We start from the raw sequence: 57,671 nt of genomic DNA on the forward strand, positions 1-57,671 counted from the left end.
ATTGTCACTAAAGTCACTTTATCAAAAGTAGGGATTATTTTCTCCTACGACGTGACTCGATTATCACGTAACTGTTCCGACTGGTACCCATTGCTGGACATATGTGGCTATAAACAGTGTTTGATAGCCGATAGAGATGGTATTTATGACCCTGGTACTATTAATGGTCGGCTGCTACTTGGTCTGAAAGGACAACTTGCTGAAATGGAGTTATCTACTATAAAAGCTAGACTAAATGCTGGACTGCTAAATAAAGCAACTAGAGGCGATTTAGCATTATCTCTTCCAGCTGGCCTTGTTCGTAATATTGATGGTTCTGTGAATAAGGATCCTAACCTTGAAGTTCAGTCTCGTATTAATCTTATTTTTGAAACTTTTTTGGAAAAACGAACAGCATCAAAGGTTTTAAGACATTTTAATGATCATCAACTTACCATTCCTAGATATGACAAATTTAAAGAACTGCAGTGGAAAAAGCCAACTGTGGCAGCAATTACTTCAATACTCAAAAACCCAGCTTATGCTGGAGCATTTGTTTATGGACGTTCCCGTACTACACGCCATGAGCCATCTTCTGTTGACAAAATAACAAAAAAATTACCAATGGAGGAATGGAAAGTTTTAATCAAAGATAAATATTCAGCTTATATAGATTGGGAAACTTTTATAAAGATTCAAATGATGCTAAAAGATAATCATGCAGAATATGATCGCAATAAAACACGTGGTATAGCTAGACCAGGTGCAGCATTATTGCATGGAATAATCTATTGTGGAGAATGTGGACACAAAATGTTGGTACAGTATAAAGAAGGAAACCGTTATTTATGCAACTATTTACGCCAGCAGTACCTTGTGCCTATATGTCAACTTTTACCAGCTGATATTATTGATAATGAAGTAGTTCCCAAATTTTTTGCAGCACTTGGTCAAATTGAGCTTGATGCTTATACTCAGGCGATTAACTCACAATTGCAATCTGAACAAGCAATTAATAAAGCACATTTACAACAACTAGAGCGTCTAAGGTATCAAGTTAGATTGGCAGAAAGACAATTTAATCAAGTAGACCCTGACAATCGTCTTGTAGCTGCAGAACTTGAAAGACGCTGGGAACAAGCATTGAAAGAACTCCAGCAAGCAGAAATTATGTTCGAACGTCAGCATCCACGTAAACCAACGCCTCAATTATCTGAGGAATTGAAAACAGTATTTTTAGATGTAGGCAAAAGATTACCTGAGATTTGGCATAAGCCAGTTCTGTCACGTCAACAACGAAAGTCCTTTCTCCGTTGCCTAATTGATAAAGTAGTAGCATACAGAATTAAACGCGACTGCTTACAAATACGCATTGTATGGCATGGTGGAGAAACTACTACTTCTAATGTGCCTATTCCAGTAAGATCTTTTCGTGAATTAACTGCAGCAACAGAAATGGAGCAATCTATAATAAAGCTCAGTAAAGAAGGCAAGACAGATATGGAAATTGCTAAATACTTAGAAGAACATGGGCATCGCTCTCCCATGAAAAATGTTGTATTAGAAAGCACAGTAAAAACAATTAGATTAAAGAATAACATCTTTCTGAAAAAGTGGCAATCACATCCAACTAAAGTGCCTGGTTACTTTACTGTTCCACAAATCGCAAAAATCCTTAAAGTTCCCGGCCACTGGCTTTACGATAGAATAAACAATGGTCAAATTAAAATACGGAAAGATGATAGTATTGGAAAGGGTAAATATCTATTTGAGGATAAACCAGAAACTGTTAAAATGTTTATGGACTTTAAAGATGGTAAGTTCAACAATCTAAATTTTTTATAGGAGTATCAATATGTATAATCAAACAAAAAGTTATTCATATGAAATAATGTTACCTGAAATTGATAATTTTCTATCACAAGCTAGGTGATTTTATCAATAATTTCATTGTGTACGTGATTATCATTTTTTGTTTCAATTCCAGTGATAACACTGCACCTAACGGGCTCTTTTATGGCTATTTCCTGAAATCCTTTTCTGACCTTATTGTAAAAATTAACATCCATTTCTTCATATTTATTCTTGTTTTTTGCTCTATTTAACCCAACTTTAACATCAATATCTAGAATGAATGTAATATCTGGATATTTAATTTCCACTAGCTTATGTAAGTCCCTTATTAGCCCTAAGTCAACTCCAAACCCATATCCTTGATATGCAATAGTTGAATCAATAAACCGATCACAAATCACTATTTTTCCTTCTGCAAGAGCTGGTAATATTAATTTTTTCATATGTTCGCGCCTCATCGAGATAAGTAGCAAGAGTTCAGAAATAGAATCAATATTATTCGTTAACAATACTCCTCTTACCTTCTCTGCAAAGTTAGTGCCACCTGGTTCTCGAGTCAATACCACATTATTTTCGCCGCGAATTTGCTTAAAATGATTTGCAAGTAGCTTAGATTGTGTTGTTTTACCAGAGCCGTCTATTCCTTCGAAAGTTATGAACATAAGTTTTATAATTATAATACTAAAAAAGAATATGCAAACAGTATACATAGAAACCGTTTGACATTTAAATAATAAGACCGTAAATTACATGTGGTATAATAATAGTCTATGGTTGCTCTGAATACTCCTAAAGTCGATTTTAGTTTTACTGCAAAAGATTTTAATCTTTTGGGAGTAGACAATAAATATTATGCATTAAGTGACTGTTGTGGAAAAAATGGTCTTATTATAATGTTTATATGCAATCACTGTCCTTACGTTCAGTCAATTATTAGCAATCTGGTAAGCGATGTTGATCAATTGAAAAAAGATTATCAGGTAAACACCATTGCAATAATGCCAAATGATGTAAATGAATATCCAGAAGATTCCTTTGAAAATATGATTAATTTTGCCAAGGAAAATAAGTTTATATTTCCATATTTAATTGATAGTACACAGAAAATAGCTAAAGAATACGGGGCTGTTTGCACTCCTGACTTTTTCGGCTTTAATTCCAATTTAAACCTTTGCTATCGTGGACGTTTTAACGACACAAAAAAAGAAAAGGTTCAAAGCTATGAAGTAGGAAGTAGTGACTTATTTCAAGCTATGAAATTTATTGCAGAAACTGGTAATTCTCCAATTGACCAAAAATCAAGTATTGGCTGCTCAATTAAATGGTCTAATTCTACAGGTTAAATATCATGCACAGTGGCTCTCAGCATTTGTTTGATATTATAATTTTGCTTTCTGCTGCTGTGTTTATAGTCATAGCATTTTGGAAAATGAATATTAGTCCAGTGCTTGGTTACTTCGTTGCAGGTGCAGTTATTGGTTCTCACGGATTTAATCTGATACACTCAGCTGAAGCAATGGATAATCTTGCAGAATTTGGTGTAGTTTTTCTATTATTCATTATAGGCCTTGAATTGACATTTGAACGCCTGATCGCTATGCGTATTCATGTATTTGGGTTCGGTTCTCTTCAAGTTATAGTTACCATGGTAGCAATATGGTGCATCGCTCTTGCTTTCGGAGTGAATACGAATATAGCAACAGTTATTGGTGGTGGGCTTGCGCTATCCTCAACAGCAATAGTGTTGCAGGTTCTGCAAGAAAAAGGTTCTCAAGCAAGTCAGGTTGGTAGATTGTCGATAGCAGTGCTATTAATGCAAGATTTTGCAGTGGTACCATTAATAGTATTGGTACCTTTACTTACTGGCAATTCTGAGCACAGCCTGATAAGCTCATTGGCAGGTTCATTGGTGCAAGCAACTATTGCATTAGTGCTGATATTTATAACTGGTAGATTATTGCTTAGACCTTTATTTTCGGTTATTGCTAAAATGGAAAGTAATGAGATCTTTATATCAACAACGCTTTTAATAGTATTAGGAGCAGCATTTATTACTGAGCAATTCCATTTATCGTTAGCATTAGGTGCATTTGTTGCTGGATTGTTAGTTGCAGAAACAGAATATAGACACTCAGTAGAACACGCAGTATTGCCATTTAAAGATTTGTTTCTTGGCTTATTTTTCATGACTGTTGGTATGTCCATCAATACCGAACTTTTACTCAATAAGTTACCACTAATTACTTTATTATCGATTATCCTTATCGTTTTAAAAACATCTATTATATATATATTGTGTAGATTTTTTGGGTTTAAGAGTGCACCTGCTATACAAGCTGGGTTACTGCTTTCACAAGGCGGTGAATTTGCGTTTATTTTGTTTCGCTTAGCAGATGAGCTAAATGTGCTACCAAGTGAAATCGCTCAAGTACTTATGATGGTAACTACAGTAACCATGGCTTTCACTCCTCTTTTATCGGGGCTTGGAGATTGGATAGCAAACTCATTTAGCACTGAGAAAACAATATTAGATGATGAAGCTGTTGAAACAGATACACAAGATCTTTATAACCATGTGATAGTTGCTGGATTTGGTAGAGTGGGATATATGGTAACAAAAATGCTTACGGCAGAGCATTTAAGTTACGTTGTTGTAGATATTCAATCGAAAATAGTCAAAGAAGGAAAAAGTGATAGTTTTCCTATATATCTTGGAGATGTTACAAGATGTGAAATTTTAAAATCGGTAGGAATAGAAAGAGCTCAAGCTCTCGTTATTTCAATAAAGAATGAAGTTACTATAAAAAAAGTTGTTTCTTTAGTTGCAGCAAATTTTCCGCATGTAAATATTGTAATACGCTTACCAGATCTGAGTAATGTGGAGGTTTATAGAGATCTAGGAGCTAGTAAAATTATTCCTGAAACATCTGAGATAGGATTGCAGCTAGGTGGAGCTGCACTGAGCCTTAGTGGTATTAGCGAAAGTGGAGTTACGTCTTTAAAAAGTAGATTCAGAAAAGGCAATTACAGTATGTTAAAAGACCTTGGTAGTGATAAAGATGAATAACTACTTCTCTAATTTTATGTACAGAAAGCTTCAAGCTTTATTGAGGTTTTGCCTATAGTAAATTACGCACATAATCAACCAAATTAAGGAAAGTGCAAACCAAGTGATTGCATATTCCAAATGCTTCATTGGCTGTATAGCTACTTTGCTGCCAAAATTGTTCGGCCACAATACACACTTCTCTAGCTTAATACCTAACTCATTGGAAATTTCTTCTGTACTCAGGGTAAACCATGTATTCGAAGTAGTATCGTTCTTGATAAACCAATTTTTGCTTTTACTGCTATTGCAATATAAAACTCCACCCGCAGCTACTTTTTCAATTTTTGCTCTTTCCTCTTTTTTTTCTTTAACTATTCCTTTGTTCACTAGCATATAATTCCCAGTAGTAAGTAGCATAGGAGATAACACATGATATCCATATTGCCCTGCAAAAACATATAGTTCTATGTCACTTAGAATCCCATCGATCTTGACATGCCTATAGTTAAATTTTTCAAGGTCGTTATTGGGCAATAGATGAACCACTGGAAGACTCATACTTTTAATAATATTATTCTTCCAGTTCAATCTGAATATTTGCCATAACCCTAATAAAAAAAGAAGTGAGCAAGGTATAATTAAAATAAATACTATCTTTTTTAACACTCTATATTTGTGTTCTTAAATAGTTTTCAACACCCATTAGTTCAATAAGGTCAATCTGTTTCTCAATCCAATGGAAGTGCTCTTCTTCATTTTTTAACATCTCTTCTAATAACATTACACTAACAAAATCTTTTTCTTTCTCAGCGATAGAAATCGTTTCTTTGATATCCTTAATACCTTTTCCCTCTAATTTCAAATTAGCTTCTAAGATTTTCCGTATTGTGTCTTTTGTAAACTTTCCATCATGCTTTGATATTTCGTTTGTATCCTGAAAATTTGGAACTCCTTTAAATAACAAAATTCTTTCTGCCAACTTGTTTGCATGTTCAAGTTCTTCGTTAAGCTCATTTTTTACCTTTTCTGCAAGTCTATTAATTCCATTATTTTTGAGAATCGCAAAATGCAAAAGATACTGGCGTACAGAAGTCAGCTCATTGGTCAATAATTTATTCAAATGTTTTACTATCTCTTCATTCATAATCTTCCCTTAGTTCAATTCATCAGCATAATTTATATGATAACGATAGTTATAGCAACTCATTTAATAGTTCCTTTGATAACAAACCGTATTAAATAGCATGTCGTGGTATGTCTGTTTCTTTTTAGAAAAACAAGCAACTAGATACCAGCAGAGAGTGAGTAGCACTATAATTACTTTCAATGCACTCAAGACATTCATTAATACTTCCTGATCTTGCAAAAATTCAGTAAGGATAACTGCTACACTGTTTAACAAAGGAAGAAAAAACTGGGAAGTGCTTCTGTCAAACGCTAAATTCAAGTCTATTTTAGAATTATCTAAATTGATAGTATATATATTCAGTAACTGTTGGCCGGGAGTTGCTTGGGCCTTTGAAGATATAAAATATGTGAAGTAACTACAATTTACACACATGTATGATAGATGTAAGATCAACGGAGAATCCTCTAATAGCAGTATAATTAATAAAGTTGGAATTAATAAAATTGCTACATCTATTAAATATGCGCAAAAGCGCCTTTGTATACTGGCAATCTCTGTAACAGCGGTCATTACCTATCTTTCAAATATTTTATTATGAAATCTGTAAGTTTATCAAAATGCTGAAAACATAACAAATCTTCGTATCCACTTATTGATTGGCCATATATAATAGGTAAACAATTGGCATTTTGTGCACACAAAATATCCGTGATGCTATCACCAACAAAAAACACATTTTCTCTATTTATAGGCAATGCACTCTCTTCTAGTGCAAATAGCAGTGGAGTTGCGGAGGGTTTATCTTCTGCAGTATCGCATGACCCAACCACTCTTTCAAAGTAGGAATCTAGTTTAAAATAGGCAACTTCTTTACGTAAATTAGTATTTTTCTTATTACTTACTATTGCTAGATAAATATTGTGGCTTTTCAGTGTCTGCAACATTTTCTCTACTCCTTGATTCAGAGCGATGTTTTGCAATAGCGCATCATCTAAATATTGTTGATATATCTGATTTGCTTTTTTCCACTGATCGCCAAACAAATTGACCATATAGCTCTTTCTCGATTCGTGGGAATTTCTATCAGCAGCTTTATTACTATACCCCATTGAGTTTATGGTATGCTTAATAGCATTAAAAATATTATCTTGAGTGTCAACTAAGGTATTATCCCAATCGAATACTACTGCTAATGAGCTATCTTTCATCTCTTATATAATTATACATTTTAACTTAATAAGTAAATAGCATTTTAATGAAAAAGATATAAATAGGACGCCCTTGATAAACACTCTTTACCACAAGTTATGTTAACTGTTTTTTATATAATTAGCTAATATACTGGTTATATGATATGTTTTAATAGGTAATAGGTATGGCCCAGACATCTCAAGAAAGTGTTGAAAAAAAGTTTAAAGACGTCTTTGAACGTTCTCCAGGTGCTTTTCCAGAAGGTACCTCATTAGAAGAGAAGGTTAATTATATCGCAAAAGGAACAGAGGCTCTAAAAGCTGTGAAAAGTAAGGAGCTTGAGAACAAAATGAAAAACGTTGCGGAATTGAATCAGAAACTTGAAAGTCAAGAAGGACGTGCAGATGAAAAAGCACGTCAAGATTTTGAAAGAATTGCTGAGCTTGACCAACAATATAAAGGGAAGGGCATCTTCACAAGTGAAAAAGTTGCAGAATTAAAAAATGACAAAAAATTTCAAGAAGCAGCTAACACTCTTAGAGAAACTACAACAGAAGGTAAAAGTGTTGAACAGAGTGGACAAAAAAAGACTTCTGAGGCTTCTGTACAAACAGATACACAGCCATCAAAGCACATCGTTAGTCCCTCAGTGAGCAAGAGTTCTGTAAAAGAGAAGCTCAACACTGAGCCGGACAAAAAAGATACCACGCCTCAACCACAAGAAAATCAAAAAGAAGAAGGGTTTTTGAGTCTTCTGAAGCGCTTTGTTAAGAAAATATTAGAAAAATTTTTAGGTGAAGGTGAAAAGGATGTAGAGAATGCTCGTGGCATGAAAGAAGATGCTCAAAGAGATACGTCAAATAACGAAGAGCAACAAAAGAGTAAGCAGCTTGATGAAATTTTAAAGGACAAAAGTGTAAGCGAGGGTTTGAAGCAGGCAACAAAGCTTGAGAACCCGGCAATAACGCCTGTTAATACTCCTAAAGTGAATGAAGTAAACACGGGTCGTGAAAGGTGATCCGCTTTCAAGCTTCATTATACCGCCACGAACCGTCATACCGCCGCGGTATCTCATCCGCTAACAAGTAGCGGGATGACGATTGTCAGGGTGTCATCCCAGTGTCCCTATGATGTCATCCCAGTGCCCTGACTACTTGGATCTAGCAAGCTTTGCTTGCAAATAAGTCTAATACGCGTCGCGTTTTATGCCAAAACACAATTGGAGTTACATGCAAAATAGATCCCAGTGTCAGCTACTCGGATGACAAAAAAAGGAGCACTGGGATGACACCATTTGTTGTATTTAACAAAGTTCGTACTTAGCTTCATGTTAGCTATAAACATTAAGAAATTTACCAAGCGAAAAAAAGGCAAAAGAAGCCCCAGCTAATATCTATTTTAGAACATTGGCGTTTTTTAAGTCTTAAACACTGCAATTTAGCTGCTTTTAAATGCAACTCACCTTAGTTTAAATGTTTAAGAAATTTACTAAGCAGAAAAAAAGGCAAAAGAAACCCCGTGTTAGCTAGTTGTCACTCCCTAATCCTGCAAATTGGCGTACTATACTGTCTTAAACGACTTATAAGCGCGTTTCAGCTTGTGTAGGTAAAAACCTAGAAATATTGTGAAGACATAAGGTACACATAGTGCAAAAAATTAAAAATAAGACGCCAACTACGTTGTTTTCTTGCTGTTTAATCTGCACAGATGAAGATAACTGAATACCTTCAGTTTCATGATAAGGGGGCTGGCGGAGTTTGTCAAGTAAGTTTTTTCGTTTCTAACGGTTGTTGCCAAAAACTATGCAAGAAGTCTATTGACAGGTGATTAAATTATAATGTAGCCTATCGCCGTATATCCGGGGGTGGGTTGTTGTGAGGCTTTTTCACTTTTTACTCTTGTTAATGTGTTTTTCTCTGTATTACTATGCGGGTTTTATATTTTCGCCCTGCCCAAAAGCTACGGTTTGCTTTTCACCTGGAGAAGATTGTGCTGTACCGATAATCAACGTAATAGATCAGTCTAAAAAATCTATCTTAGTTCAAGAATATACATTTACTCTTGGAACAGTTGCAAAATCTTTGATTAATGCTAAAGAACGCGGTGTTGATGTTAAAGTCATCTTAGATAAATCGCAACTCTACTCAAAATATAGTGTTATAAATGAATTATTTTCAGGTGGAGTACCAATTTGGATCGATGATAAGCCAAAGATTGCTCATAATAAGATAATGATTGCTGACAATCAAAAAGTCATCACAGGGTCATTTAACCTTAGTAAGACAGCTAAAAAAGGAAATGCTGAAAATTTATTAATTATTACAGATTATCCTGAATTGATTCAGCAGTATGTGAAAAACTGGGAGGCACGAATGTCACAATCTTACAAATACGCTCCCAACTAATCGAGAGCGCTTGCTCAAAATCAGTTTTAAAAACAGCAAGGGAGAGCTTTTTTGATTGATTGGCATAATGATTATGATATAATGAACTAAAAATTTAAGGAATAAAGTAATGGATTATATAAATGATGCTGCCGGTAGCTACACTGCTATTCATGATTTTTTTCAAAACAACGGTGTTGGAGATTACAAAGTTCAATGCAATTATGGTGGGGTGCCGTATGCTACTGATGAGTACGTGCATTCTGGCGATAAATTTTGGAGTAATAATTTCATAGACTCACATTTTGGCAGGGAAATAAAAATGTATCCTCAAAGTGAACTTTTAGCTAAAGAATATGCTGGAAATACGTTGCCAGTTTCAATATCACTAGATAAGGATTTAATAAAAATGAAGGAATGTCAGAAAAAAACGAAATTTGTGGAACTAGAAAGGGAGTCAGGTGATTTAGTGCATGATAAGCAAAAGTATGTAAAGTGTTACACAACAAAGCTATCATATGATGATGTACATATTTACAATAACGATAAAGTTTCAACATTTAGCATAAAATACGACGTGCCAAATGATCCGAAATACAGTTTAAATATAACATTTACAAAGGTTAATGATAATAAACCAGGATTTTGGCAGAAATTTAAAAATATGTTTTAACGTGACCATTCACTGGTTTTTACTCAATCAACCAACACCAGTTAATATCAAATTTTTATAATTAAAAAATATGCTATTTTTTAAAACTTTCATTCTCCTTGACTCTGTCAACTTCACAAAACAACTCTTGGACCAAATGTATCTGGCATAACACCTTTTGGTAACTTGCTACTTCTTTTTTTCCGCATCTCCGACAACAGCCATTGATATTCCACTACATAAGGCTTGATTTTTGGTAGATCAACTTTTTTATGAATAATACTATGCTTCTCCTTAAATTGACCATTTACCCTAAACGCTATTAGCTTCCTTAAAATTTACATTAATGCCTATTTTGCCTAAACTGAAGCGTCTTTTCCAATTTTTTCTAGCATCAACTCAGCAGCTTTTTGTTCAGCAATCTTTTTACTAGAAGCGCATGCAGAAACTTTACCATAATCTTCTATGCAAACTGATATAGTAAATTCAGGATTGTGCGCTGGTCCAGTTTGTTTTACAAGCTCATACTCTGGTAAAGGCAATTTGTTTTTCTGAGTCCACTCTTGCAGTGAGGTTTTAGGATCTTGAGGGGGGTCAAGCATGCCTTTAGCTAGCTTTTCCCAATATTGGATAATAAATTTTTCAACATTTTCAAGCCCGCCATCAATATAAATTGCACCTATTAGTGCTTCAAGCGAGTTTTCTAAATTTTTTAAGTTACATCTCCCTCCATTGCAGCGTTCACTATTATTCATGATGATAAAGCTGCCTAATTTTATTTCTTTAGCAACATTAGCAATGGTGTTGCCACAAACTAAATCCGTCTTTCTTTTTGCCAATGCTCCTTCTTTTTCTTCAGGAAATAGTTTAAACAGTGTGGCAGATACAACCATATTCAAAACACTATCGCCCAAAAACTCTAGTCTTTCGTAGCTTACAATCTGGTTTTTGCTATTCCTTTTATTTACGCTTGGGTGAGTTAGTGCCTCTTCTAATATTGCATAATTTGTAAATTTATAATCAATGATCTTAGATATTGCATCATTCAAACTCTTCATACCAATTATTTAAAAGAAAAGCACTTTCTACCACCTTTATACCAGAGAATTAGTTTTATTTTATTAAAATAATACCACCAACTTCCAAAATTAATGTATACAACCCACCACCTCACTAATGTTACTAAATCCATCTCTCCTTATTAGTTCTGCAAGTTCTAGATTAATTTTGTTTACAACTTGAGGTCCGTGGTATATGAGAGCAGTGTACAACTGCACCAAAGAAGCTCCTGCCTTTATTTTTTTATATGCATCAGCACCACTTGAGATTCCTCCGCACCCTATCAATAATATTTTGCCCTTAGTAAATTTGTACATATCGCCCAATAACTCGGTTGAAAGTTTAAACAGCGGTTTGCCACTCAACCCACCACTCTCATTATGGTGAGAATGCAGATTATCTCTACTTACCGTAGTGTTGCTTACTGTTAATCCGTCAATCTTATATTCCAACGCAAGCTCAGCGATATTTTCTTTCGTTTGCTGATCTACATCTGGTGAGATTTTTAATATTATTGGTATGGATTTAGAATTATCAATTGATTTTCGGGTTAGAGTTACGGATTTCAACAATTCCGATAATTCTTGCTTATTGTGCAGATTGCGTAAATTAGGCGTGTTTGGGGATGAGATGTTCAGCACTATATAATTGCTCTTTCCATATACTATCTTTATTAAGTCAACATAATCGCTGATTTGGTCCTTTGATGTACTGTTTTTTCCTATGTTGATGCCAAAAATGCAGTCATCAAGCTTGGTTTCACCTATTTGTTTAAGAAAATAGTCTATTCCTTTATTGTTAAATCCCAATCTGTTAATTACCCCTTGATCTTTAATTAACCGAAAAATTCTTGGCTTTTTGTTTCCATATTGTGGATTACGAGTTACAGTACCAGTTTCAATAAACCCAAAACCAAATGAGAGCATAGGCCTTATAACTTCTGCATTCTTGTCAAAACCTGCAGCCAGACCTATGGGGCTTCTGAGCTTATTACCAAAAAAATTCACACTCAAAGATTCTGGTAGCTCTATAGGATTCTTATAAGGCATTTTCTTTAATGCCATAATTGCCAAAGAGTGAGCAACTTCGGGCGGTAGTAAAAATAGTAAATTACGTTTGTAAAACACTTTGCTTATTTTTAGTTTATTTTTTACCATGAAACGCTATAAGAGTATAACCATAACTTGAAAAGAAATTGATTTCACTATGGACAAGCTTTCTCTATAGGTTACACACTTAAAGCTACTGTTAACTTTTACAAGATATAGAGAATGAAAGAGGCCGGGACCGGAATTGAACCGGTATAAAAGGATTTGCAGTCCTCCGCATAAGCCATTCTGCCACCCAGCCGTTTTTTATGTGTAGATATCCATTATATCTTTTAGCATAGATAAAGCCTCCTCCCTTTTGCGTTGAAAAGTGTTACGTCCAATGATTGAACCATTACCGCCACCCTGCTTAATTTCTTTCGCTTCATTGTATATGTTATCTACTTCCTTCGATTCACCACCAGAAAAAACTACTATTCTTTTCCCTGCAAAACAAGACCTTTTAACATATTCAATTCTTTTAGATAATGATTCAATATTTTCTGTTTCTATTTTCTCCCTTTCCAAATATTTAGTTGGAAGTTTTACTTTTATTATATTAGCGCCAAGCAAAGCTGCTATGTGTGCAGCATAGGCAATAACATCAACTGCTGTTTCACCTTCTTTGGAAATCCCTTCACCGCGTGGATAAGACCATAGCACTACTGCAAGCCCGTAAGATTTGGCTTCAGCTATGATTCCACGGGCTTCCTCCATCATATCGAAACACTTAGCAGAACCAGGATATATAGTAAATCCGACAGCTAAGCAGCCCAAACGCAGCGCATCTTTCACAGAAGAGGTTATTGCCTGATCAGAGGTTAGATCCTTTGAATGTAAAGAGTTGGAACTATTAAGTTTCAAAATAAGTGGGAGCATTCCAGCATAAGTTGCAGCACCAGCTTCAATCATACCAAGTGGAGCAGCATATGCACTTACTCCCGAATCAACCGCAAGCTGAAAATGATAATGTGGGTCATAAGCATCAGGGTTAACTTCAAAACTTTTAATTGGACCATGCTCAAATCCTTGATCTACTGGCAGAATCACTAACTTGCCAGTGCCGCCAAGCTTTCCATGCATGAGAATACGAGTAAGATTTGCTTTTACCCCAGGGTTTTCACTTTCGTAGTAGCTTAGGACTTGTTTTACTTTATCACTTATCACTATAATTCAAATTGAATTTAAGTTATAGATTGTAACAAAGATGAAGTTCAATACAAGGATTTTAAACTATATCAAAAGCAATTTTATTTTCTACTTTATTCATATAGATTCTTAATTTCTTTCCTTTTATTAATTTACGATTCAGTATTTCTTCCGCTAAGTAACTTTTTATCTCTTTTTCAATAAGTCTCTCTATCGGACGTGCTCCCATTTCCTTACTATAACCTGTTTGTGCAAGATAAGATTTCACTTCATCTTCTACCAAGCAGTTTATGCCTTTTTGCGTCAGCTGCTTTTTCAGTTCCTGAATAAATTTATCTACAATATGCAGAATTATATCCGCATTTAAGTCAGAAAAAGAAATAATCGCATCAAGACGATTACGAAATTCAGGGCTAAAAACCTGTTCTATCGCTTTTTCACTATCACCAGTGTTAAATTTTTTATGCCCAAAGCCAACAAAACTTTTGCTGCGTTCAGCTGCTCCTGCATTAGTTGTCATAATTAAGATTATATTGGAAAAGTTAACTTTACGTCCGTAAGTGTCTGTAACGCAACCATAATCCATAATTTGTAGCAATATATTATAGATATCGCTATGAGCCTTTTCAATTTCATCAAGCAGCACAACACTATATTGATTATTAGATACAGACTCTGTGAGTAATCCACCCTGATCATAACCTACATATCCAGGAGGAGAACCAATCATCCTTGATATCGTATGAGACTCAATATATTCGGACATATCAAAGCGTATAAGATTCATGCCCATGCTTTCTGCTAATTGTTTTGCTAGCTCGGTTTTACCAACACCGGTTGGCCCTGCAAAAAGATAATTTGCTAAAGGCTTATTGTAATTTCTCAACCCAGATTTAGCAATTTTAATAGAATTAACAAGAGATTCTATTGCCTGCTCTTGGCCAAAAATCACCTTCTCTAGATTAGCTTTTAAAGACTTTACTTTCTGCAAATCATCAGATTCAGATCCGCAAGGCACATTTGTAATTCTAGTAATGGTATTCTTAATATCTCTACTATTTACAATTTTACCCCTGTTTCTTAGCAATTTACAATATGCCCCTGCCTCATCAATAACATCAACCGCTTTATCAGGTAATATTCGCCTAGTAATATACTTATGCGAAAGTTCAGCCGCAGACCTAATGGCATTCTTTGTATAATATACTCCATGATACCCTTCATAGTAGTGCTTTATACCATCTAGTATCTTTATCGTTTCGTTAACAGAAGATTCCTTAACATTAATTTTTTGAAACCTCCTCGCTAATGCTTTATCTTTTTCAAAACTATTGCTGTATTCTCTATATGTAGTTGCACCTATACAACGCAGTGTACCTCTTGCAAGCGCAGGTTTGAGTAGGTTACCTGCATCAAGAAAGCTACCACTTGTAGAACCTGCTCCAATGATAGTGTGTATTTCGTCAATAAAAAGGATAGCACCTGGTTTTGCCTCAATCGCTTTTATTATAGATTTTATTCTCTCTTCAAAATCACCTCTATAGCGTGTCCCTGCAAGGAGTGACCCTAAATCCAAAGCATAAATTATACTGGACCTGAGCGCACTTGGAACACTGTTTTCAATGATTTTGAGTACCAAACCCTCAACTATTGTGGTTTTGCCAACACCTGGATCTCCAACATATAAAGGGTTGTTTTTTCTACGCCTCAATAATATTTCTATAGAGCGATTTAATTCATAATCACGACCAATAACATAATCTATTTTTTTGCTTCTTGCATAGTCATTTAAATTTTTACAATAACTTTGTAGAATTTCCTCATCTTTTAGTAGCTCACCTTTATTTACTGTAGTAGGAGCATCATTATTTTTATCAAGTTTTACTTTATGATTAGTGGTGTATTCATCTATATCGTTAGAGTATTTCATGTTAGATATGTGGTAAATCAAATTGGAATCTTTCGCACTTTGTTTCTGCAATAGATCTTCAACGTATAAATCTTGCCCAGACAAAATTTCTACTAGAACACTTGCTCCATTTATTTCTTTTTTCCCCAAGCTATGAGCCCGTATTATTGCTCTGTGTATTATGCATTGAAACATTGAGCTAGGTTTAACTCCACTGATAATCAATTCAGAACTGCTTTGTAAAAACCCTTTTATATTATTATTATAATCATTAGCCTTAATATTGCATCTTGATAGAATGTTATCCATACTGATGATTTCATCGGCTCTGATATTACATCTTGATAAAACGTAATTTACATCCACGTCTTTAGTTAACGCCAGCAATAAATGTTCTACTTTCGCATATTTAAGATTAAAATTAGAAGCAATGAATAGTGCTCTATTCAAACTTGCCTCTAAGTTTTTGGAAATCATCTCCTATTCTCTTTAAAAGTGGGAACTCATATATAATGAATAGCACACAATTATTAAAAAATTTGAAATCCAGCAGTTCGCTGTAGCCAATTTGAATCCCACTCTGGATCTACGTCATAGCACCGCAATATCTCAGCATAGATTCCGCTAATGAGTAGCGGAATGACGAGTTTTACGCTTATCAAATTGTAGGTAAATCCTATTTAATACGCTTTTTCTAGTACTCTGCTTTTCTTCTTAAATGCATTGATCTTTTTTCTACCGTATTTAGTCTTTAACGTACTTGGCCTTTTAAAGACCTTTTTGCTGTTACGTTTTTTAAATTGCACACTACAATCAAAATTTAGCTCTCCTTCTTTGTCTGCCAGTGCAGGCAGTCTTCTCTTATCTTGAGGTGTAACAAAAGATAGCGCATACCCTTCAGCTCCAGCGCGTGCAGTTCTACCTATACGATGAATATAGTCAGCTTGCGATTGTGGTGCATCATAATTGATAACATGTTGAATGTGGGGAATATCAAGGCCGCGAGAAGCAACATCTGTTGCAACCATGATTTGATTACGGCCACGACGAAAAGAATTAATGACCCTTTCGCGCTTGTGCTGCCTTAAATCACCATGAATTGCTAAAGCGCTATAGTCATCTTTGTGCAATCTGTTAGCTAGCTGATCCGCTCCTCGCTTTGTTTTGACAAAGATAATGATTGATCCTTCGCGCTGACATAGTTGTGTAACAAGCTTTTCATATTTTTCTGATTCTGATGCATAAACAATTTCTTGCTTAATTTTTACAGAAGTTGTAACCTCACAATCAACAGAAATACGTTCTGGTCGATTAAGGTACTTCTCAGCAAGTTTTACTATATCTCCAGGAAGAGTTGCAGAAAACATAAGAGTTTGCCTTATTTTAGGCAAATGCTTCATAATTTCTTCAATCTGAACTCCAAAGCCCATATCAAACATACGATCCGTTTCATCAAGCACAAGAACGCTAACATTGCGAGTAATCAAAGTTTTACGCTCAATATGGTCTATAATACGACCAGGAGTACCTATTACAATTTGTGGTTTTTTCTGAAGCTGATTTAGCTGCCTAAAAATAGGCTCACCACCAATCAACAAAGCGACCCTTAGTGCAGAATTTTGAGATAAGAGTTTTCTTATCTCATTTGTTACCTGATGCGCAAGCTCTCTGGTTGGCACGATGACTAAAGCTGAACCAGTGTTAGGCTCATTCAGCAACTTAGCAACCAACGGAATAGCAAATGCTAAAGTTTTTCCAGTCCCCGTTTGAGCAGATCCGAGAATATCTTTACCTTGTAGCGCTAAGGGAATCGCTTGTATTTGAATCGGAGTTGGGACGAAAAGATTATTTTTATCTAGAGCTTGTCTAAGCGAAGCTGGGAGACCCATCTCATGAAAATTATTCACAATACGTTAGTCCTGTTAAAAGACTTCATAATAGATTAATCTTCCAATCTTAAATTTATTGCAGATTTTTTATCTTCTCCGTTTCTACCGCGCTCCTCTTTAACCTCATAACTCACCCTTTCTCCTTTTATTCCCTTCTCTTTATTCTCTCCTTTAAGTGCCTCAGGTCTTATTCCCGAACGTTCCAATGTGCTAATATGTACAAAAACGTCACCCCCTTTACCTTCTGGCTTGATGAAACCATAGCCTTTTTCGGCATTAAACCATTTTACATTACCAAATTCCATTTAAACAACTCCTAAATTATTAACTAACATTACTAATGTGATGAAAAACTTTGAAATTACGATTGAGAATGCTTTAAGCTTAGCTATTGAAACTAAACCTTTATACTCCATAGTCTATTCTTAACATTACATGACAATAATACACAATTGTTGTACTTGATGCAAATAAATTTTTTAATCGTTAAGCGAACCTGCAACCGTCATTTCGCTAACTTTAATCGTTGGTGAATTAAATTGCCCACAAAAAGTTAGATCATCTGCAACGACTAAATTGCTAAACATATCCTTCAAATTGCTAGCAATGGTAATCTCATGTATTGGATACGTTATTTTTCCATTTTCTATAAAAAATCCGGAAGCGCCTTGGCTGTAATCGCCATTGATTAAATTGACACCAAAACCAAATAAATCAGTTACATATATTCCCTCTTTCACTTCCTGAATTAATTCTTCAAACGATACATCACCATTCTCAATGTAGAGGTTACTAGCTGCAGGAATAACTGCAGCATTACTTGCACGAGTTGCACTTCCGGTTGTTTCTGAGTCTAATTTTCTAGCCGAGTATAAGTCTAAAATCCAATTTTGTAATATTCCGTTTTTTACAAATATATTTTTCTTGCTAGTTATCCCTTCTCCATCAAATGGTCTCGATGCTATGCCTCTTGGCAACAATGGATCATCGATAATATTAATTCTATCGTTGAAAATCTGAGCGTTTAAACTACCCCTCAAGAAAGAACTGTTGCTTATAATACTGCTCCCATTTATAGCAGAAGCAAAACTTTTTACTAGCCCTTTTGCTGCTCTTTTTTCAAAAATAACTGGAAATTTACCAGTTTTCATTGTACGTGAATTCAATTGATCAACTGCTCTTTTTGCTGCTTCTTTTCCCATTAACTCTGGCAACTTTAAATCACTAAAATTACATGCTATATCATAATCGTAACCAACCTTCATTTCACTTTCTCTTCCAGCAACAACAGAGACCTGATTAGCAAAGGTTGATTTACTAAACGAGCCAATAAAACCAGAAACAGTCGATAATACTGTATTCACTAAAGCGTATGAAGAAGAGGCTCCTTCAGAATTAGTGATACTCTTATGTGCAAGGGCTGAATTTTCTGCAGCTTCAGCAATTTCTTTTAGGTTATCAACGGTTACAACATTATTATCTGAGATACTTAAATCTGCAGAAGAGATATAATTACTACCATTTACAGCAAAATTAATGCAAGGATCTTCTGGCGCATTCTTTGCCATTTCTACCACTTGGCTTACTGTATCACTCAGATTATTCAAATCGTTTGTAGAAATATACGCAGCTTTGTTTTTACCTGCTATAGCTCTGATTCCTACAGTGCAATTTTTAGATTGTGATATTTGCTCAATTTTTGATAGACGCTGAGAAACTGAAGTCTTATTAGTTTCATATATTGTAACTTCCGCATCTTGATTTTGCTTTTTTATTAGTTTAGTAATATCTGCTGCAATATTTAATATATTCATTTTCTATTCCTTAGATTTCTATAAAGATTCTGCACCACCTATAACTTCAATTAAATCAGTCGTAATCGCTGCTTGACGAGAACGATTATAAAGCAATGCTAATTTGTTCAGTATCTCTTTAGTGTTTCTGTTTGCTGATTCCATAGCAACCATTCTAGCACTATTCTCACTTGTTGCACTTTCAAGTAAAGCAGAGTAAAGAGCAATTACAACGTAATCTTGAACCAAAGATTTTAAAATAAATTCAATATTTTGTGGTTCATACTCATAGCCGTAATCTGTTGTTGGACCAGCCAGAGAGCTATCAATCAAGGATGAGTCTTTACTCCATGGTTTTATTGTTTCCAACATTGGTTTTTGCGTGAAGGTATTATAGAATTTACTATAAAAAACTTTAACTTTATCGTATTTACTTAAATCTATACCATCAACCAAAGCTTCTACGTGCTTTAACGTGATTCCCTTACTATTTTCAATTTTTAAGATACTTTTAGAGTCAAATCTATTTTTACCTACATCAAAAGCTTTTTTACCAAGAAATACAATATCTACTTTTTTGCCATTTGCGATTGACTTATTTACACGCTCTTGACTAAATTTGACAATAGAAGAGTTAAAGTTGCCGCACAAGCCACGATCAGACGCAATAATGAATACTAGGTAAGAACCGTCGTTACTGACATTTAGAATTTTTGCCAGTAATTCTTGATCAACTGATAGCATTAATGAAAAAATAATGTTATGCAGCTTAGATACATATAATTTTGAATTTAATAACTTCTTTTGGCTTTGTAACAACTTTGCTGCAGAAACCATTTGCATTATTTTCGTGGTTTTCTGTACAGATCTAATATTCTTAATTCTTAAGGATAATTCCTTTAAGCTCTTCATTTTGTATACAACCCTGATTTATTAAAATATATAACTGTTAGTGTCTAAAAGCAAGTTTTTTTGACATTAAAACCAAGTCTAGCTAAGAAACTTGCAGGTTTATTGTTTGGAGATAAGGATTATATTAAGAAAGTGCTCTAACTTCAGCAATATCAATGTGAAAGTAGCCTAAGAGGTTGTCCGGAAACTAGTAAATTCAAGCATATTCCCTCTTTAACATAACCCTACTCATAGCTAGGTATATGAAATTCTCAGTGGATGTTGTGAGTAAATCATACTCCTTCGATAGCCTTCTATTCCTATTAACCCAAGCAAAAGTCCTTTCTACAACCCATCTTCTTGGCTGTACTTTAAACCCTTGTTCTCTTGTTGGTAGTAGCTCAGGTGGCGTATCTTTGTGCACCCAAAATCTACATGGAGGCCTTTTAACAATTTCAATATCTATGTCATATTCTTCCTTTATGTGATTCTTTAAATTTCTTCCTTGGTATCCCATGTCAGCCCACATTTTTTTAACTTTAGTATATTTTGTTCTCATATTGTTTAATGCTATTTTAATACCATCTCTATCATTTTCGTTAGCAGCACCTACGTAACAACCTAGTATAAAACCCTGAGTGTCTGTAATTATATGCCTTTTTCTACTCTTTACTTTTTTACTTCCATCATAGCCTTTGATCCCCCCTTTTCTGTAGTCTTTACAGATTGACTATCTACTATACAGGCACTCGGCTGCTCATTCCTTCCTATTTTTCTTCTACTATATTTTGTAATTTCATAATTCATTTTCTCAAAAATTCCCTGCTTCTTCCATTGCCTGAACTGCTCATACACAGTCTTCCATAGCGGAAAATCATTTGGTAAATACCGCCATTGACACCCTGTACGCAATACATAGAAAATTGCTTCTAATATTTCTCTTTTGCTATACTTTGGCGGCCTTCCTCCTTTCTTGTATGATACTCTGAAGTGTTTTTCTATTCTTGCCCATTCCCTTTCGCTTAGATCTGTTGGATACTTTTTTCTCATCTTTACCCCGTACTAAAATTTCAGATATTATAGCCTTTTACTTGTTTCCGGACAACCTCTAATCGAATTGTATAATTTTACAACAATATCTAAACATAGTAAAATGTTGCTTATTCTATAAAAACCCGATTTTCAATAATACGATGAAATCGTCAAAAACTAATGAGAATTTTTGGCTGTATGGAAAGCACACCTGCATGTAAGCACTGAAGAATAAAAATAGGCGGTGTATAGAACTGTTAGTAACAGAAAATTTCTATAGAGAACACGAAAAAGAAATTAAGCAATATGCAAATAGTAAGGGCATTAAAGTTCGATTAGTAGAAAACAAAATACTTAATGACGTTTTACCCAAAGGTGCTAACCATCAAGGAATTGCTTTAAATGTTGCCCCTATTCTTTATAACTTAAGCATCGAAGAAGTAGCTGAAAGCTCAAACGACAGTTCTACTATAGTCATTTTAGATCAAGTCACTGACACGCACAATATTGGATCAATTTTAAGAACTTCAGCTTGTTTTAATGTCGACGCATTGGTTTTACCACATAACCATTCACCGAGTGAAAATGCATCTATTGCAAAAGCAGCAAGTGGGGCTTTAGATATTGTTCCGCTAATATACGTTACAAATATAGTAAAAACTATGCAGTATTTAAAAAAGGTCGGCTACTGGTGTTACGGGTTTGATTGCAATGCTAAAGAAAATATAGATGAAATAAAGAGTTTTGAGAAAAAAAGAGTAATTATTTTTGGTTCTGAAGAGAAAGGAATGCGGAGGTTAGTTAAAGAAAATTGTGATTATCTTTTAAAAATCCCAATGTCAAATGCAATTAACAGTTTAAATGTTTCAAACGCAGCAGCAATAGGCCTATATTCTATTTATATTAAAACAAATGCCAGCGCATAGCTGTTTATAATAAAAACACTTGATAAAAATATGGCTTTATATTATAATGTGTTAAGTAATGGATAAAAGGAGTTATATTATGTCTTATATGAGAAATGAACAGGATATTCGCTCTCAAGGCGTTTATTATAGTGCTGGGCTTAGAAGTTACCTAACTAAAGTATATAATTACATGGCTTTAGCTTTGGGCGTCACAGGGCTTGTTGCATTTTTAACAGTATTTTCTGGTCTTTTTCAAGTAATTTATTCTAATCCCGTTCTATCGCTTGTGGTAATGTTATCTCCGATTGCATTGGTGTTCTACATGTCTTATAGAATTCAACACCTAAGTGCTCAGTCTGCCGTTACTATATTTTTCTCGTTCTCAGTGTTAATGGGGCTTTCCTTATCTTATGTTTTTATAGTTTATACTGCAGAAAATATAGCAAGGGCGTTTTTCATTACATCAATCATGTTTGGCTCTATGGCTTTATATGGCAATACTACAAAAAGAGATCTTACAAGTATGGGCTCTTTCTTGATTATGGGAGTTTGGGGGTTAATCATTGCGTCTATAGTAAATTTATTTCTTGGAAGTAGTCCTCTCCACTTTGCAATATCGTTCATATCAGTAATAGTCTTTACCTTAATGACTGCGTATGATGCTCAAAGAATCAAGGACGTTTATTATAAACATAATGACGGATCAGAAGTTGCTACTACTAAATTGGCAATACTCGGTGCAACTAATCTTTATTTTGACTTTATTAATATATTTCTCAATCTACTCAGGTTACTTAACTTGTTCAACAATAGGGATTAGATGTTTTCCTTTTTAAGGAAAGGCAGTAAGAATTCTATAGTTTTCTTTTTAGTATCTTTAGTTGTGTCGATGATATGTCTTGCATATGCATCGGTACCTCTATATAGCATTTTCTGTAAAGCTACTGGGTATGGTGGCACAATAAGAAAAGTAACTAACACAACAACAAATATAACTAACCAAAAGATCAGGGTCCATTTCAATGCTGATATAATGTCCGATCTACCTTGGGAGTTTAAATCAGAAACTAACTACGTTGACGTAAACATAGGAGAACAAAGTTTAGCGTTTTATTACGCAAAAAATCTATCTGATCAGCCTTCATTTGGTATGGCGGTGTATAATGTTACGCCTTTCAAAGCAGGTAAGTATTTCAATAAAGTTGCATGCTTTTGTTTTGAAGAGCAAATGTTGCTACCAAAACAAAAAGCAGCTATGCCCGTATCTTTCTATATAGATCCTGAGATAATGCTTGATAGTAATACAAAAGATTTGGGCGAAATAACACTATCATACACGTTCTTTAAGCTTAAGTAACAGAATGTTTGCAAACCGTGTCATTTCAGTAATCAATAGGGTGTCATCCAAGTAGCTGACACTGGAATGACAGGAGGTAACGCAAGAAGTCTATTGATTGTGAAAACAATAACTTTGCAAAATATTAATTGTTAGATAACATAATCAAAGTTTTTATCTTAATATTCATCATGGTTAGAGCTATACAAATTAAAAAAACTGGGGGACCAGAAGTATTAGAATTTGTAGATAAGAGTATAGGTGAGCCAAAAGGCGAGGAAGTTTTAGTACGTCACACAACTATCGGCTTAAATCGTTATGATTTAGAGCACAGAAAAGGTACGCGCAAAATTAAAAATTTACCATCAGTGCTTGGGGTAGAAGCAGTGGGAGTTATTGAAAAGCTTGGTAAAAAAATCAGTGATGGATTGAAGGTTGGAGACAGAGTGGGATATTGCACAGCTCCTCCAGGGGCATATTGTGAAAAGCGCATTATACACCAGAAATATCTGATAAAAATTCCAGATGACATATCTGATGAAGTTGCTGCTGCAGTGCTGTTTAAAGGTATGACAGCTCACTATTTAGTTAATCAATCTTATAAAGTTAGGCCTGGTGCTTTCGTGCTAGTTCATGGGGCTAATGGTGGTTTAGGACAAATAATATGCCAATGGGCAAAGGATAAAAAAGGTGTAGTGATAGGTTCTGTAAGCTCTGATGAAAAAATGAAGATAGCTTTACAAAGTGGCTGCACATACGCAATAAACTACAATGATAAAGACTTCGTTTCTAAAGTTATGGAGATTACGCAAAACAGAGGAGTAGGTGCAGTGTATGACCCTATAGGTTACGCTACAAGCAAGCTTTCTTTTGAATCTTTAGGCAGGTTCGGCATATACGTTTCCTATGGGCAGATATCAGGTAACGCTCCTATTAGTTTTTCTTTACTTAGTTCACGTTCGTTATTTGCAACTGGAACCTCAATATACCATTATAAGCATGATAGATTCACATTAGTGCTTACCACAATGGAAATCTTCGAGATGATAAGAAAAAAACTTTTAACTGTACGGATCAATAAAAAATATAAATTTGATGAAATAATTCAAGCACATCGTGATATGGAAAATAGAAAAGCGAGTGGGTTAAATATTATCAAAATCTCTTAAATAAATTAGTAATTTAAACTAACCATTCATTAAGTCATATCAACTAGAACTTCACATATTTAATTCTCCTTTTGGGGGAATTAAAAGCATATAGCTAAACTGACTTAGATTTACCGACAACCGTCATCCCGCTACGTGTTAGCGGAATCTATACCGCGAATAGACTTCTTGCATAACCCAAATTAAGTAGAAAAAGGTATCATCCGAGTAACTGACACTGGTTCCTTTATGACGGTAGTAGCCCCCCTTCTCCTGTCATTCCAGTGCTCCCTTTCTTGTCATCCAAGTAGCTGACACTGGGATGGCTTTGTTGCATCACACTTTATGAGATGGTGATTTATGGTAAATTCATGTAACTATCTCAAATTTAGCCATACCAATATCAGTGAATTTATTAAGCAAATAGCATTTAGTTCTTTTTCTCGATTTATCTCAGATTTATTCCTAAAACTAAATCCGAATATTTGCTTTAATCTTGAGAAAAACCCTTCAATATAAGATCTTTTCCCATAATTTACTTCTTTTTTCCATTCTTTCATGCCATCTTCACCGTATAATTTTATTAACCTAATAGCAGCATTCCTGTCAGACATATAATCTATTTCTGGATGTTCTGCCGCATTGTTTATTGGTGGAATTTTTGTCTTTATATCATATTCGTTACACAACTTATAAAACTTGTGCCTATCACATGCTCTATCTGCATATAGTGCTTTTATGGCATGCTGAAAATCAACTTCTTTTAGCAAATCACAAGCTCCATAGTGATCAGAGTAGACACCGTTACTGTATTTTACAGCTATGGCTTTTTTGTTGTTTATATTCAACATTACGTGCAATTTTCTCGTTTGCTCATAGCCACGATATTTTCTGTCAGTGCTATTTTCCTTGCTGTGTGTTGTTGTATATACTAATTCCTGTACTGTCTATAGCAATTTCGATATCTTCCATATTATTTTCTGCAATCATTTATCTTAATATTAAGTTTCTCAAACCTTCTTGATGCTTGTGAATAGCTGATAACTGCCAAATCTCTTCCTATTTGTTGCAAATACCCTTTTATAAACCCGACTGTTTGTCTTAAACCAATTCTAAAGAAACTGACGATTATATGCACCAAAATCACAACTTTATCACTATAAATATAGTTGCCGCCCTGCATTTTTGGACAATTCTCGTACCAATTTTCTATGGCGTCATTGATATAACAAAAAATGCTTCCTCTTTCTTGGAGAAATTTGTTATATTCATGGCAGTTACTGACTCTCATTTTTTGTGGCATATTTTTTCTTCAACAGTTAAATGGCTATTTATAATGAATTTTGTCAGTAACTGCCAGTTCTTTTCACTTGAGCGATGCAACAAAGCCCACTGGGATCCAGTTTCACCTTGTGATGGTGTCATGAAAGTAGCTGACACTGGTTTCCATCCAAGACGGTGTCATTCCTTACTATTACCCACAAATATAAATGGACTAAAAAGTAAAATATTACAATATTAAAGTTTGCAAATATTGAGGGTGTAAAATGGCAAGTAAAAGTAGTGAATGGGCTAAAAATGAATTTGGAGATAAAAGGTTAACTGAGCGATTAGTAAAGATTGCTGATATGTTTGACAAAATTACCTGAAAGTTAGATTAATCAAGCATGTGAAAGTTGGTCAGAAGCAAAAACAGCATAACGTTTTTTTCAAAATGAGAATGTAAAAGAAAGTGATATTTTAGCTACACATATTAATAAGACGGTTGAGAGAACAAAAGCTCACAAGAGGGTTCTTGTCATTCAAGATACCAGTTACATTGTATATAATAACCATAAAAAAACAAGCGGATTAGCAAATTTGTCCAGTTATGATACTGCAAAAGGTATTATAATGCATACAGCTCTTGCCGTTAGTATAGAAGGTTTGGTACTAGGGATACTAGATCAAAAAGTTTATTCAAGACCTGAAGAAACTGAGAACCTTAAAAAAAAGAGCGATCGCATTGAAGATAAAGAAAGCGTAAAGTGGTTGGAAACTTTAAGAAAAACAAATAATATTATTGATCCAACTCAAACTGAGACTATAACTGTATGCGATAGAGAAGCAGATATATATGACTTTTTTGAGCTTGCACATAATCTTAATTCGGCAGTGCTAGTTAGAGCATGCAGAGATAGAGCAGTAAATAGAAAATCTCGATATCCTGAAAAAGGTGAGCAGAAGTTATGGGCATTTATTAAATCCTCTCATTGTGCAGGTACGGTAGAAGTTGAAGTTCCTGTAAAAGATAATAAGCCAAAAAGAACAGCACGTTTGGAAGTTAGATTTGGAAAGTTTATGATGAATCCATCTAAGAATAATATTAGGCATAAGACGGAAGAACTACCTAAATTACCACTTTATGCAGTTTATGTTGTTGAGAAAACTCCCCTTCCCTTAAAAAAAACCGCTAGAATGGATGCTATTAACGAATCTTTCAGTTAATACTTTCGATGAAGCTGTTGAAAAAATTAGTTGGTATTGCCTTAGATGGAAAATAGAGATATTACATAAAATTTTAAATCCGGTCTCAAAGTTGAAGAATGTAGGCTTGGAATAGCAGAAAGACTAATGAGATATCTAACAGTTATGAGTATTATTGCTTGGAGGATCTTCTTTATTACATCAATTGCAAGAGCTAACCCAACATTACCATGTACTACCTTATTAGCTGAAGAAGAATGGAAAGTTTTATACGTTAAAATACACAGAAAACCATGTCCAAGTGTAGTTCCCAACATAAAAGAAGCTGTTTCATGAACTTGGAGGCCATTTAGCAAGAAAAAATGACCCAAAACCAGGACCAATTACTCTTTGGAAAGGATATAAACGTCTCTTTGATTTAGCAGAAGGATGGCGACTTGCTCACGAACTTTATATTTGTGGGTAATAGTAAGTTGTTAGGGGGATCTGGAGATACCGCGGCGGTATGACGTAGGGAAATCTTACTTATTATAGCTATAGTTCTACATGAATTACAAAAGTAATATTTACTAGATCTTAATATTTTAGATCTATATTTTAATAAATAATGAGCTGTAATTAGTATGAATAATCCATTTAAAAGTGAGAACTATAAAAAAAATCTCGATTCTCTGATCAAAGCTGTAAAGCTAGGAAATGCAGAGAAACAATATAACAAAACGTTAAGGGATTTATCTCATGCATTAGAAGGTTTTACAGGTGAGGCAAAAGGTATAGCTGAGTTTGTTATATATACTGACTTGAACAATTATGTAGAACAGCCATTAGGTCTTTTTAAAACATTAATGAATAGAATTTTGGGAAAAAATTTTCCAACCAAGAACAGTAGTATAAGTAATTCTGTAAATGATGAGTTGTCAAGTTTCACTTTAGAAACAGCAGCTAAGTATACAAGAATTTTAAAAAAAATTGATCTCTTGGAACAATTAGAAAAAGATTTCAGAAAAAATAATATTTTAAAAGATTCTTTAAATTTAGAACAAAGTGAAAAGAGTCAAGGAAAAGATAGATCACACGAAGTGAGTTTGGAAGGTAGAAAGCAAAAGGAAGGTACTTTTGAGCTGCGAAAAGAAGAACAGCCGAAAGAAAAATTAGGTGGTAATCGCATGAGGCAAATAAAGCGACCAACAACAGCACCTCCGGCTGCTCCAGATTCGAGGAAGGTACGCTTTAAATCAGAAATATCCTCAGATGGAGAAAGCAAGGCAAAGTCTACATCTTCTTTACTAAAAGGAGCTAATAGTTTTAGTATGCCTGATGCTAAGGAAAATCCTTTATATGAGCAGAGAGAAGATTCAGGCTATGGAAGTTCATTAAATGAAGAGTCTGTATACAAAGAGATATCAAATTATCAAGAGAAGAAGAGTAAAATTTTAATAGAAAATTCGCAGAGTTCAAAATCGCCCAAAGAAGAGCCAATTTATGCAACAGTTCCTAAAGAACATATAGAAGCAAAAAGAGAACGTAAGCAGAAACAACAACCTCAATCCCTCGTACCACCAAAACCACCGCAAGTGCCAAAAAAAATGTTTACTACTGGTCAAGAAGTTAGACAAGAATCGAAAGTGGTAATCAAAGATAAACCTGCAGTACCGCCAAAGCCTAAAAATCTAAGCCGTGCTAATCAAAAAGTAAGCACAGAGCCAAAAGTAGTAGGAGTAATTCTTAAAAAATCAGCTGAAAGAGTACCACTAAAATCTGAAAATCAAGACAATAGGAAATCAGCACAAAAAGCTGCTGGTAAGGCGATACCAAAAGTAGCAGCAGCTACTATGAAAGGAGGAGCTAATCGCGAGATGGGCAGTAAAGTAAAGGCATTAAAAGAAAAATTTGAGCAAAATCAAGCAAAAGGAAATGCTAATGTACAGCTTGCTGAAAGCAAAACCACTCCAGCAGCACAAGCGGATATCGGTGTGAAGAAAAAACAATCTCATTCATTTCTAACAGAGAATAAAAGATCTGCAACGAAACACGTAACAGCAAAATCTGATCCAAAATCTCATGTCAGCAAAAATTCCCTTCTCACGCATGCAAATGTAAAGGAAATGGTTGCACAAATTGAGAAAGGAAAAGGAGGAAGATAGTAACATTTGGGAAAAAAACATATGTGTCAAGTCAAGAGATTGTGAGCAAATTTAGGAAATTATAGCTAAACTGACTTAGATTTACCGACAATTTGAAAAACCGTCATTCCGCTAACTATAGTATTTTCAAAAGCGAATGATAAAGGTATAATATGTTTTTTTAAAGTAGGGAAAGCGATGGTATATAGTGTAGATTTAAGGGAAAAAGCAGTGTCTTTGGTAGAAAAAGGAAAGTCAAAGGTTGAAGTTGCAGAGGTTTTTGAGATAGGGATAGCAACACTATATAGATGGCTAAAAAAGAAAGCTACTGGCCAAGGTCTCAAAGCGGTAAAAAGTACTGGTTTTATTCGAAAAATAGATCCAGAAATACTCAAAGAATATGTCAAAAAACACCCAGATCACACACTAGCAGAAATGAAACAAAACCTTGGCTTTGGGATAAGTGCAATTTGGTATAGATTAAGACAGCTAAAAATAACCTTTAAAAAAAGTCACATTCTATCAAGAGCGCAATCAAGAAGATAGGCAGCAATTTATCGATAAAGTCTCAAAAATAGACCACTGTAGCATTTTATATATAGATGAAGCAGGAGTTGATAATAGACTATACCGAGAATATGCACGAGCTCCAAGAGGAGAAAAAATATATGCTGATGTTCCAGGAAAAAAGCGGGAAAGAGTGAGTATAATAGGTGGATGAGAAGTTTATTGCACCAATGACCTTCACAGGAGGGTGTAATAAAGATATATTTAATGTATGGTTAGAGCGAAGATTACTTCCACAATTACAGCGTGATACAACCATAGTTATGGATAATGCTACATTCCATAAAACTCCCAAAACAAAGTCATTAATAGAGTCTTTTGGCTGTCATTTGCTTTATCTTCCAACATATTCACCTGATCTAAATCCGATAGAGCATTGTTGGCACACCATCAAAAGTTGCCTCAGACCTCTAATGCATCAATGTACAGACTTACACCTTTTAGTTGGTAATACCATTTTAGACGTTTATCATTCGTTTTAGAAAATACTATAGTTGAAATAGCGCAGTTACTCACCCCATAAATTTGGTGCTCTCTTTCAATCAAAGGTGTCTTGCTGCTTGAAATGTTTTCTTTGTAAAAATTTGGCTTATCTTTATATCATCTCATTCAAACAGCATTAACATAACTTATGCCTTTTTTGGATGTAGAAATTTTCTAGGAATTGTCTTTTTGAATTCTATGGTATTTTGTTTAACATTGAAACAAGAGGCCAGTGTCACGCACTGGCATGACACCCATTTGTTCCTATAGTTGTCTTTTCTCGTCTACCTTATTTTGCCACTCTGCTGAACAGATACATAAAGAAAGTGGAAAATTGGACATTCTCAACTCGGCTCCTGCAGATTAAAAATTAAGTTGAATAAAAATTGGATTTGACGCAGTTTTTTCCCATAGTTTAAGAAATTAAAAGTTTAACGATTAGAATTATAATTACAAACCACAATAAAAAATAGACTTTTCCATTTGATTTATTTTTAATTTGGATGTTTTCTAATTTTTTATCAGCTATTAGGTTTAATTTTTCTATAAGGCTAAATATCCCTTGGATTGTTTTTACAGGATAAGAACTTCTAATTTTTTCCCTATACCCTATTTTATTTTCATGTTGACTGCTTATCCACGCTTCAACTACTTTCCACATATTGATTTCTGAGTAGATCTTTCTACATGTCCCTTCCAGTAAAATCATAGTTTTCTGCAGCAATAACAATTGTGTTTGAACTTTCATATCAAAATCACCAGTTATTTTTAATAGCTGAGCAAGTAAACTAGCAAATGAAATCTTCTGTATAGGCTGCCCAATAATGGGTTCACCTATTGCCCTGCAAGCTGTGACAAAATTTCTATGCTGTGATGAAACATAACCAGCCCTAAAGTGCATTTTTGCAACGTGATCATAATCCCGATTTAAAAAGCCTTTGAGTATCTCTATAACGTAATAGCATGTCTCACGATCTATTCTACCCATGATTCCACAATCCAGGGCAATAATATTGTTATTACTATCAACCATTAGATTTCCAGGATGCATATCAGCATGAAAAAAACAATCCCTGTATACTTGATTGCAAAACGATTCTATAAGATTGATAGCTATTTGCTTACGATTATTCAGTTTTTCAACTTCGTATATTGGCGTTGCTTCTATCCATTCTAATGTTAAAACCTTTTTCGAAGTTCTATTCCAATCTATTTCAGGTACGTAAAAACCTCTGTCATTTTTTGTGTTTTCCTTTAGTTCCGAAGAGTGAGCAGCTTCAAAACGTAGATCTAACTCTAATCGGCAAATTTCAGCAAAAGTTTTGACTAATTCAATTGGCCTCAGCCTTTTTGATTGTTCACTAAATTTTTCTGCAATTTCTGCAAGCCAAGAAAGCATTTTTATATCCCTTGAGAATGTTTTCTCAATATTTGGCCTTAAAACCTTCACAGCAACTTCCTTACCCTCAGTTGTAACCGCTCTATGCACCTGAGAAATCGATGCTGCTGCAATTGGCTTTTCAGAAAAGCTTGAAAAAATGTCGCTCAATTTACAATTAAACTCACTTTCTATAGTTTTAACTGCTATTTTATGTGAAAATGATGGCAATCTATCACATATCAATAACAAGTTATTTGTTATATCCTCATTTAAAACATCAGTACGTGATGAGATAGACTGCCCAAACTTAATGAACACCGGACCTAATTTTTCAAGAGCACACTTTAGCTTGTGGCCTTGTATTTTATTTATTGATTTTTTTGATGGTGGAAGTAAATAAGGTAATATATTGTAACGCGTCAGCACCGTAGTTATGTGCAGAAGACGCAAAATATTTTGAATCATTTCGCTGCGTAACTGCTAAATATTTCATTTAGGGTTCTATTTTTCATAATCTCATCAGGCTTGCCTTGGCAATAGATAGTATTATTTATACAAATTATGTAATCTGAGGATGGTAGAGCAGAGTTAAGATCATGAGAAGTCATAAGAATCGATACCAATCGTTTTTTTGCTATTTTATTTATAATATCATAAAATTTAGCCCGCGCGTTAATATCCATTGCACTAACTGGTTCATCTAGAATGATCAAGTCAGGCTCTGCAATTAAACAACGTGCAAGCAGTAATAATTGTGTTTGCCCTGCAGAAATTTCTAACACTTGATTTTTCAAAATGTTACCGATACCAGCCAACTCTATCGTTTCTGTAATAATGGATTGATTTTTCTTTAGTCTTTTCAAGGAGCTATTTAAAAGAAAATATTCAACTGTTATTGGCATCAAATTACTAATACTAAAATTTTGCGGCATGTAGCTAATTTTTGTGTTCTCAGCTAACACAATATTTCCAGTATAATTTTTATTTATACCAGCAATTGCTTTCACTAAAGAGGTTTTACCTCCACCATTTGGACCAAGTATTGTAATTATGTCTCCTCTTTCCATGAACATATTGATATTGTCAAGGATTCTTTTACCATCATATGCGAGAGCAAGATTTTCTATTTTTAGAACACGATTATTGACATTATTCAATTTATTGACAAAATTTAACTTCTTCTCAACGTTTATATGAGACATTTACTGGCTTTTTTTCTATTACTTTCACTTACACTATACTATAATATTGCCTTTTCATCCAATTTAAAAGTTGTAGCTACAATCAAACCTATCCACTCACTTGTAGCTTCTGTTACAGAAGGGATTTTAGAACCGGAATTGCTTGGCTATGCAACATCTGCACATAATTATATATTAAAGCCATCTGATGCGAGTAATTTAGAATCAAGTGACGTTATATTTTATGTTGACGATAACTTAGAGACGTTTGTTCAAACTTTCGCCAAAAATAATAAAGAACTAGTGCAATTGTCAAAGGCAATCAACCTACTTCCTACTCGGCCACATTCATTTTCTAGAAAAATCACTCACATTCAAGATGAAAAAGATTTACACATGTGGCTGAGTCCCGAAAATGCAAAGAGCATGATACTTTCTATAAGTGCAACATTGTCTGACATAGATAAAGGAAATTCCCATCGATACAGTTCTAATGCAACAAAAGCTATAAAAAAAATAGACCAAGAAGTAAAAGAAATCATGAAAGAACTGAATGATTTTAAAAATCAAAAATACATCGTTACTCATGATGCTTATCAATATTTTGAAAAATATTTCGGTCTAAATCATCCAAGCGCTATTCTTTCCATAGAAGAGGATTCTTACATAGGTATGAAGAGTTTAATGAAGCTAAAAAAGATAATGAAGGAAGAAAACGTTAAATGTATATTTGCTCATTCACAGGAAGATAGCATAAAGCCTAACGCCCTTTCTAATGACGCAAAAATGGTAGTTCTTGATCCTATTGGATCAGACATAGAGCCTGGAAAAGATGCATATCTAGCTATAATCAATAGCATTGCACAAAATTTTAAGTCTTGTTTTGTTGAGTAATAAGTTCCCTTTTAGCTTACTGTTTTATTGTTCTACAAATCAAGAAGAAGTGAGTTTACAACAAATGGTGTCATTCCAGTCTGGAATCCAGCTTTTTCATAATCATCAAAACGTTGTATTTTAACATAAAATGGCTGCTTTTATGCTTACTAACTTAATAAAATTCCTGGATCCCAGTGGGCTTTGTTGCATCACACTTTATGAGATGGTGATTTATGGTAAATTCATGTAACTATCTCAAATTTAGCCATACCAATATCAGTGAATTTATTAAGCAAATAGCATTTAGTTCTTTTTCTCGATTTATCTCAGATTTATTCCTAAAACTAAATCCGAATATTTGCTTTAATCTTGAGAAAAACCCTTCAATATAAGATCTTTTCCCATAATTTACTTCTTTTTTCCATTCTTTCATGCCATCTTCACCGTATAATTTTATTAACCTAATAGCAGCATTCCTGTCAGACATATAATCTATTTCTGGATGTTCTGCCGCATTGTTTATTGGTGGAATTTTTGTCTTTATATCATATTCGTTACACAACTTATAAAACTTGTGCCTATCACATGCTCTATCTGCATATAGTGCTTTTATGGCATGCTGAAAATCAACTTCTTTTAGCAAATCACAAGCTCCATAGTGATCAGAGTAGACACCGTTACTGTATTTTACAGCTATGGCTTTTTTGTTGTTTATATTCAACATTACGTGCAATTTTCTCGTTTGCTCATAGCCACGATATTTTCTGTCAGTGCTATTTTCCTTGCTGTGTGTTGTTGTATATACTAATTCCTGTACTGTCTATAGCAATTTCGATATCTTCCATATTATTTTCTGCAATCATTTATCTTAATATTAAGTTTCTCAAACCTTCTTGATGCTTGTGAATAGCTGATAACTGCCAAATCTCTTCCTATTTGTTGCAAATACCCTTTTATAAACCCGACTGTTTGTCTTAAACCAATTCTAAAGAAACTGACGATTATATGCACCAAAATCACAACTTTATCACTATAAATATAGTTGCCGCCCTGCATTTTTGGACAATTCTCGTACCAATTTTCTATGGCGTCATTGATATAACAAAAAATGCTTCCTCTTTCTTGGAGAAATTTGTTATATTCATGGCAGTTACTGACTCTCATTTTTTGTGGCATATTTTTTCTTCAACAGTTAAATGGCTATTTATAATGAATTTTGTCAGTAACTGCCAGTTCTTTTCACTTGAGCGATGCAACAAAGCCATCCCAGTGTCAAGCACTGGGATGACATCGTAGGGGTGCTGGCCTGATAACCGTCATCCCGCTACTTGTTAGCGGGATCTAGAGATACCGCGAATGAATCGCGGTATGACGGTTCGCGGCGGCATGACGATAAGGTTTATACCTTGTCATCCCAGTGCTTGACACCGAGATTGATTTATCTTGTCTACCTTATTTTGCCACTCCGCTGAACGGATACCATATTATGCAGGTTTAGAATTATGCTTTATTCTTACGTTTATGTCTTGGCCCAATACAATCAATAAGTTAAGCAAGTATTCTAAGGAGAACCCTTCGATTTTTGACCTATTGATTTGAGATACTTTAGGTTGATCAATCTTTAGAGCGTTTGCTGCTTTTTTCTGTGTTGTGTACTTCTTACTTATTAATTGTGCAATGACCTTTATTAATTTCAGTTTTGTATCTTTCACATCCCCCAACTCTACTATTATAGGATAACTTAATTGTAAATTTTGCATAATAATAAAATTCCTTATAAAAAAATTACTTTAGTTTTTCTTCTTTAAATAACACATGCCTTCTGACTACTGGGTCATACTTCCTAAACTCCAGTTTTTTGGTGAGCTTTTTTGGATTACGCTTTTTTACATAAAAATAGCCAGTTGATTTTTCTTCACCAGTTTTTGTTATCTTGATTGCAGTGCTGACTAACTTAACGAGCAAAGAAGCATTTTTTTTCGCCATACTTATAATGATATAATAAATTCTATGCGAGTTTATTACGCAAAATACTAAAAGTCAATCGAATAATGCAGATTGCAAAATCCTTGACAATCAACAGTGCATTAAGTAGCATAAAGTTAACTTCAGAATAAAAAGCAAACGGTAAATAAGTGACAAATAGTGGTAAAAGGGTATTATTGATAGAAAATTCTATCTGTTCTAATGAGGTAAGAGTTGCCTTGTCAATTAATAACAAGGTTGTAGAATTTGAACAAGAATTCAAGGAAAAAAAACAATTAAGAGGTAATATATACGTTGCTTATATAAAGCGTATAGAGCCTTCTTTGCAAGCCGTATTTATTGAATATGGGAAAAATAAGCAAGGTTTTTTGTCTTTTTCCGAGATATCTCTAGATTACTTCAACATTCCAGAAAAAGAAAAGGAAACTATCTTTGAGGGCTACTCAAATGACGATTGTATAGAAGAAGCCTCAGCAAATGTTTCTTCAGATTCTGCAGCTAGTAAGAATGTCAACGGATCAGGTAGTGGTTTTGTAAGAGAGGTACCTTTATATAAAAAATACAAATTACAAGATGTTATTTCAGTAAATCAAAAAGTATTGGTCCAGCTAACTAAAGAGGAACGAGGCAATAAAGGAGCTTCATTTACAACATACATAACTTTAGTGGGTAGATACTGTGTTTTCATGCCAAATTCCATGAGCAAAGGTGGAGTGTCCCGCAGAATTGAAGATGCTAATGTCAGAAAGCAGTTAAAGGAGATACTGAGTTCAATAAACTTGCCAAAAAGATCAGGTTTAATAGTAAGAACTGTTGGTTCAGGAAAAAATAAGAAAGAAATTGAGCAGGATTACAATTACTTATCCTCATTATGGCAGAGCATTCAAAAAAATGCCTTCTCTGTAAACGTTCCATCATTAATTTACAATGAAGCAGATGTAATTATGAGATCTGTTCGTGATTTTTGTAGCGATGGTATAGAAGTTATAGTGTCTGGAAAGGAAGCTTTTGAGGCAGTTAGGCAATATGCTAACAATGCACTAAAAGGTAGTAAGTTGCGCTATAGATTGTATAGAGGTTATGCTCCGATCTTTACTTACTACGGAATCGAAGATCAAATTTCTGAGTTATATAGCAATAGAGTAGAATTGCCATCTGGTGGGTCTTTGATAATAACTTTAACTGAGGCGTTTGTTTCAATAGACGTAAATTCAGGAAAGATGACAGGAGAAGATAGCATAGAAGAAACAGCTTATAGAACCAACATGGAAGCAGTACCTGAAATATCAAGACAGGTGAATCTTAGGGGCCTATCAGGATTAATAGTAGTCGATTTTATTGATATGTTGAAATATCAGTATTGCAGAGCTGTTGAGTCTGCTATAAAGCAAGCGTTTAAAGATGATAAAGCTAAAGTTCAATTTAGCTACATAAATGACTTTGGTTTAATGGTATTTTCAAGACAAAGAATTAAACCAAACATACAAGAAATTAATACTACAGAGTGTTTACACTGCAAAGGTACTGGAAGAGTAAAATCAAACGAAGTAATTGTTTCATCAATACTAAGGGATTTACAACATATTGCTAACAAGAATCGAAATAAGTCTTTTGATTTAGTAGCACACAGTGCAGTTATAGCGCACATTTTTAATAACAAACGCAATACAGTTTCTACAATCGAAAAAGAGTTTAATATTACATTGAACGTTAGTATTGATAACAGTTTAGATGTAAATACATTTGTTTTAAAACAAGGAGATGATGTTAATTTAAACGGTTATAAGCCATTACAGAACTCTGGATACCAAATTGGGGATAGCAGCAATGAAGAAGCTGATAATTCAAATAAACTACGAGGCAATTTTTGGCTGACTAAGTGGCTTTCGCGCCTTTTAAGTTCTAATAACTAATTAGAAACCTAAATTGGGCTTGTAATTAATGAGCCCTATACTTATATATTCTTATATCAGATAATATTTACAATGGGGTACTCATTATGGGAAGAGCAATAGGCATAGATCTCGGAACAACAAATTCTTGTGTTGCAATAATGCAGGGCAAGGATACAAAGGTAATAGAAAATAAAGAAGGGGCAAGAACTACTCCATCTATAGTTGCATTGACTTCTTCAGGAGAAAGGTTGATTGGTGCTCCAGCAAAAAGGCAAGCAACCACCAATGCAAGTAATACCTTTTTTGCTACTAAGAGATTAATAGGCCGTCAATATAGTGATCCTGAGGTGAAAAATCTAAGTGTACCATACAAAGTATTTGCAGCAAAAAGTGGTGATGCATGGGTTAAAACAACTGATAATAAAGAATATTCTCCTAGTCAAATTGGTGCATTTATACTACAAAACATGAAAGAGGCAGCAGAAGCTTATCTTGGAGAGGAAGTAAAAGATGCTGTGATAACAGTGCCAGCATACTTCAACGACTCTCAACGTCAAGCAACAAAAGATGCAGGAAAAATTGCCGGATTAAATGTACTCAGAATAGTAAATGAACCGACTGCTGCAGCACTTGCTTATGGTCTTGATAAGAAACATGGGCACACAATAGTAGTATATGACCTTGGTGGTGGTACATTTGACGTTTCAATACTTGAAATAGGTGATGGAGTTTTCGAAGTGAAAGCAACAAACGGTGATACCCATCTTGGAGGTGAAGACTTTGATAATGGAGTAGTGAGTTATTTACTAGATGAATTCAAGAAAAGTAATGGCATTGATTTGAAAAATGATCCAATGGCTATGCAAAGAATCAAAGAAGCTGCTGAAAAAGCGAAAATTGAATTATCAAGTGCAATGGAAACGGAAATAAATCTACCGTTTATTACAGCTGATGCAAGTGGTCCAAAACACTTAAATATGAAATTAACGAGAGCAAAACTTGAAAGCTTAGTGAATGATTTAATCGAAAGAACTATGGCTCCTTGTAAAAAAGCTCTTGAGGATGCTGGTTTATCTGCTAGTCAAATTGGCGAAGTGGTTCTTGTTGGTGGCATGACTCGTATGCCAAAAGTCATAGAGAAAGTTAAAGAATTCTTTGGCAAAGATCCACATAGAGGAGTTAACCCTGATGAAGTTGTAGCAATTGGAGCTGCAATACAGGCGGGGATCATTCAAGGTGATGTAAGAGATGTGTTACTACTTGATGTGACCCCACTTTCTCTTGGTATTGAAACTCTAGGAGGAGTATTCACTCCACTTATTGAGCGTAATACTACAATTCCTACTAAAAAATCTCAGGTGTTTTCAACTGCAGAAGATAACCAAACAGCTGTTACAATTAAGGTGCATCAGGGTGAAAGAAAACTGGCAGTTGATAATAAGCTACTCGGTCAGTTTAGTTTGGAAGGGATACCTCCTGCTCCGCGCGGAAGGCCACAAATTGAAGTGACATTTGATATAGATGCAAATGGAATAGCACACGTTTCTGCAAAAGATAAAGCTACTGGAAAAGAGCAAAAAATACGCATTCAATCTTCAGGTGGTTTATCTGATGATGAAATAAATCGCATGGTAAAAGAAGCTGAAGAAAAAGCGCAAGAAGATGAAAAGCGCAAAAAGTTTATTGAAGTGAAGAATCAAGCGGATAGCTTAGTCCATTCTACAGAAAAGTCTCTGACAGAGTATGGTGATAAAGTTTCACCAGAAGATAGATCTGCTATTGAAAATGCAGTTAACGAATTAAAAGAAGTTAGTAAATCTGATAACATTGATGACGCTGATTCAATACAGCAGAAAGTCACTAATCTTTCTCAATTATCTATGAAACTTGGAGAAGCTATGTATCAAGCATCTCAACAAAATAGTGCTGAAAATGGCTTTTCATCAGAAGGAAATCCAAATGATAAAGAGGAAAAAGTAGTAGATTCTGATTATCAAGACATAGATAATAAAGAAGAGAATAAGTAATTGCGATTGTCATCCAAGTAGCTGATACTGGGATGACAAGATGACAAGAGGAGCATATTGTTGCTTAAAGAAACCATTATGGATATTATTAAAACAATAGAAGAAAAGATACGCGATTCGATAGATGTAATTGATATCAACATTATCGATGAATCAGCAAAGCATGCTGATCATTATTTTGCTTCATCTTCAACATTACCTTCGCACATTAAATTAATATTAATATCTGACGGCTTTATTGGAATGAGCGTTCTAAAAAGACACAAGTTGATTTATGAGTTATTGAAGGGTGAGATAGAGCTAATACATGCAATTTCTCTTCACTTGTATACGCAAGATGAGTACAATTTAAAAAATAAATAATAAAAATGTGAAGGAAGAGTCTATATTAGTTAAAGCAGGAAGAAAATTTAATGACTATAAAGGTTCCATGAACCCGCCAGTTTATCATTCTTCTACCATATTATTCCCTACTTACAAGGACTACTTAAATGCAGCAAATGGAGAAAGTATATACGATGTAATCAATGATGGTGTTGCAAGGGATTATAGCTACAGTAATGTTGGTACTCCTACTGTTCATTATCTTTCAAATGCACTGGCTGAAATTGAAGGGAGTGGACAAGCGCTTATTTATCCTTCCGGACTATTTGCACTTACTTTTGCTATTCTAACTTTCGCTAAAGCAGGCTCGCACGTTTTAATTCAAGATAATAGTTATTATAGGCTTAGGAGGTTTGCAGAAAATGAGCTACCAAAAAGAGGAACAGAAGTAACTTTTTATGATCCAACACAGGATATAACTGATTTAATTCAGAGTAATACTTCATTGATAATGATCGAGACTCCTGGTTCTGTAACGTTTGAGATTTCAAATATAGAGCATATAGTAAAAGTTGCTAAGGAACATAAAATTGTGACCGTTTGTGACAATTCATGGGCCACTCCTTTGTTATTTAAGCCGCTTGATTATGGAGTTGATGTTGCACTATATGCGGTGACAAAGTATCTAGCCGGTCACTCAGATTTAGTGATGGGAGCTATGGTTGCTGAAGGTGAAACTTTTAAATTGCTTTATGAGAGCTATAAAAATTATGGAGTAACCATTCAATCGCACGACTGCTACCTTGCACATAGGGGACTAAGAACACTGCACACACGTATAAAAAGGCACCAAAATACAGCAATGGAAGTGGCAAAGTGGCTAGAAAAACATTTAAAAATCAAAAAAGTTTTGTACCCAGCACTTCCCTCCCATCCTCAACACGAATTATGGAAAAGTTACTTCAAAGGAGCAAGTAGCGTATTCAGTATAATACTGGATAGAGAATATTCATGTGAAGAACTAAGCTGCATGGTTGATCATATGAAAATTTTTAGTATTGGTGCTTCTTGGGGAGGGTGCGACAGTTTGATATTACCAATAGATCGTAGATCTATGTCAAGATCTGTAATGAATTCAGATTATGGTGGAAGTTTCATGCGGATATTTTGTGGACTAGAAGATTCTGAGGATTTGATCTCTGATTTAAATGCTGCACTAGCAAGACTGCCATGTTTGAATATCAAAGCTGGCAGATGAAACTGAGAGAATTACTGCATAACATTATTGATGTTAACTTTGATATTGAAATCAAGGGCGTTACATGTAATCCCAAGAGAGTCAAGGAAGGTTATCTTTTTGTTTGTGTGTCAGAAAGGAGTAAAGAATACGCAACATGCGATACTGGAATCCATATCCTTCCTACTGAATCACAGTGTTACGTACACAACTGTGTAGACGTTGTGATACAAGGGGCCAAGAAAGATGTCATCCCAGTGCTTGACTACTTGGATCCAGAAAATTTAATTGCAAATGAGCACACTAGGCAATTGTATAATAAAAACTGGATTCCAGTGTCACGCACTGGAATGACAGATACTTCGAGCTTTGCAGTGCTTGAACACCCAAACCCTCAAGAAATATACAGCGAAATAGTCAGCAGGTTTTATCAATTCAAACAGCCCAAATATGTTGCTGCTGTAACTGGTACAAATGGTAAAACTTCAGTAGTAGAATTTTGCCGCCAGATCTGGCAAAACTCTGGCTATAATGCTGCGTCTATTGGAACACTTGGAACATGCATCAATAATGGCAGAAAAGGTAATAGCAACAGCCTTACCACTCCAGGTGCAGAAGACCTTTACGCAACATTGCGTGGTATAAGTGTAGAACACTTAGTGTTGGAATCATCAAGTCATGGGATTGATCAATACAGAATCCATGGATTAAAGTTGAGTGCTGCAGCTTTTACTAATTTCTCGCAAGATCATTTAGATTACCATAAAAGTCTTGGTGGATATTTAGAAACTAAAAAAAGGTTATTTTACGAAGTATTACCAGAAGGAAAAACAGCGATTTTAAATGCGGATATAGATGAATACGGCGCATTGCTTAAAATAGCTGAAAAACGCAGTAATAAAGTTGTGACTTATGGAAAAAAAGGCTCTGATATTACTTTATTAGAGCAAACATCAACCCCTAATGGTCAACATCTTACAGTAAAAATTGATAACCAAATTTACAATACATTTTTCCCAGTTTTAGGAAAATTTCAAGCATATAATCTGCTATGTGCAATTGGTATATCTGGATTAAATTACAGAGAAATATGCGTAGAAAAACTCGTTTCTCCACCAGGAAGAATGGAAAAAGTGAAACCTTTTGCATTCGTGGATTACGCTCATACTCCAAGTGCGCTTAAACAAGCCCTATTGTCTTTAAAATGGCATATCAACAAAAAAATAATTCTAGTTTTTGGATGCGGTGGAAATCGCGATCAGACGAAACGTTCAGAAATGGGCAAAATAGCACAAATGTATGCAGATAAAGTAATAATTACAGATGATAATTCGCGTGATGAAGATCCGGCAAAAATTCGCCACGATATTTTGCTACATTGCCCTGATGCACTGGAGATAGGAGGTAGGAGAGAAGCTATAGAGAAAGGCGTAGATATTGCCTATAACGAGGGTATGATTCTGCTAGTTGCAGGAAAGGGAAATGAGAAATTTCAAATTATAGGCAACCAAACTTTTGAATTTAGCGATGTTGAGGTTATTAAAAATCATGCCTTAACATACTGATTTTCGCAATGGGCTTACCTCCGCTAATGTGCGAATATTGAAGCAAAAGTGATGTCATCCCAGTGCTTGACACTGGGATGGCTTTGTTGCATAGCAACTGAAAAAATCTGGTGGCTACTGACAAAATTCATTATAAAATAGCCATTTAACCTTGAAAGAAAAAATATGCCACAAAAAATGAGGGTCAGTAACCATAGCGAATATAACAAATTTCTAGAAAAAAGAGGAAATATTTTTCATTATATCAACGAAGCCATAGAAAAGTGGTACGAGAATGGTCCAAAAATACCAGGTGGCAACAATATTTATAGCGATAAAGTTGTAATTTTGGTGCACATAATAACTTGTTTATTTAGAATAGGCCTGAGGCAAACAGTTGGGTTTATAGCAGGATACCTTGAGCAAATTGGGAAAAATTTGCAAGTTATCAGCTATTCACAATCATCAAGAAGGTTTAAGAAACTCAATATTAAGATCAATGATTGCAGAATTGATAAAAATAATATGGAAGATATCGAAATTGCTATAGACAGTACAGGAATTAGTATATACAACAACACTCCTGGTCATAGCAAAGAAAATAGCGAAGATAGAAAGTATCGCAGCTATGAACAGACAAGAAAATTGCATGTAATGTTGAATACAAACAGCAAAAAAGCCATAGCTGTAAAATACAGTAACGGTGTCTACTCTGATCACTATGGAGCTTGTGATTTGCTAAAAGAAGTCGATTTTCAGTATGTCATAAAAGTACTATATGCAGATAGGGCATATGACAGAGAAAAGCTCTATAAGCTGTGTAATCAATATGGTATAAAAACGAAAATTCCTCCGAAAAACAACGCAGCAGAGCATCCAAAGTTAGACTATATGGCTGAGAGAAATTCTGCAGTCAAGCTCATAAAGTCATATGATGAAGATAGTATAAAGAAGTGGAAAAAAGAGATGAGTTATGGAAAAAGATCTTATATAGAAAGTTTTTTCTCGCGACTGAAACAAACATTCGGGTTTAGTTTTAGGAATAAATCTGAGACAAATAGAGAGAAGGAACTACTTGTTAAATGCTATTTGCTCAATAAGTTCACTGATATTGGTATGGCTAAATTTGAGATAGCTTCATAAATTTATTGTGCGTTACCTACTATCCGAAGAGCGATGCAACAAAGCCATTCCAGTGTCAAGCACTGGAATGACACCTCTGGGCACTGCCGTCATAAAGGAACCAGTGTCAGCTACTTTCATGGCATCAATAATTGACCTCGACTTACCGTCCAACTAGAAAGTTGTATATAGAATGACAGAAATCCAGATGTTATTTACTTACTTTCGATCTTTTCTATCAATTTTTTAACTAAGCCTCTTAGCTTTTTACTGGATTCATCAAGCTCTTGAATCTGCGAGCTGTGCTCTTTCATTAGTTCCTTATAGTTACCTCTTATGTAGTCAATCATTTCCTTCATCTGAGCAATCATCTTGTTAACATCCATACTGCCCAAATCAGGTATCATGCCAGGCATAGCCCCTTCTAACATACCGCCAGCCATAAGCTGCTGAGACATTTGCATAAATGGTTTTAAAGTCTGATTAAGCAATTCAGGATCCTTGGCTAATTTTTCTATTTGCTCTTTGCAAGTATCCATATACTGCTTCATAAATTCATCTTCTTGCCCTTTATCTATCATAATTATAACCTACCTAAAAATACGTGTCCTTTATTATATATTATTTTAAAATTAAAAACAATACAAAATACCTGTCACAATTGCATTAATACTTTTTAAATAATAAAAAATGCTCCTTTGCTTATAAAGGGTCACATACCTTCTTTAACCATTCCTTATCTTTTACGCTATTTTCTAAGTTTTTATAGACAAATTGATGGTAGCCATTTATCCATTCAATTTCATCCTTAGTAAGCATTTGCACATTTATTAGTCTTCTATCATATGGAATAGAGGTCAGTTGTTTAAAGTTTAAGAAGCCGTTTTCTTGCCTGTCAACATATATCAGATTTTCAATTCTTATTCCATACTCTCCCGGAATGTAATAGCCAGGTTCGTTGGAAAGTATCATCCCTGGCGTGAGTTTCACTTTATTACTTTTTGATATTGCTTGTGGTCCTTCGTGTACTGATAGGTAACTTCCTACTCCATGCCCTGTACCATGCATATAGTCCATTCCAAATTTCCATAAATGCGTACGTGCTAATATATCCAATTCTCCACCAGTAGTGCCAGGAGGAAAGATGACACTTGCTATAGCAATGTGAGCTTTGAGTACTATTGTATAGTGGGTTATTTGTTCATCAGTTGGATTGCCAATTGCTACAGTTCTTGTCACATCAGTTGTGCCGTCAAGGTATTGGCCACCAGAGTCAATCAAATACAGTCCATCTTTCTGAATTACTTTATTCGTCTTACTGCTTGCACGATAGTGAATTATTGCCCCATTCTCATTAAATGCTGAAATTATTGGAAAACTTAGTTGCTTAAACAAATTCTGCTCTTTTCTGTATTCTAAAATCTTTTCTTCAGCTTCAAGTTCTGTACCAACATTATTTTCAAGCCAATATAGAAAATTTGTAACTGCCACTCCATCTCTGATATGCGCATTTATAGCCCCAGCTATTTCAGTTTGGTTTTTTGCTGCTTTATAAATTAGACAAGGATCTTCTCTCTCAGCTACCTGTTTATCTTTTATTACAGCCATGATACTCATTGGAGTTGTGCTTGGATCCATGACTATTGAATTTAGCTTGTGCAGCGAATTTTCTAGCTCACTAATATCAAAAATATTTATATGATTGCCTAAATTTGCTTCTATAGTTGAATGTTCTTTATCTTGAATAAACAAACCAACATTACCGCTTTTATACAATATAGCACGGCCCAATATACATGGAGTATATTTAGCATTTTCATTTCTTAAATTTAATAACCACGAAATTGAATTTGGATCAGTTAAAAGCACTGCTTCAGCTTCTTTATCTATACTTTTAGCGACTTTTTCACATTTGTCCTTACTACTTTCACCAGCATATTCAATAGAATGTAAAACCACTGCTTGTTTTCGATAGTCACTTTTTTTTCCAGCTAAACAGGGTATTAATTTACAGATATTCTCATACTTTCTTATATCTTCTATGGTAAAATATTGCAAATAATAACCTAGTGAGGCAGTCGATGTTAAGTTTGCTTTTATCCATTCGCGTGGATCCTCTTCTTGTATATTATATACTTGAAAATTGCCCCGATCGAGCTGATTGCGAGCTTGTGTGATATAGCGTCCATCCGTAAAAAATGGGCACTTGTTGTCTTTTGTAACGATAAGTAGCCCATTTGTTCCTGTAAAGCCACACAGCTTTGTTAGCTCCTCTGAATACTCATTTAAATATTCATCTTTAGTATGCAACATAAATGCATCAACGTTTATCTCGTGCATAAAAGAACGAAATTCTTCGATTTTTGACATAGAACACCTCATACAAAATTAGCAGCCACTTTCGTTTTCCTGTTTCTCAAATACACTAATATGCTCACTATCGCTGCAGGAGTGATGCCTTGTATTTGCTTTGCAATGCCAATCGTCGCTGGTTGTATCGTCTGCAACTTTTCTATTACTTCACTTGACAGGCCTTTAACTTGTGAATAGTTAAAATCAATTGGAATTTGAGTGTTAATTTCCTCTCGTAAAAACTTCATATCCGCTTCTTGTCTTATTAGATAAGGTTTGTATTTTGCTTCAATTTCAACCGCTTCGCATATTTCATTCTTAGTTATGCTACCCATTGCGGTGCCATCCCAGCGCGTGATGCTGCTTAACTCCGGCCATATTTCTTGTAATTTATTCCAGTCGATGTTTGGATAGCTAAGTAAATCTAGTGCCGTTTTTCTTATCCCATCATAAGATATTTTGATACCATAAGACCTAAGCTGCTCAGGAGTAATCGTCAGACTCCCTAACTTCTCTTCAAGCTGCTTAATGGATTCAAGTTTATTCTGTAAAACAGAGTATCTCTCATGCGAAACAAGGGAAATATCATAACCTTTTTGTGTTAATCTTCTATCTGCATTGTCTGACCTGATAGCTAGCCTATATTCTGCACGTGAGGTAAATAATCTATAAGGTTCGATCACCCCTTTGGTGACTAGATCATCTATCATTACGCCGATATATGAGTCTGTGCGATGAAGAACAAAGCTTTCTTTTTTTTCAGATGCAGAGAGTGCTGCATTAATTCCGGCAATAATTCCTTGCCCTGCTGCTTCTTCATATCCAGTGGTGCCATTAATTTGGCCAGCAAAATATAGGCCTTTAATTTTCTTAGTTTCAAGAGTATGGCTTAGTTCTCGTGGATCAATATAGTCATACTCAACTGCATATCCAAGCCTTAGTATTTCTGCGTTTTCAAGTCCTTTGATACTCTTTATCATTTCACACTGCACTTCAATAGGCAATGAATTTGAAATTCCGTTCGGGTATATAGTATCATCATTCAAGCCCTCTGGTTCTAAAAATATTTGATGACTACTTTTTTCTGCGAATTTTTTAACCTTAGTTTCAATGGATGGGCAGTATCTTGGTGCTATAATATCATCCAAATACGAAGAAGCTGACCTGTGCAGATTCTCTCTAATTATTTTATGCGTGTTTTCATTAGTATGGGTAATAAAGCATGATACCTGAGGTTGGTTAATTTTTTCTGTGAGATAAGAAAACGGCACAGGTGGATTATCACCCACTTGTTCTTGCAATATTGACCAGTTTATAGTGCCACGATCAAGCCTTGGCGGAGTTCCGGTGCGCAATCCACCTAATTTAAAATTATATTTCTTCAACGTATTTGCAAGTTCTACTGCAGGCTTATCTCCCATTCTCCCTGAAGGAGTTACCTGCTCTCCTATATGAATTACACCTTGCAGGAAAGTTCCCGTAGTTAAAACAACTTTACCTGTTAGTATATGTTCCCCTGAGCTTGTTATTACAGCTTTAATGCACAATTCTCCATTGTTATTACTCTCTATAAGGAAATCGTCAACCGACTCTTCTTTTACCGTCAAATTGTTATAATTTAGAATAATTTCCTGTATTGCTTGCTTGTACAATTTTCGGTCTGCCTGTGCACGTGGTCCCCACACCGCCGCACCTCTGCTGCTATTTAAAATGACTGAGTGTATACTTGCTTGATCGATTGCTCTTCCCATTATTCCATCAAGAGCGTCAACTTCCCTGACTACAACGCCCTTTGCAACTCCTCCGATTGCTGGATTGCAGGACATTTCCCCTATAGTTGAAATTTTATGAGTTATAAGCAGCGTGTTTGCACCAAGGCGAGCTGCAGCAGCAGCAGCTTCGCACCCTGCATGACCACCACCTACTACTACTACATCATATTTATGCATGCCTTCTTGAGTAATTCTTACTCTACTAATATTCTAACTATTAGCGGTTAATGTCAAATTTTACAGTAATTAACTATTTCAATCATCAGTGGCCAATGTATAGCTAACTCACGTCATACCGTCACGGTATCTCTAGATCCCGCTAACAAGCAGCGGGATGACGGTTTTTCAAATTATCGGGTTTTAGTGGGGCGAGCGACCAGGATCGAACTGGCGACATTCAGTACCACAAACTGACGCTCTACCAACTGAGCTACGCCCGCCAAGATATAAAATTTCTAACATAAGAGCGCAAATAGTCAATTGATTATTTAACTCTCCTTTTGCAGAGGGTTTTAAGTTTAGCCAATAAATATTTTCATTGATACTTTTACCATTATAGTTAATCGTATTGACACTAATGAAGTAGTGGTATGTTTAAAAGTATTTTCACATTTAGTTTTTTTACGGCTATTTCAAGGATCTCAGGGTTAATAAGAGATGTATTGATTGCTACGGTTATTGGTGCGAACTCTCTTGCAGACATATTTTTTTCTTCGTTTCGTTTTGCCAATCTATTTCGAGCATTTTTTGCAGAAGGAGCGTTCACTACCTCATTCATACCATTATATTCGACAGAATCATATGATAATAAAAAGGCATTTAATTTTGCAAGTAGTGTAATATCCATTACGTTTATTATCTTAGTAATTTTTTGCCTTATCATGCAAACTTTCTCCCCTTATATGATTCAAATTTTTGCTCCTGGATTTGACCAAAGTAAGTTTACCCTTACTGTTACTTTATCAAGAATTATGATGCCCTACATAATCTTTGTTTCAATTGCATCACTTATTGGTGGAATGCTGCAAGTAAAGCAGCATTTTGCTTCAACAGCTATTGCACCAATCGTTTTGAATCTCTGTTTAATCATCAGTTTGTTTGCGCCTTACGTAAAAACTCCAGCGCACAACCTTTCTATAGCTGTCCTTATAGGAGGAATTTTCCAGCTACTTTTGATACTATTTAGTGCATACAAGTTAAAGGCAGCTTTTTCTTTTAGCCTTGAATTAAGCAATGAAGTAAGGTTATTTTTTAAGCGTGTGATACCTGCAATTATCAACAATTGTGTAACTCAAATAAGCTTATGGATTGATACAATCATGGCGAGTTTTATACCAAATGCGGTGTCCTATATATATTATGCCGATAGACTAAATCAACTACCGCAGGGAATAATCGGTACTGCAATTGGTACAGTGCTTCTTCCTTTAATTTCAAAACAGGTGGATAATACTGAAAATATAGTCAAAATACAGAACAAGGCTCTCAACATAGGATTAATGTTAATTATGCCAACAACTGCTGCCTTTATCATTATTCCCGACATAATTTTACTTACGCTTTTTTCTTACGGCCGGTTTGATCATTATGCAGTGCAGCAAACTGTTCCCACTTTAATAGCATTTTCTCTTTCTTTACCTGCATTTATTATAAATAAAGTATTGCTACCTACATTTTTTGCTAAAGGCAATCTGAAAATACCAACCATATTTTCGCTAATGTGTCTTGGAATTAATGTAGTGCTAAACCTTTTGTTAATGAACGAGTATCAGCATACGGGGATTGCTATTGCTACTTCCGTTTCCACTTGGATAAACTCTATTCTATTAATTAGTTATTTAACAATAAATAAAATGTATAAGGTTAGCCAAGCGTTATTGTTAAATGTCATGAAAATTTTTGTAGCAACGGCAGTCATGTCAATAGCCCTTTATATTTTTAATTCTTTGTTGGCAGGATTATTTTTTGATAAAATGTTGGCTCGTATTGTTTATTTAACGACTTTAATAGCTTTGAGTGTTATTGTTTATTTTGGTATTCTCTATTTAATATTTAAGGGAAACTTTAAGCATGTGTAAATTATGAGACTTTCTTTATATGCTATATTATCAATCTCACTGCTATTAATTCTCATGCATGTTGCTGCAACTTTTAAGGATTGGAGTGGCTACAGGAAATATATCATAAAAGAGTTAGAGAAGACGTATGATGCTAAAGTGCATATTGGGGGAAAAATTAAAGTTTCGTTGATTACCCCAAAGCTCACTATTTATAATGTATACGTACAATACAACGAAAATAAAGAGCAAAAGTTGTCAGATTTAATTAGTGTAAGAAAAATTGAAATAAGGCCATCGTTCCTATCGTTGTTTTTATTTTCGTTGCAACCAAAGTCAATCACATTGTTTGGCATGAAAAGCAACAAAGAAAATTTACTTAATATTATAAATACAAACGCCAGTGGTAACACAGTCGATATAGTAATAAAAGACAGCCAAGTAAGTTTCAAGAATGATTTCGCTGATATTGTTAACATAAAGGAAGTTGCTGTAAAAAAAAATAAGCAGTTTTTTGGTAAAGTAAAGGTAGGTGATAATAATTACGATTTTTCAGGAAAGGTTAATATCACAAAAAGGAATGTACACATTAGTGTTGAATCAAATTTTGTAAATTTGCTATTTACAGGTAATAGAAATCAAGAAGAACTCCAGGGTAATTTAACATTAACAATTAATAACAGTTCCGGTTCTGTGAGTGATTTAGCAAAAATCATTAATCTTAGCTTTCTCTCTTGTGTTATTCCTAGCGAAAATATCAAGATATCATCCAATATAAGTCTTAATGAAAGTGAGTTTACGGCAACTGACTTAAAAATTGATTCCAAAAGCATGCAAGCCAGCGGTACAATACAAAATGATAGAAAAGGCAATCACACTAATTTCAATATTAGCTTCAGTAAAGTTGACTTAGATTCCATACAAGACAATTCACAAAAAACAACAAATATAAAAGACCTTCTGGAATGTTTTAGAGCAGTTGTGCCAAAGAACTTGAGCTTAAATTTTAATATAGAAGCTTCTAACATTCAATATCAAAACAAAATATTGGACAATTTCCGTGCTGTACTAAAATCCACTGATGGCAAAGTAAAAGTTAATACGCTTCTTAAATTTCCTGGAATCAATAATATATCTTACTTATCAGGAGAGATCTCAAACAATAATGTCCTATCTGAATTCAACGGTGATTTATTAGTCGAAGGAAATGATTTTGAGTCATTCATTTCATGTTTTTTCCCTTCTATAAAGATGAAAGAAAACCAGAAAAATCAATTTACACTAAGTTCTAAACTGCACCTTGCACCAAGAATATTATCTATCTCAGACATTAGACTGCTAAATAATAAGGAATCCTTGCAAGGGTCAATCAGAGTAAGCCATACAAAAAAACACAATGTGGTCAATGGTGAATTTAGCATGCATAATCTTGATGCAGATAAATATGATCATTCATTATTTAGCAGTTTACCTAAAATGCAATGGCTGAAAAATTTTCAGTATGATGCAAATATAAAGGCCCGTGTTAATAACCTTACATTGAATGATACGAAAATTAAAAATTTGGATTTTTTGCTAAAAATGGAAAAAGGTAAGCTAGTTGCAGATAAAATAAAACTATCTGGAGAAGATTTCGATATTACCGGTAATGCAAAAATATTAGCAGATCAAAAATACGCCAAACCTTTATTAGATGTTAACCTTACGGGCAGTAAATTTAATGGAAAAATTATTACATTACCAAATTTAGTAGAGACGAAAAGAAATTCAAGAAATGAGATAGATCAAATTCAATGGTCAACAAAGCAGCTTGATTTTTTGGATGATAAAGAAGGCTTTGATGCAAATGTGCAAATCAATACTGCAGAATTTAAAACCGAGCAGAATGTTTTAAAAGATTTTAATTTGGATGCGGTAATGAGAAACAACACTATCACTATCAGGCAGGCAAGTTACGTATTAGAACACGGGCAAGTGTTTTTTCAGGGTTATTTAAGATCAGACTCAATGAATACAAGATTTTCTATTGTAAATTTGGACACTAAAAAGATTGGTAAGGTTATAGGAATTGACAATGTAAATGGTCAGGTAAGCTTAAATGGTGAAATCAAAACTCAAGGAAAAAGTTTTCATGATTGGGCTAGTAACTTATCAGGAGATATAAATTTACAAGCACAGGGAATAGAATTTACTAATGTGGATTTTAATTCATTTATCACTAATTTGTTAAGCAGTAAGAATAAGTCTGAAATTTCCACACTTGCTTATATTGATATATATAATGGTAAAACATTTTTTGAAAATATTAGCGGAAAAGCAAGTATTAAGAGTGGTATATGTTCAACTAGTTTACAGTTCGGGATTGATCAAGCATCAGGGTCGATCTCTTCTAATTTAACCTTATCTAACTTCGCTTTAGCTTCTATATTCAGGTTCTTTTTCATTCCACCAGGCTATAGTAATCCAATCTATATCGATATGCATTTGGATGGCCCTATTTGGCGTCCTAAGATGAGTTTTGATGTAGACCAAATCTTCACCGCTTTAGTCAGCAAGAGAAATGGTTGATTTACTTAGGCGTACGGTTTAGGGGACAATGAACTCATCTGAACGGATACAAACTTAACCTAACTCATCACCACCTGGCAGTGGTGGCAAGCCAAATGCTTCTCTCTTTTCGTTGAGCGTCATGAAGCTTGCGTTTTCTACGTATTTCCACAACTTTTGTCTTTTTTCCATGAGAATTTCTATTGCATCTTTGTCATACGACAAGCACAGATCTTCACCAAATCTTGGTGTCAGCCAAGAATTCAGGTGACAGATAATATTTTCTAGCGTTGGTAAAACCGTCTGCTCCCAGAGGGATAAGCGTGCTTCGACTAAATTGCTATAAGTGTTATCACCCGGTATGCCAAGCAATTGCGGTGGAACGCCAAAAGCTAGCGCAATATCACGAGCTGAGCTGTGTTTGGACTCAATAAAATCCATATCCCTTGGCGATAAGCTCATTTCTTTCCACTCCAAGCCTCCTTCAAGCAATATCAGTCTTCCAGCGTTTATAGAACCTGAATAATGATCATTTATCTGCGCTTTTAAGCGTTGGTACTGCTCTTGACTTAAACTTCCACCACTTCCATCTTTTGCTGATTTTACAACTATTGCACCACTTGGTCTTGCCCCATTTTGCAACATCGCTTGATTCCAAGCACCCGCCTGATTATGTTGATCTATGCTATATGCAGCTGCCTCAATTGGTGATAACCCATACCAATCATTCAAAGGATTAAAGGTCTTTAAGTGCAACACTGCTGAACGTCCGGTTAGTTTATCAACTTTAAAGTCATAACTGTTGTTATTTATGGTATAACGATAGATATAAGGAACGTTATTTCTCCCTGGAACAATTTCAACCCTATCGGGGCGCAGAAGATAAAGCTCTGTTGGTGGTTTTCTACTATTCTGTGACTCAACCATCAATATATAAGAATTGCCGTTAACTAACCGATAAGTTACAATCCCCTCAATAAATTCCGATTTTGATGTCATTGGATTAGGAGAATAAAGTAATTTCAGTAATGGATGGGCTTTTAATTGCGATTTTCCCTGTTCAGTAAGCTGGCAGAGAGTAAAAGGTACCGAAGATGCAGCACTTGCAATCATATTAATTGCTCGAAAGGCAATAACATTTTTTATGTAACCTTCCTCAGCAAAACTTACATAATCACGCTTACTCCAACTTGGCTCCATCATTAGCTGCAAAGCAGAATATTTAGTAAATACTGCGCTTTTTTTTCTTTGAAAAATATTGAGATTCATATATGCCTCCTAAAAAATTGAATTTGTGGTAGAATTATATCAATTGGTGTCACAGGAAGGATATACTAACGTACGAACATTATGTTTGAGAGCAATCTCTACACAGTAGTTAAATGGCAGGCACAATCAAGGGGTAGCAAAAAGAATGAGCTTTTTTTTGAGCTGAGCGAAGCCACCTAAGGTAGAAAATGAATCAGGAAGGAGTAAAAATATATTTAATGTTTATATGATGTACTTACTTATAAATATCTTTTCTGTGTCCTATCTCTGTGATAACCACTTCATATTTTATAATATTTACGGAATAGATAACGCGATAATCACCTACCCTTAATCTTCTTTGTCCTTTAAATCTGTAATATAATGGCTCACCAAGGTTAATGGGATCAATTGTAAGGCGCTTATTTATCGCATTTATGATCCTTAATCTTATTGTTTTTGGAAGAGCTGGAAGGTCTTTCTCAAGAACGCTTTCTATGAAGATAATATTGTATTCCAGTCTACATCCTCACTTCTAATTTTCTTTACACCTGAAACATTACGTTTAGCAGCACGCTCAATTAGTATTTTATCTTCCTCATTTTCAATTGCTTCTTGTATTAGCTTCTCTGTTAGTTCTTTAATGGACTTATTTCTTATTTTAGCCAGTCCAGCAAGACACTCTGAAATTTCGTTGTTGAAAGTTATGCTAAATTTTGAGTTTGCCATATATTTTACCTAAAATCTACTAATAATTATACAACATTTTTCTGAATTTTTCAATAAAAAAAGTTGCCTATACGTAAAGAGGACCTGTGTTGACAAATAATTAAACATTTGTCATGTACTATGTTTGTTAAGGAGAAATAGCACAGAAGTTAGTATTAAGTATATTAGGAATAAGAAAGGCTGCGCTCAGTGTCACACACTGGAATAACAGGAAAAAACGAACTGCTATACTAAAAAAAAAGAAATAGAATATGACAGAATGGCTAATATCTAATCAGCTTATTGATTATAACTGTGCCGTAAAATCTATGGAAGAAAAAATTCAACAAATTCACAATAATTCAGCAGACGAATTGGTATGGCTACTCCAGCACCCTCCACTTTATACTGCAGGAATCAGTGCAACAGATAATGATATTGTTGAAAAACTATTTCCTATATATAAAACAGGCAGGGGTGGCAAATACACATATCATGGGCCAGGACAGCGCATCATATATTTAATGTTAAACCTTAAAAAAAGAAATAAATGCGACATAAAGCTATATATTAGAGACCTAAGTAAGTGGATAATAAATGTTTTAAAGCAATTTAATATACTTGGAGAGTTTAGAGAAGATAGAATAGGTATTTGGGTAAACCATAACGGAGTAGAAAAAAAAATTGCAGCTTTTGGTATCCGTTTAAGAAAATGGGTAACTTATCATGGCATAGCGCTTAACGTCTTTCCAGACCTCTCTCATTATAAGGGTATTATTCCTTGTGGACTGCAAGATTATGGCGTCACGTCAATGGAAGAACTAGGAGTGAAAGTTCCACTCTCTGAATTGGATGATATACTAAAAAAAGAGTTTTATAAGATATTTTAATGATTGTTTACCTTTTATATTTCATTCTCACTTTATGTGCTAACACAGGTATTCATGCAATCGACCAAGTTGATATTATTGCTCCTTCTTCGAAGGGAAAAGAATTAGATCTGACTACTATAAAAGAATATGTAGAAGCTTTGGATTTTAATCCCCATATTTCGGAGAAAATATATAGTAATGATAATCCATTTTATTCCAACTCTGATGAATTCAGAGCAAATGATTTGATTAGTGCACTAACTAATGATAGTAAAATAATCTGGTGTATCAGAGGAGGAGAAGGGGCTTCTCGGTTAATTCCCTATCTAGAAAAGTTACCCAATGATAAAAAAGAAAGGATTGCTCAAAACAAAAAGATCCTCATAGGCTATAGCGATATAACTGCCTTGCACATCCATCTACAAGCTAAATATGATTGGCAAACTCTTCACGGCACCATGTTGGAAATGATAGTAAATAACTCCGTTTCTGAAAGCTCTGTTGAAAAATTGAAAGAGTTAATTCTTAACAAGCGGGATTCTATCAGATTTGATAAGCTAAAGATGATAAATAATGGCATTAGACTAAAAGATGGCAGATTAAAGTCTAAAATCATCGGTGGTAATATGACTTTAGTTGAAAACAGTATAGGAACTGTTTGGCAAATAAATGCGAAAGGTAAAATTCTATTTTTAGAGGACATAAGAGTCTACCCATACGCAATAGAGCGCAGTTTAGATCACCTAAAACAAGCTCACATCTTTGATGGAGTACATGCAGTAATCTTTGGGGATTTCGTTAACTGCTATAACGATAACCTTGTTGAAGTTATAAAAGAAAGGTTTGCAAAAAGTGTTAACTTTCCTGTATTTACAATGAAAGGGGTAGGCCATGGACATACAAATGATCCTTTACCTTTTAACACTCACGCTATTATTAGCGTTCAAGACGAAAAAGAAGGTTTGTTTTTTATGGACGTGCAGAATGTTAGCTAATCTTATAGCTAACGCGAGCTCTACGTTATACCGCCGCGGTATCTCTTAGCCGCTAACACGTACTTAACCGTCATACCGCGATTCATTCGCGGTATCTCATCCGCTAACAAGAGATCCCGCTAACATGTAGCGGGATGACGAATTGCTTAACCGTCATTCCGCCGCAGACCGTCATACCGCCGCGGTATCTCTTAGCCGCTAACACATAGCGGGATGACGAGCTTATCGTCATGCCACCGCGAACCGTCATACCGCCACGAACTGTCATACCACCACGAACCGTCATACCGCGATTCATTCGCGGTATCTCTAGATCCCGCTAACACGTAGCGGGATGACGGTTGTCAGGGTGTCATGCAAGTAGCTGACTACTTGGATCTGGTAGGCTTAAATCACAATGCCCGTAAAGCTGCGACCCTAGAGCTACTATCTCTCACCCACTGCAAATATTGCACGGTACTATCCACTTGATCATCGTGTCGAGTTTCAGGAAACATTAAAATCTCATACTCAAAATCGTTCAGCCATACTGCTTGGTGCGGCAGAAAAACCTTGCCAGACTCTATAATCGGAACAATTTGATAAAATCGAGTGAGCTTGTCATCATGTGGTACTATTTCGATAATTGGTAAATCACTGTTTGTCTTTAGCTCTTGCACCAATTGCTGACCACTTGTTTTTGCTTCGATTAAAATTGCGTGCGGTGTCCATCTTGCAGCTAGTGACAAAACTTGCTCTTTAAGCTTTGGATACTCAAGCTTTGCACGATATACATCAAGTAAATAGAATTTGTTATCTATTTTTGCCCAGGTGGTGCAGACGCTAAAGTTGCTCATGTTGCTTGTTGAAACTGCAGTGTCCCAGCTTTGAGTTACATGCGAGAGATTGTCAGGAAAATTTCTATAGCGCTTCAGCCACTCTCGTTTAATTATACCACTTGAAAGTGGCAGAGGGTTTTGTTGATATTGTGCAGCAAAAGCGTAACTTCCAAGTTCAACCTTTATCATCTCAACTTCTTCTTTTCCTCCATCGAGGGGATATAGCAACTGACCTTCTTCTCTTGAGTATAATATTACGGGTGGTGTCATTCTAGCACTTGATGCTGTAATCCAGCTTTTGTACTCATTTGTAGTTACTCGGGTGACAGGAACAAGAAAAGGAGGCGCTGGCTTTTTGATTGAATAGATAATCTCCTTATTTTCAGATATCATCGGTAAACAAGTATGGTTCCATATGTTTTTCGGTTTGGAGAGAAGGTGCCCGATTAAATCTTCTTGATGTAGCCTATGCATCACAAGAACAATTACTCCTTTTTTTCTATTGTTGAGCCTGGCTACTAAAGTCTGGTCAAACCAATTTGTAGCACGCTTTCTAAACGTTTCACTCAAAGCTTGGGCGGGACTCAGTGGATCATCCACGATGATGAAATCACCACCTTCACCTGTTAACGTCCCTCCAACTGACGTTG

General features: G+C 34.9%; 57 protein-coding genes, 2 tRNA genes and 2 pseudogenes (2 of these 61 running past the window's edge). 27 read left to right on the forward strand and 34 right to left on the reverse strand.

From position 1 onward, the window contains the following. Window positions 1-1,824: the 3' portion of a recombinase family protein gene (locus AAGD76_RS04275; RefSeq protein ID WP_341820429.1), read on the forward strand. It extends 231 nt beyond the left edge of the window; the window shows 1,824 of its 2,055 coding nt (coding positions 232-2,055); its start codon lies beyond the left edge, outside the window; the stop codon is at window positions 1,822-1,824. A gap of 80 nt (window positions 1,825-1,904) precedes the next feature. Here AAGD76_RS04275 and tmk read toward each other — a convergent pair whose 3' ends face one another. Then, window positions 1,905-2,495: a dTMP kinase gene (tmk, locus tag AAGD76_RS04280; RefSeq protein WP_341820430.1), complete on the reverse strand. Its 591-nt coding sequence runs from the start codon at window positions 2,493-2,495 to the stop codon at window positions 1,905-1,907. A 108-nt stretch (window positions 2,496-2,603) separates the two neighbouring features. Here tmk and AAGD76_RS04285 point away from each other — a divergent pair, with 108 nt between their 5' ends. Together AAGD76_RS04285 and AAGD76_RS04290 are read left to right on the forward strand one after the other, a co-directional pair. Further along, complete coding sequence (locus AAGD76_RS04285; RefSeq protein ID WP_010081997.1) at window positions 2,604-3,176, forward strand: thioredoxin family protein; 573 nt, start codon at window positions 2,604-2,606, stop codon at window positions 3,174-3,176. A gap of 5 nt (window positions 3,177-3,181) precedes the next feature. Next, window positions 3,182-4,900 carry a monovalent cation:proton antiporter-2 (CPA2) family protein gene (locus tag AAGD76_RS04290; RefSeq protein WP_341820431.1) on the forward strand — a complete coding sequence of 573 codons (1,719 nt, stop codon included), beginning with the start codon at window positions 3,182-3,184 and terminating at the stop codon, window positions 4,898-4,900. 30 nt (window positions 4,901-4,930) lie between these two features. On the opposite strand, the gene AAGD76_RS04295 is transcribed toward AAGD76_RS04290, so the two are convergent. From AAGD76_RS04295 to AAGD76_RS04310, 4 genes are all read right to left on the reverse strand, one after another. Next, the gene (locus AAGD76_RS04295) at window positions 4,931-5,548 is read right to left on the reverse strand and encodes an SURF1 family protein (protein WP_341820432.1); all 618 of its coding nucleotides are present in this window, start codon (window positions 5,546-5,548) and stop codon (window positions 4,931-4,933) included. Window position 5,549: 1 nt separating this feature from the next. Beyond that, on the reverse strand, window positions 5,550-6,026 hold the full coding sequence (gene bfr, locus AAGD76_RS04300; RefSeq protein ID WP_007549093.1) for a bacterioferritin: 477 nt from the start codon (window positions 6,024-6,026) through the stop codon (window positions 5,550-5,552). 63 nt (window positions 6,027-6,089) lie between these two features. After that, on the reverse strand, window positions 6,090-6,581 hold the full coding sequence (locus tag AAGD76_RS04305) for an RDD family protein (protein ID WP_341820433.1): 492 nt from the start codon (window positions 6,579-6,581) through the stop codon (window positions 6,090-6,092). Continuing rightward, window positions 6,581-7,219, reverse strand: a complete 639-nt coding sequence (locus AAGD76_RS04310; RefSeq protein ID WP_264329592.1) for an HAD family hydrolase — start codon at window positions 7,217-7,219, stop codon at window positions 6,581-6,583. The genes AAGD76_RS04305 and AAGD76_RS04310 overlap by 1 nt, the downstream gene beginning before the upstream one ends. A gap of 167 nt (window positions 7,220-7,386) precedes the next feature. Here AAGD76_RS04310 and AAGD76_RS04315 point away from each other — a divergent pair, with 167 nt between their 5' ends. Further along, entirely contained in the window at window positions 7,387-8,220 is an 834-nt protein-coding gene (locus AAGD76_RS04315; RefSeq protein ID WP_341820434.1) for a hypothetical protein, read from the forward strand. Window positions 8,221-8,405: 185 nt separating this feature from the next. Here AAGD76_RS04315 and AAGD76_RS04320 read toward each other — a convergent pair whose 3' ends face one another. Beyond that, the gene (locus AAGD76_RS04320) at window positions 8,406-8,546 is read right to left on the reverse strand and encodes a hypothetical protein (RefSeq protein WP_153296786.1); all 141 of its coding nucleotides are present in this window, start codon (window positions 8,544-8,546) and stop codon (window positions 8,406-8,408) included. Window positions 8,547-9,106: 560 nt separating this feature from the next. Here AAGD76_RS04320 and AAGD76_RS04325 point away from each other — a divergent pair. Both AAGD76_RS04325 and AAGD76_RS04330 read left to right on the forward strand, forming a co-directional pair. After that, entirely contained in the window at window positions 9,107-9,607 is a 501-nt protein-coding gene (locus AAGD76_RS04325) for a phospholipase D family protein (RefSeq protein ID WP_010082055.1), read from the forward strand. Window positions 9,608-9,716: 109 nt separating this feature from the next. Continuing rightward, a complete protein-coding gene (locus tag AAGD76_RS04330) occupies window positions 9,717-10,259 on the forward strand; it encodes a hypothetical protein (RefSeq protein ID WP_006279913.1) in 543 nt (180 codons plus the stop codon). Between the two features lie 338 nt (window positions 10,260-10,597). On the opposite strand, the gene rnc is transcribed toward AAGD76_RS04330, so the two are convergent. From rnc to AAGD76_RS04385, 10 genes are all read right to left on the reverse strand, one after another. Then, the gene (gene rnc, locus AAGD76_RS04340; protein ID WP_006279914.1) at window positions 10,598-11,296 is read right to left on the reverse strand and encodes a ribonuclease III; all 699 of its coding nucleotides are present in this window, start codon (window positions 11,294-11,296) and stop codon (window positions 10,598-10,600) included. Between the two features lie 90 nt (window positions 11,297-11,386). After that, complete coding sequence (locus tag AAGD76_RS04345) at window positions 11,387-12,454, reverse strand: quinone-dependent dihydroorotate dehydrogenase (protein WP_007548704.1); 1,068 nt, start codon at window positions 12,452-12,454, stop codon at window positions 11,387-11,389. Between the two features lie 121 nt (window positions 12,455-12,575). Next, window positions 12,576-12,647, reverse strand: a tRNA-Cys gene (locus AAGD76_RS04350). 5 nt (window positions 12,648-12,652) lie between these two features. Then, entirely contained in the window at window positions 12,653-13,549 is an 897-nt protein-coding gene (locus tag AAGD76_RS04355) for a class I fructose-bisphosphate aldolase (RefSeq protein WP_209473361.1), read from the reverse strand. A 64-nt stretch (window positions 13,550-13,613) separates the two neighbouring features. After that, entirely contained in the window at window positions 13,614-15,920 is a 2,307-nt protein-coding gene (locus AAGD76_RS04360) for an AAA family ATPase (protein ID WP_341820435.1), read from the reverse strand. A gap of 203 nt (window positions 15,921-16,123) precedes the next feature. Further along, window positions 16,124-17,350 (reverse strand): DEAD/DEAH box helicase, encoded by a 1,227-nt coding sequence (locus tag AAGD76_RS04365; protein WP_038199603.1) that lies wholly within the window; start codon window positions 17,348-17,350, stop codon window positions 16,124-16,126. Window positions 17,351-17,385: 35 nt separating this feature from the next. Continuing rightward, complete coding sequence (locus tag AAGD76_RS04370) at window positions 17,386-17,637, reverse strand: cold-shock protein (RefSeq protein WP_006279919.1); 252 nt, start codon at window positions 17,635-17,637, stop codon at window positions 17,386-17,388. 174 nt (window positions 17,638-17,811) lie between these two features. Beyond that, the gene (locus tag AAGD76_RS04375; RefSeq protein ID WP_010081974.1) at window positions 17,812-19,146 is read right to left on the reverse strand and encodes a TldD/PmbA family protein; all 1,335 of its coding nucleotides are present in this window, start codon (window positions 19,144-19,146) and stop codon (window positions 17,812-17,814) included. Window positions 19,147-19,164: 18 nt separating this feature from the next. Then, window positions 19,165-20,037 carry an ATP synthase F1 subunit gamma gene (gene atpG, locus AAGD76_RS04380; protein ID WP_010081973.1) on the reverse strand — a complete coding sequence of 291 codons (873 nt, stop codon included), beginning with the start codon at window positions 20,035-20,037 and terminating at the stop codon, window positions 19,165-19,167. A 196-nt stretch (window positions 20,038-20,233) separates the two neighbouring features. Beyond that, window positions 20,234-21,066 (reverse strand): IS5-like element ISWpi1 family transposase gene (locus AAGD76_RS04385; protein WP_341820157.1). Its coding sequence is split into 2 segments (ribosomal slippage): window positions 20,234-20,697 and window positions 20,697-21,066, totalling 834 coding nucleotides; the frame shifts between segments, so codons are not numbered across the junction. A gap of 206 nt (window positions 21,067-21,272) precedes the next feature. On the opposite strand from AAGD76_RS04385, the gene rlmB reads away from it, so the two are divergent. The 4 genes from rlmB (at window position 21,273) to AAGD76_RS04405 (ending at window position 24,461) form a co-directional block, all read left to right on the forward strand. Beyond that, entirely contained in the window at window positions 21,273-21,974 is a 702-nt protein-coding gene (gene rlmB / locus AAGD76_RS04390) for a 23S rRNA (guanosine(2251)-2'-O)-methyltransferase RlmB (protein ID WP_341820565.1), read from the forward strand. A gap of 79 nt (window positions 21,975-22,053) precedes the next feature. Next, complete coding sequence (locus tag AAGD76_RS04395; RefSeq protein WP_341820436.1) at window positions 22,054-22,776, forward strand: Bax inhibitor-1/YccA family protein; 723 nt, start codon at window positions 22,054-22,056, stop codon at window positions 22,774-22,776. Beyond that, window positions 22,777-23,313 carry a cytochrome c oxidase assembly protein gene (locus AAGD76_RS04400; RefSeq protein ID WP_010082343.1) on the forward strand — a complete coding sequence of 179 codons (537 nt, stop codon included), beginning with the start codon at window positions 22,777-22,779 and terminating at the stop codon, window positions 23,311-23,313. 170 nt (window positions 23,314-23,483) lie between these two features. After that, a complete protein-coding gene (locus AAGD76_RS04405) occupies window positions 23,484-24,461 on the forward strand; it encodes a quinone oxidoreductase family protein (RefSeq protein ID WP_038199239.1) in 978 nt (325 codons plus the stop codon). 356 nt (window positions 24,462-24,817) lie between these two features. On the opposite strand, the gene AAGD76_RS04410 is transcribed toward AAGD76_RS04405, so the two are convergent. The 3 genes from AAGD76_RS04410 to AAGD76_RS04420 all read right to left on the reverse strand — a co-directional run bounded on the left by AAGD76_RS04410 (window position 24,818) and on the right by AAGD76_RS04420 (window position 25,880). After that, window positions 24,818-25,291 (reverse strand): transposase, encoded by a 474-nt coding sequence (locus AAGD76_RS04410; protein ID WP_250296353.1) that lies wholly within the window; start codon window positions 25,289-25,291, stop codon window positions 24,818-24,820. 122 nt (window positions 25,292-25,413) lie between these two features. Then, on the reverse strand, window positions 25,414-25,743 hold the full coding sequence (locus AAGD76_RS04415) for a transposase (protein WP_341820230.1): 330 nt from the start codon (window positions 25,741-25,743) through the stop codon (window positions 25,414-25,416). Then, a complete protein-coding gene (locus AAGD76_RS04420; protein WP_155975182.1) occupies window positions 25,728-25,880 on the reverse strand; it encodes a hypothetical protein in 153 nt (50 codons plus the stop codon). The genes AAGD76_RS04415 and AAGD76_RS04420 overlap by 16 nt, the downstream gene beginning before the upstream one ends. Window positions 25,881-25,987: 107 nt before the next feature. Here AAGD76_RS04420 and AAGD76_RS04425 point away from each other — a divergent pair. From AAGD76_RS04425 to AAGD76_RS04440, 4 genes and pseudogenes are all read left to right on the forward strand, one after another. Then, window positions 25,988-27,372: pseudogene (locus AAGD76_RS04425) on the forward strand (IS4 family transposase). A gap of 157 nt (window positions 27,373-27,529) precedes the next feature. Then, window positions 27,530-29,050, forward strand: a complete 1,521-nt coding sequence (locus AAGD76_RS04430; RefSeq protein ID WP_341820437.1) for a hypothetical protein — start codon at window positions 27,530-27,532, stop codon at window positions 29,048-29,050. A 177-nt stretch (window positions 29,051-29,227) separates the two neighbouring features. Continuing rightward, the gene (locus AAGD76_RS04435) at window positions 29,228-29,575 is read left to right on the forward strand and encodes an IS630 transposase-related protein (protein ID WP_022626382.1); all 348 of its coding nucleotides are present in this window, start codon (window positions 29,228-29,230) and stop codon (window positions 29,573-29,575) included. A gap of 167 nt (window positions 29,576-29,742) precedes the next feature. Then, complete coding sequence (locus tag AAGD76_RS04440) at window positions 29,743-30,078, forward strand: transposase (protein WP_049973597.1); 336 nt, start codon at window positions 29,743-29,745, stop codon at window positions 30,076-30,078. Between the two features lie 416 nt (window positions 30,079-30,494). On the opposite strand, the gene ubiB is transcribed toward AAGD76_RS04440, so the two are convergent. Next, on the reverse strand, window positions 30,495-31,925 hold the full coding sequence (gene ubiB, locus AAGD76_RS04445; protein WP_070356945.1) for a 2-polyprenylphenol 6-hydroxylase: 1,431 nt from the start codon (window positions 31,923-31,925) through the stop codon (window positions 30,495-30,497). Then, window positions 31,922-32,662: a metal ABC transporter ATP-binding protein gene (locus AAGD76_RS04450; protein WP_038199232.1), complete on the reverse strand. Its 741-nt coding sequence runs from the start codon at window positions 32,660-32,662 to the stop codon at window positions 31,922-31,924. Before AAGD76_RS04450 ends, ubiB begins: the two co-directional genes overlap by 4 nt. Here AAGD76_RS04450 and AAGD76_RS04455 point away from each other — a divergent pair. Next, window positions 32,654-33,535 (forward strand): zinc ABC transporter substrate-binding protein, encoded by an 882-nt coding sequence (locus tag AAGD76_RS04455; protein WP_010962934.1) that lies wholly within the window; start codon window positions 32,654-32,656, stop codon window positions 33,533-33,535. The genes AAGD76_RS04450 and AAGD76_RS04455 overlap by 9 nt on opposite strands. A gap of 232 nt (window positions 33,536-33,767) precedes the next feature. Here the strand turns inward: AAGD76_RS04455 and AAGD76_RS04460 are convergent, their stop codons facing one another. Beyond that, window positions 33,768-34,241, reverse strand: coding sequence for a transposase (locus AAGD76_RS04460; RefSeq protein ID WP_250296353.1), 474 nt, complete (start codon window positions 34,239-34,241; stop codon window positions 33,768-33,770). A 122-nt stretch (window positions 34,242-34,363) separates the two neighbouring features. Then, window positions 34,364-34,693 (reverse strand): transposase, encoded by a 330-nt coding sequence (locus tag AAGD76_RS04465; protein ID WP_341820230.1) that lies wholly within the window; start codon window positions 34,691-34,693, stop codon window positions 34,364-34,366. Between AAGD76_RS04465 and AAGD76_RS04470 the strand changes: the two genes are divergently transcribed. Beyond that, entirely contained in the window at window positions 34,685-34,813 is a 129-nt protein-coding gene (locus AAGD76_RS04470; RefSeq protein ID WP_264374075.1) for a hypothetical protein, read from the forward strand. The two genes, AAGD76_RS04465 and AAGD76_RS04470, sit on opposite strands and share 9 nt — an antisense overlap. A gap of 188 nt (window positions 34,814-35,001) precedes the next feature. Here AAGD76_RS04470 and AAGD76_RS04475 read toward each other — a convergent pair whose 3' ends face one another. Together AAGD76_RS04475 and rpmG are read right to left on the reverse strand one after the other, a co-directional pair. Continuing rightward, window positions 35,002-35,277: a helix-turn-helix domain-containing protein gene (locus AAGD76_RS04475; RefSeq protein WP_010082632.1), complete on the reverse strand. Its 276-nt coding sequence runs from the start codon at window positions 35,275-35,277 to the stop codon at window positions 35,002-35,004. A 25-nt stretch (window positions 35,278-35,302) separates the two neighbouring features. Continuing rightward, complete coding sequence (gene rpmG, locus AAGD76_RS04480; protein WP_010082633.1) at window positions 35,303-35,503, reverse strand: 50S ribosomal protein L33; 201 nt, start codon at window positions 35,501-35,503, stop codon at window positions 35,303-35,305. A 149-nt stretch (window positions 35,504-35,652) separates the two neighbouring features. On the opposite strand from rpmG, the gene AAGD76_RS04485 reads away from it, so the two are divergent. The 5 genes and pseudogenes from AAGD76_RS04485 (at window position 35,653) to AAGD76_RS04505 (ending at window position 42,551) form a co-directional block, all read left to right on the forward strand. Then, a complete protein-coding gene (locus AAGD76_RS04485) occupies window positions 35,653-37,416 on the forward strand; it encodes a ribonuclease E/G (RefSeq protein ID WP_095742804.1) in 1,764 nt (587 codons plus the stop codon). Between the two features lie 86 nt (window positions 37,417-37,502). Continuing rightward, window positions 37,503-39,425, forward strand: coding sequence for a molecular chaperone DnaK (dnaK, locus tag AAGD76_RS04490; protein ID WP_341820438.1), 1,923 nt, complete (start codon window positions 37,503-37,505; stop codon window positions 39,423-39,425). A gap of 78 nt (window positions 39,426-39,503) precedes the next feature. After that, complete coding sequence (locus AAGD76_RS04495) at window positions 39,504-39,788, forward strand: BolA family protein (protein WP_077188332.1); 285 nt, start codon at window positions 39,504-39,506, stop codon at window positions 39,786-39,788. Between the two features lie 7 nt (window positions 39,789-39,795). Continuing rightward, window positions 39,796-41,029, forward strand: a pseudogene (gene metC / locus AAGD76_RS04500) (cystathionine beta-lyase). Then, window positions 41,004-42,551, forward strand: coding sequence for a UDP-N-acetylmuramoyl-L-alanyl-D-glutamate--2,6-diaminopimelate ligase (locus tag AAGD76_RS04505; RefSeq protein WP_264329829.1), 1,548 nt, complete (start codon window positions 41,004-41,006; stop codon window positions 42,549-42,551). Before metC ends, AAGD76_RS04505 begins: the two are co-directional and overlap by 26 nt. On the opposite strand, the gene AAGD76_RS04510 is transcribed toward AAGD76_RS04505, so the two are convergent. After that, window positions 42,526-42,675 (reverse strand): hypothetical protein, encoded by a 150-nt coding sequence (locus AAGD76_RS04510; RefSeq protein ID WP_264374079.1) that lies wholly within the window; start codon window positions 42,673-42,675, stop codon window positions 42,526-42,528. The genes AAGD76_RS04505 and AAGD76_RS04510 overlap by 26 nt on opposite strands. A gap of 41 nt (window positions 42,676-42,716) precedes the next feature. Here AAGD76_RS04510 and AAGD76_RS04515 point away from each other — a divergent pair, with 41 nt between their 5' ends. Both AAGD76_RS04515 and AAGD76_RS04520 read left to right on the forward strand, forming a co-directional pair. Further along, window positions 42,717-43,673 (forward strand): IS5 family transposase, encoded by a 957-nt coding sequence (locus tag AAGD76_RS04515; protein ID WP_209472359.1) that lies wholly within the window; start codon window positions 42,717-42,719, stop codon window positions 43,671-43,673. A 7-nt stretch (window positions 43,674-43,680) separates the two neighbouring features. Then, entirely contained in the window at window positions 43,681-43,830 is a 150-nt protein-coding gene (locus AAGD76_RS04520; protein WP_341820439.1) for a hypothetical protein, read from the forward strand. A 37-nt stretch (window positions 43,831-43,867) separates the two neighbouring features. Here the strand turns inward: AAGD76_RS04520 and AAGD76_RS04525 are convergent, their stop codons facing one another. The 4 genes from AAGD76_RS04525 to AAGD76_RS04540 all read right to left on the reverse strand — a co-directional run bounded on the left by AAGD76_RS04525 (window position 43,868) and on the right by AAGD76_RS04540 (window position 48,216). After that, complete coding sequence (locus AAGD76_RS04525) at window positions 43,868-44,233, reverse strand: hypothetical protein (RefSeq protein ID WP_064125381.1); 366 nt, start codon at window positions 44,231-44,233, stop codon at window positions 43,868-43,870. Window positions 44,234-44,354: 121 nt separating this feature from the next. Continuing rightward, entirely contained in the window at window positions 44,355-46,022 is a 1,668-nt protein-coding gene (locus AAGD76_RS04530; protein ID WP_264374067.1) for an aminopeptidase P family protein, read from the reverse strand. Between the two features lie 8 nt (window positions 46,023-46,030). Beyond that, entirely contained in the window at window positions 46,031-47,953 is a 1,923-nt protein-coding gene (gene mnmG, locus AAGD76_RS04535; protein ID WP_341820440.1) for a tRNA uridine-5-carboxymethylaminomethyl(34) synthesis enzyme MnmG, read from the reverse strand. 187 nt (window positions 47,954-48,140) lie between these two features. Then, window positions 48,141-48,216: transfer RNA gene (locus tag AAGD76_RS04540), tRNA-His, on the reverse strand. Between the two features lie 150 nt (window positions 48,217-48,366). Between AAGD76_RS04540 and murJ the strand changes: the two genes are divergently transcribed. Continuing rightward, the gene (gene murJ / locus AAGD76_RS04545) at window positions 48,367-49,854 is read left to right on the forward strand and encodes a murein biosynthesis integral membrane protein MurJ (protein ID WP_341820441.1); all 1,488 of its coding nucleotides are present in this window, start codon (window positions 48,367-48,369) and stop codon (window positions 49,852-49,854) included. Window positions 49,855-49,857: 3 nt separating this feature from the next. Further along, entirely contained in the window at window positions 49,858-52,401 is a 2,544-nt protein-coding gene (locus tag AAGD76_RS04550; RefSeq protein ID WP_341820442.1) for an AsmA-like C-terminal region-containing protein, read from the forward strand. Window positions 52,402-52,455: 54 nt separating this feature from the next. Here the strand turns inward: AAGD76_RS04550 and AAGD76_RS04555 are convergent, their stop codons facing one another. From AAGD76_RS04555 to AAGD76_RS04565, 3 genes are all read right to left on the reverse strand, one after another. After that, on the reverse strand, window positions 52,456-53,649 hold the full coding sequence (locus tag AAGD76_RS04555; protein WP_341820443.1) for a phage portal protein: 1,194 nt from the start codon (window positions 53,647-53,649) through the stop codon (window positions 52,456-52,458). A 235-nt stretch (window positions 53,650-53,884) separates the two neighbouring features. Continuing rightward, complete coding sequence (locus AAGD76_RS04560) at window positions 53,885-54,148, reverse strand: type II toxin-antitoxin system RelE/ParE family toxin (protein WP_309166922.1); 264 nt, start codon at window positions 54,146-54,148, stop codon at window positions 53,885-53,887. Further along, complete coding sequence (locus AAGD76_RS04565) at window positions 54,124-54,357, reverse strand: DUF6290 family protein (RefSeq protein ID WP_010081986.1); 234 nt, start codon at window positions 54,355-54,357, stop codon at window positions 54,124-54,126. Before AAGD76_RS04565 ends, AAGD76_RS04560 begins: the two co-directional genes overlap by 25 nt. 251 nt (window positions 54,358-54,608) lie before the next feature. Here AAGD76_RS04565 and lipB point away from each other — a divergent pair, with 251 nt between their 5' ends. Both lipB and AAGD76_RS04575 read left to right on the forward strand, forming a co-directional pair. Next, window positions 54,609-55,226 carry a lipoyl(octanoyl) transferase LipB gene (gene lipB, locus AAGD76_RS04570; protein ID WP_341820444.1) on the forward strand — a complete coding sequence of 206 codons (618 nt, stop codon included), beginning with the start codon at window positions 54,609-54,611 and terminating at the stop codon, window positions 55,224-55,226. Continuing rightward, a complete protein-coding gene (locus AAGD76_RS04575) occupies window positions 55,226-56,203 on the forward strand; it encodes an LD-carboxypeptidase (protein WP_341820445.1) in 978 nt (325 codons plus the stop codon). The genes lipB and AAGD76_RS04575 overlap by 1 nt, the downstream gene beginning before the upstream one ends. Window positions 56,204-56,595: 392 nt before the next feature. Here the strand turns inward: AAGD76_RS04575 and terL are convergent, their stop codons facing one another. After that, window positions 56,596-57,671 carry the 3' portion of a phage terminase large subunit gene (gene terL / locus AAGD76_RS04580; protein WP_341820446.1) on the reverse strand. Its footprint extends 388 nt past the window's final position, so only the last 1,076 of its 1,464 coding nucleotides appear in the window; its start codon lies beyond the right edge, outside the window; its stop codon occupies window positions 56,596-56,598.

Origin of the sequence: Wolbachia endosymbiont (group A) of Cydia strobilella (assembly GCF_964026745.1) — a bacterium.
Lineage (GTDB): Bacteria > Pseudomonadota > Alphaproteobacteria > Rickettsiales > Anaplasmataceae > Wolbachia > Wolbachia pipientis.

What these genes read in the sequence shown, in the direction of transcription:
- AAGD76_RS04565 (WP_010081986.1), bottom strand. Translation starts at nt 54,357, where the DNA reads ATGGCAAACTCAAAATTTAGCATAACTTTCAACAACGAAATTTCAGAG.
- AAGD76_RS04360 (WP_341820435.1), bottom strand. Translation starts at nt 15,920, where the DNA reads ATGATTTCCAAAAACTTAGAGGCAAGTTTGAATAGAGCACTATTCATT.
- rpmG (WP_010082633.1), bottom strand. Translation starts at nt 35,503, where the DNA reads ATGGCGAAAAAAAATGCTTCTTTGCTCGTTAAGTTAGTCAGCACTGCA.
- AAGD76_RS04525 (WP_064125381.1), bottom strand. Translation starts at nt 44,233, where the DNA reads ATGATAGATAAAGGGCAAGAAGATGAATTTATGAAGCAGTATATGGAT.
- AAGD76_RS04325 (WP_010082055.1), top strand. Translation starts at nt 9,107, where the DNA reads ATGTGTTTTTCTCTGTATTACTATGCGGGTTTTATATTTTCGCCCTGC.
- AAGD76_RS04530 (WP_264374067.1), bottom strand. Translation starts at nt 46,022, where the DNA reads ATGTCAAAAATCGAAGAATTTCGTTCTTTTATGCACGAGATAAACGTT.
- AAGD76_RS04475 (WP_010082632.1), bottom strand. Translation starts at nt 35,277, where the DNA reads ATGCAAAATTTACAATTAAGTTATCCTATAATAGTAGAGTTGGGGGAT.
- AAGD76_RS04290 (WP_341820431.1), top strand. Translation starts at nt 3,182, where the DNA reads ATGCACAGTGGCTCTCAGCATTTGTTTGATATTATAATTTTGCTTTCT.
- AAGD76_RS04320 (WP_153296786.1), bottom strand. Translation starts at nt 8,546, where the DNA reads ATGTTTATAGCTAACATGAAGCTAAGTACGAACTTTGTTAAATACAAC.
- AAGD76_RS04430 (WP_341820437.1), top strand. Translation starts at nt 27,530, where the DNA reads ATGAATAATCCATTTAAAAGTGAGAACTATAAAAAAAATCTCGATTCT.
- dnaK (WP_341820438.1), top strand. Translation starts at nt 37,503, where the DNA reads ATGGGAAGAGCAATAGGCATAGATCTCGGAACAACAAATTCTTGTGTT.
- AAGD76_RS04375 (WP_010081974.1), bottom strand. Translation starts at nt 19,146, where the DNA reads ATGAATATATTAAATATTGCAGCAGATATTACTAAACTAATAAAAAAG.
- AAGD76_RS04410 (WP_250296353.1), bottom strand. Translation starts at nt 25,291, where the DNA reads ATGTTGAATATAAACAACAAAAAAGCCATAGCTGTAAAATACAGTAAC.
- lipB (WP_341820444.1), top strand. Translation starts at nt 54,609, where the DNA reads ATGACAGAATGGCTAATATCTAATCAGCTTATTGATTATAACTGTGCC.
- AAGD76_RS04315 (WP_341820434.1), top strand. Translation starts at nt 7,387, where the DNA reads ATGGCCCAGACATCTCAAGAAAGTGTTGAAAAAAAGTTTAAAGACGTC.
- AAGD76_RS04405 (WP_038199239.1), top strand. Translation starts at nt 23,484, where the DNA reads ATGGTTAGAGCTATACAAATTAAAAAAACTGGGGGACCAGAAGTATTA.
- AAGD76_RS04400 (WP_010082343.1), top strand. Translation starts at nt 22,777, where the DNA reads ATGTTTTCCTTTTTAAGGAAAGGCAGTAAGAATTCTATAGTTTTCTTT.
- AAGD76_RS04395 (WP_341820436.1), top strand. Translation starts at nt 22,054, where the DNA reads ATGTCTTATATGAGAAATGAACAGGATATTCGCTCTCAAGGCGTTTAT.
- bfr (WP_007549093.1), bottom strand. Translation starts at nt 6,026, where the DNA reads ATGAATGAAGAGATAGTAAAACATTTGAATAAATTATTGACCAATGAG.
- AAGD76_RS04415 (WP_341820230.1), bottom strand. Translation starts at nt 25,743, where the DNA reads ATGCCACAAAAAATGAGAGTCAGTAACTGCCATGAATATAACAAATTT.
- AAGD76_RS04495 (WP_077188332.1), top strand. Translation starts at nt 39,504, where the DNA reads ATGGATATTATTAAAACAATAGAAGAAAAGATACGCGATTCGATAGAT.
- rnc (WP_006279914.1), bottom strand. Translation starts at nt 11,296, where the DNA reads ATGAAGAGTTTGAATGATGCAATATCTAAGATCATTGATTATAAATTT.
- AAGD76_RS04555 (WP_341820443.1), bottom strand. Translation starts at nt 53,649, where the DNA reads ATGAATCTCAATATTTTTCAAAGAAAAAAAAGCGCAGTATTTACTAAA.
- AAGD76_RS04505 (WP_264329829.1), top strand. Translation starts at nt 41,004, where the DNA reads ATGAAACTGAGAGAATTACTGCATAACATTATTGATGTTAACTTTGAT.
- AAGD76_RS04455 (WP_010962934.1), top strand. Translation starts at nt 32,654, where the DNA reads ATGAGACATTTACTGGCTTTTTTTCTATTACTTTCACTTACACTATAC.
- AAGD76_RS04435 (WP_022626382.1), top strand. Translation starts at nt 29,228, where the DNA reads ATGGTATATAGTGTAGATTTAAGGGAAAAAGCAGTGTCTTTGGTAGAA.
- AAGD76_RS04460 (WP_250296353.1), bottom strand. Translation starts at nt 34,241, where the DNA reads ATGTTGAATATAAACAACAAAAAAGCCATAGCTGTAAAATACAGTAAC.
- ubiB (WP_070356945.1), bottom strand. Translation starts at nt 31,925, where the DNA reads ATGATTCAAAATATTTTGCGTCTTCTGCACATAACTACGGTGCTGACG.
- AAGD76_RS04575 (WP_341820445.1), top strand. Translation starts at nt 55,226, where the DNA reads ATGATTGTTTACCTTTTATATTTCATTCTCACTTTATGTGCTAACACA.
- AAGD76_RS04345 (WP_007548704.1), bottom strand. Translation starts at nt 12,454, where the DNA reads ATGGTAAAAAATAAACTAAAAATAAGCAAAGTGTTTTACAAACGTAAT.
- murJ (WP_341820441.1), top strand. Translation starts at nt 48,367, where the DNA reads ATGTTTAAAAGTATTTTCACATTTAGTTTTTTTACGGCTATTTCAAGG.
- AAGD76_RS04330 (WP_006279913.1), top strand. Translation starts at nt 9,717, where the DNA reads ATGGATTATATAAATGATGCTGCCGGTAGCTACACTGCTATTCATGAT.
- AAGD76_RS04285 (WP_010081997.1), top strand. Translation starts at nt 2,604, where the DNA reads ATGGTTGCTCTGAATACTCCTAAAGTCGATTTTAGTTTTACTGCAAAA.
- AAGD76_RS04550 (WP_341820442.1), top strand. Translation starts at nt 49,858, where the DNA reads ATGAGACTTTCTTTATATGCTATATTATCAATCTCACTGCTATTAATT.
- AAGD76_RS04515 (WP_209472359.1), top strand. Translation starts at nt 42,717, where the DNA reads ATGCCACAAAAAATGAGGGTCAGTAACCATAGCGAATATAACAAATTT.
- AAGD76_RS04450 (WP_038199232.1), bottom strand. Translation starts at nt 32,662, where the DNA reads ATGTCTCATATAAACGTTGAGAAGAAGTTAAATTTTGTCAATAAATTG.
- AAGD76_RS04465 (WP_341820230.1), bottom strand. Translation starts at nt 34,693, where the DNA reads ATGCCACAAAAAATGAGAGTCAGTAACTGCCATGAATATAACAAATTT.
- AAGD76_RS04370 (WP_006279919.1), bottom strand. Translation starts at nt 17,637, where the DNA reads ATGGAATTTGGTAATGTAAAATGGTTTAATGCCGAAAAAGGCTATGGT.
- mnmG (WP_341820440.1), bottom strand. Translation starts at nt 47,953, where the DNA reads ATGCATAAATATGATGTAGTAGTAGTAGGTGGTGGTCATGCAGGGTGC.
- AAGD76_RS04305 (WP_341820433.1), bottom strand. Translation starts at nt 6,581, where the DNA reads ATGACCGCTGTTACAGAGATTGCCAGTATACAAAGGCGCTTTTGCGCA.
- atpG (WP_010081973.1), bottom strand. Translation starts at nt 20,037, where the DNA reads ATGAAGAGCTTAAAGGAATTATCCTTAAGAATTAAGAATATTAGATCT.
- tmk (WP_341820430.1), bottom strand. Translation starts at nt 2,495, where the DNA reads ATGTTCATAACTTTCGAAGGAATAGACGGCTCTGGTAAAACAACACAA.
- AAGD76_RS04310 (WP_264329592.1), bottom strand. Translation starts at nt 7,219, where the DNA reads ATGAAAGATAGCTCATTAGCAGTAGTATTCGATTGGGATAATACCTTA.